This is a genomic window from Comamonas sp. F1-6 (assembly GCF_039581415.1).
In the GTDB taxonomy this organism is placed as follows: Bacteria; Pseudomonadota; Gammaproteobacteria; order Burkholderiales; family Burkholderiaceae_C; genus Comamonas; species Comamonas thiooxydans.
The window spans coordinates 57,147-113,766 of record NZ_JBCPWN010000015.1 but is presented as its reverse complement, the minus strand read 5'-3'; the positions used below and the strand labels follow the sequence as shown (position 1 = coordinate 113,766).

Genomic DNA, 56,620 nt, shown 5'->3' with positions numbered 1-56,620 from the left:
TCATCAACCAGCGAACGAATACGGGCCTTGGCCTGCTCCAAGGTTTCATCCCTGTCCTTGAGAGTCGGCACCAGCTCCACCTTGTCATCGGTCACAGGCGAGCCATCCGCCATCTTGAAGGTCAGGCTGCTTGGGTAGCCGTCACGGTCATAGCTGACACGGGTGATGATGGCGCTCTTGCTATAGGGCATGTTGTCGCCGCTCTTGAAGCTCAGGAACTTGAGCAGCGTTGCCTTGAGGTCAGCGGCCTTTTTGTCGGCTTTCTCCTGAATCTTGGCGGTCACTGCGTCCTGGTCGGCCTTCACCTGCTCCGGGGTGCGCGCGGCCAGCACGGCCTTGCTCGCGCGATCCGCGTTGTCACCGACCCAGCTATCAAAGCGCTCCATGGCCTTGTCCAGCGCGCTATTGCGGCTGTTGGCCTGCTTGCTGTTGAGGTTTCCGCGCCCAGCAACGAACCCACTGTAAGCGCCTGCTCGCACACTCATCAGGGATCGGTACTGCTTCAGGTAGTCAGCGCGCAGACTTTCTGTAGCTGCTGCCAAGGCATCACGCTGGGCATCGGTGGTGGCGAGCTTTTCAGCAGCTGAACGTGCCGACTCCATGAACTTGTCAAAGGCCTGCTTGTCCCCATCGGCGCGACTGCGGCCCGAGTGGGAAATGCCGCTGTAGCTTTGCACAGCTTCGGACATAGGAAAGTCGCCACTATCAGGCTGCTCCTGCACAGAAGCGGCATTCGCGCTTGGCGAAGCCTTCACCGCTGCAAGAGCCTGCTCCACCGGTGCATCCAGCACGATGGCCTTGACCTGCTTGCCTTCCTCGGCTGCCGCGACTGCCTGGTGGTGGCCGTCAATGATGTGGCCATCGCGCGACACAATCACCGCGCGGTCGCCGGTGGCGCTCTTGGCCGCCTCCACCTTGGACGGCGAATATTCAGCCTGGGTAGGCTTGAGCTGGGCCGCGTCCACGGTCGTGGTTTCGTGGGCAATGCCCTGAGCCTTCAGATGCTTGACCAGGCCGCCATGGTTGGCCGTGGGCACCTGGGGCATCTCGGCGCGTGGAATGCCCAGCGTGCCAGTCTCTGCCGCGAACTGTTTTTCATCGCCAACGGGCTGCGCTGCAGGCTTCGCCGGGGCCTCTCCGGAGACAGCGGACGGCGCTGCATTTGCTACGCTTTCTGCAGCATCCTGCGCTTTACTGGCAGGCGATGCAAGCGGCTCCACCAACGAATCGAGCAGCTTGTCGCGGATCTTCTCGCCAATATCCGGCCATGCCCGCGTGTGCAGGTTCTTGCGTGCAATGGGGTTCAGGCCTGCCGCGGTGGCCGTCACGGCCTGACGCTCAACCGTGGTCATGCGCGTCCAGCGCTCGCTGGCATCGAGCTGTCGCTGGCGCTGGGCTTCACGTTCGGCATTGCCTTCGCGCGCAATCTGTGCCGCCTTGCCTAGGGCTGCTTGGGCCGCGCCGGCTGCTTCCGAGACTTTCGCTTGAGCTTTCGCAAGGCTCGCGCCTTGGTCTTGCGCTCCAGGGTTCGCAGTTGGGGTGGTGCCATTGCCTACCCCCTGGCCTGCATCTTGGCCAGCTTGCGCTGCTCCTGTTTGCGCAGGTTGCGCGCTGCCTTGCTGGGTTTGATCGGCTTGATAGACATTGCCATTCGCTCCTGATTCAATAGCTGTAAGCGTTTTTTGCGCAAGCGCTTGGAGTGCTTTTTCCAGTTTCTTGGTGCGCTTGTGATTGGGACCGTAATAGGCAATGGCCTGCTGCAGCTCCTGCTCGCTCATGTCGGGAACCTGCTTGGCCAGTATCTGGTTGATGCCCGTCAGTTGCACAGGTGCGGGCGCGCCGGCGGTCGAAGCGCCGCGCCCCTGAGCGCCTGCGGCCTGCAGCTCCAGCCGGGTGAGCTGGGTCTGCAGCGCATTGCGCTGGGCAGCCCTATTGCCGTCCCAGCCCTGCGTCGCGCCCTGCTGATTCATGAAGGCGATGCGGCTCTTGAGCTCGTCCATCTGGGCCTGCAGCGATACCTCACCGGTATCCGGATCCACACCGGCGGGCACCTGTGGCGCGGCCTGCTGCTGTTCCAGCACTGGCGCAGCCTGGGGCTGCAGCACAGGGGAAGCGCCTGAATCCACCGCCATGGCCGCCGCCTTGGACAGCGCGCCGGCCTTCGGATTCAGTCCCATGCGTTGACTCAGCGGCGCCTGGGGCTGCCCCTCGCCCACCAGGCTCAGATTGCCCGTATCCCATTGGCGCGGCGGCTGCTCGTTGGACAGCGGCTGCAGTCCGGTTTCGACCTCAATGCGGCCGGAATCCAGTTGGGGCGGCATCATCACGCCGGCTTTGTCACGCAGCGCGTCGTGATCCAGCACGGGGGGCACGGCCGCCGGCTGCGTGCTTTGCAGGCTCAGACCACCGGTATCAAACTCGCGCTCAAAGGGAATTTCCTTGCCGACAGCCTCGGGAGCCGCGCCCGGCAGGGTTTCATAATCCAGATTTGGAGCATTGGCCGGGGATGCAACCGCAGTACCTGACTCAGCAGCCTCGGCCGGCGCGGCGCCTTCACTGGTCGTCCAAGCCTGTGCTTCTGGCTGCTGCGCGGCGGCTGCCACCGCAACTCCAGTTGCGTCTTCAGCAGTTTTCAGGGCATTCGCTGCCGCCTCGTCCCAGCCCCTTACCCACTGCGCCTTGGCTACGACGCTCTTGATCGAATCAGGCGGAGTGCGCGCCTCACCAGAGGCAAAGGCAGCTGCTCCCTCGCCATGCCGGCGTGTCGCACCCTTGTGAGCCATACCCTCCACCGCGCCGAAGCCGCCTCCCATCGGAGCTGAGGCCAGGCCTTCCAGTGCCGCCTGTCCGGCAACACCCTGCCAAGTTGGCACATCGAAGCCTTCGCCCTGCAAGGCCGTGTTGGACGCATGCCGCTCCTGACCGCCTTGCAGCATTTCCATCGGGGCTTCTTTGGCCGCGCCCGCAACTGCAGAGCGCACGACTCCCGGGGCCACCTTCTCAGCAGCCTCGGCTGCCAATCGCTGTCCAGCCAGTCGCCGGACAGCGCTCTCAGCACCGGTGCCACCTGCTGCCGCGCCCAGCACACCGCCCAGAGCAATACTTCCCGCATTGGGTCCTGCGTACGCCTGGGCAGCATCGGCGCGCTTGGCGGCTTCCGCCTCAGTCGCACCCGCATCGAGGTGCTTCTGCTTCACACTGTCATGAATCTGCCCCTTGATGCCGCCGACACCTTGGGCGGCGCCCAGTCCCACCTGAGCCGCGCGCGCGGCAATGGCAGGCACAGCACCACCACCAGTCAGCAGGCCGGCCGCCAGCGTGGGGGCAGAAGTGCCCAAGGCATTCAGCGTGGTATCAAGTGGCGCGTCGGCAAAGCTGCCGGCATAGGCTTTCACCTCTTCCCAGGTGCTGCCCGAGTCCTCTGCCGCCTTGATCTTCTCGGCACGCTCCTGCTTCTTGGCTTTGGCGTAGGGAGAGGAAAGATCGGTCAGCGCATCCGTGGCCTTACCCAGCGCGCGCGATGCGACGTTGTCCGCGCCCGCCACATCCGTGAGCATCTTGACGCCCTGGGTGATCCCCGATCCCAAAGCAACGGCCGAGTCTCCAGCGCTGCGCAGCAAGCCAGGGGCTTGCGGTGGGCCTGATATAGCGCCGCGCTCCCAATCAGGCGAGGCCTCCGAGGCCGTTGCGTTGCTGGAGAGGGTGCCTTTTTCCCAGTCTGTTTGTGTCATCCCCCAATGACACCTCACCCCTGGCTGCAGGTCGAACCCTAGCGGGGTGGGTAATATCCCATACAAACTGAAGACGCAAAGGAGGGATCAATGGTTCGGGACTTGTTGCATCGGGCAGCGTTTGAGAACAAGGGGGAAACCCAGGTTCGAGTTATGGCTCAGAGGCAGGATGCCATCGGGCGCGAGGCGGTTGCCTGGCTCGAAGAGCAGAAAGCACTACGAGAAGCTGAAGCTGCAAAACTACGTGATGCCCGAGAAGAAGAGACGCTTCAGCTTGCCAGGCAGGCCAATGACATTGCCGAACGCTCAGCCGCAAGCGCCGAAAAGTCAATGAAGGCGGCGCGCATCTCGATCGCGATCGCCGTCATCTCCGCACTCATTGCGGGCGCGAGCTTGATCCTGACTTGATGTACATCCTCGCGCAAGCAGGTCAACGCCGCGCGCGATGTGATCCTGTAGCCACAGTAGATACTCACGATCTGCCAGCTTGCCTGTATTGACTCGCTTGGCTTCATTCATCGCCCGCACGGCGACCAAAACAGCGACAACAGTGGCAGCCAGATTGAGGACAAAAACCAGCTCGATAAGGTAAGTGCTCATGAGTCAATGACACCTCATGCCAGGTGAAGGCGTCGAACCCTAGCAGGTGGGATAGAGGCATAGGCGCAGTGCGTTCGCATCTTTTGCTGCAAAAGATGGGCATGAAAAAGCCCGCCAAAGCGGGCCCATACTCAATGCGACATGGTTTATGTCAGCCGTTTATCTCCAAGATCACATCCGAGTGTTCGCGCATGCTTTCCTTCACGCCATGGCCAAGCGTCACCAAGAAAAGCTGTGCGCCCTCTCTTCTAGCAAATTTCATGGCAGGAACGAAGTCGCTATCACCAGTGACCAACACAATGATTCCTGCTAGGCCTTTGAGCGTCAACGCGGCGATATCCATACCGAGTCGCATATCAACACCTTTTTGGGTGATGTTCGGCTGGAGTTGATCTGCATCGATAGTGATCTGCGCTTCCTTGGATCCAAGCGCCTTTTGACGAACGCGCCACCCATTGAAGGAAAGCTCACCCATGCGCAAAGCGAAGAAAGGTGCACGGGCAAGATCGGTATAAAGGGCGGTCATTCGACCAACGAGATCCTGCTTACCGAAGTCCATCTGACCGCCCTGCAGCGGACGAGTCACCACATCTTCAAGTGGCTTGGAATCGTAGTAATAGACACGATGCAACTCATGCCCTGCAAGGCATTCGTGTCCTCTGATATGGGCTACTAAGTTCGTGATCTCTGCTGCTGTCGCAGGCTTTTGGCTGCTGCCGAGCTTTCTCTTGACAAATCCACCGTCAATAAGGATCGCGTACTTCATAGTCTCCCAAAAAAGATTGGCCGCCTGACGGGTCGAAGTGCAAAGACTTCTGTTATATGTCACCCGAGAGGCAGCCGTTTTTTATGGCGCATGCTTAGCAATTTGCTAAGAGCGTGGTCTGATTGTACACATTAATAAAAAAATGCACACAACTCTTGTAGAAGTTGTACCCCAAGAAGGAAGACCTATCGTTGTACATGGGACCACCCTCTGTTTCACTACAAGTTGCACGCCACGGCATCCGCTCCTTCGATTCACATCGATCGACAGATAGTTTGCAAGTTCAATGAAATCAAACTGCTCTGCTACAGTGCCTTTGCAGGAGGGAACATGCAGACAACTACAGCCACACAGGCAACGCCAAGACCGCTCATATTTGCCCGTCACCTGATCGGCATGGGGATCGTTGCGCTGGCCAACCCGCTGATCTACTACAGCGATAACCCAACTCGCGCCTGGCTTGAGACTTGGCTGCACCCCATCGTATTCGCACTAGTTGCATTCGGCCTGTATGCGTTGTTCCTCACCAAGCGCGCCAAACAGGCATGGCCCAAGAGCTTTTTCATCCTCGCTTGGGTGCTGCTGGCGCTGCTGGTGGCAAGCCCCTGGATCAACACGCCACGCTCCAATCCCAGCACAGTTCAAGCTAGAAATGGCGCACCAACTGCGGAGAAGAGTGCCCAGAGCGTTGATTGGGAAAAAGGGGTGCTAACCCCTCCGTCCAAGCCCTAGCACTACCCTCGCGGCACCCACTGCTTGCCATCCCATACAGCTTGTCGTCCGGCCACCGTGGAAACGGTACCGACCGGCCTGGTTGTAGGGTCAGCAAGTTCTGGCTTGATTGCTCCATTTGCTTTCTGAGTATCAGCGCCCATCCGCCTCATTTCCCCAGTTCGCTCATTGACCGCGCCCAGAATGCTTTCGGTCTTGTTGCCCTGGGCATCAGTGCCGCCCTGCAGCGCGACTGCCTTCCAGCTATCCGAATCCTTGCCTGAGTAGGCGCGAATCTGCGCAGCAATCGCGGCCTGTTCCTCGGGAGTCTTAGCGCTCAGATACTGATCTTGCAGCTGGCCGATACGCTCGGCAGCGCGGATCTGCGGCGCGCGCAAGCGTTCATCGTTTGTGATGCGCTGGGCATCCAGCTGGTTGCGCTGGGCACCCAGAGCCAGCTGGCCCAGCCCCAGACCGATCTGCCCTTGTGCACGGCGGTCTGCTCCAGCCTCGGCCATGGCTGCGCGGCGCAGACCGGCATTGACTTCATTGGTACGCATCTGAAAATCAGGCACTTTGCCCTGGGCGGCCAAGTCGGCGCGGCTTGCGTCCAAAAAGTTCTGCGCTGCCGGGTTGTTGGCCGCACCTTTGCCGCCCCAGCGCTGGGTGTTCATGATCGAGCTGGCCGATGTCTCCAGATTCTTGAGCCGCTGGCGCGCCGCCCAGTCATTGCCGCTATGCGCCACGGCTGGGGCACGCAGGCCAAATCCACCCTCCTCGGTGGAACCTCCGGCAGCAGCCTGAGCTGCATTGGAAGCTGCAAGGTTGTCGGCCGCAGCCAAATTCCGCGCATTGGGCTTGCCCGTGAATCCAGCCGGGAAGCCCATACCACTGGCTTGGTCGCTGTACTGTCCGCGCCCATGGTTGTACACACCCTCCGGCAATTCACCGCTGGCGCTGGCAGCCGTCGCGGCCTGAGCAGCGCGCGGCGCGCTGCCTACCGTGTTCGTCAGGCCTGGTTGGATCGCGGCTGCCGCAACAGGAGCCGCAGCTGGCTTGGTGCTTGCTGCAGGGGCAGTTCCAGGCGTGGTGGCTGGTGAAGCCGGTTGCTGCGCTGCATGGGCCTCCGAACCGATCAAGCCGCCCGCAAAATTACCGACCGCATTGACCACGGGCGAGCCGACCTTATCCGCAAGCTCGACGCCGTACATACCCAAGCCTTGGACAGCAGTACGGGCAGCGGTACCGGCGGCTTGCGCATAGTTGCCAGAGCCCCACTGGTCGCGCATTTCCTGTGCACGATCCTGCATGTAGAGCTCAGAAGGTCCAGGCGAACGGGTGGCGACAGCGGGAGCCGCGACGGGCGGTGCTGGATTGACTTGGGGCCCCTGGGTTGCATCAGATGCACCGGCAATCGAGGCAACGGGAGCTGCAGCAGGTTGAGCAGCAGGAGCAGGCTGCACTTGTGCCTGCGTTTGCCGGCCAGGCTGCTGCCCGATGGCATCTGGAACTTTGGCAATCTGGCCGCTGCTTCCGAACTGGTCGCGCCCGAAGCCTGCACCTGAGTAGACCGGCACCCCTGCGCTTGGGCTGGCCTGCGGAAAGGTATTCGTTGGCGATGCCTGGCCGCCGCTCGAGCGCTGCAACTGATCCTCCGGCGCGCCGCCGTTGGCAAAGAACACCTCGGGCTTGAGTCCCAACTGTGGCGCAGCCTGGGTTTGTGGCGCGCTGGCCTTTGGGGAATTCAGACCGAACGATGCTTGCACTGGGGTATGAGTGGCATCTACCACGCCCTGAAGTGCTTGCTTACCGCCCATGGCATGCACAGTATCGGGCGGCAGCACGAATTCGCCCGGCTTGAACATGCCAGGAATGCTGTCGGGCGCCTGGTTCTGGGCTTGGGCTCTGGCTTTGTCCAGCTTCGCGCCCTGGTCTGCGGGGATGGGTTTGGACAGTCCGAACATGCGGTACCTTAAAAAATGTAGGTCGCGTTGACCTGGGGAACATCGTGGCGAGTGGCGCGGCGCAGATCCGCATCAGGCCGCGCGCCAAAGTAGCCGGTAAAGGCCGCCTCGGCCGTGGCCGCGCGCTGCGGGTCAAACCCGTCGCTATCAGGCTGACTGAAAGCCCGGTGCAGTGCCCAATACACCAGATGCTGGTGGCTGGCCGCGTGGATTTCCGGCTTGTCGGTATCGTTGGCCAGGGGTTTGAGCGGCAGGCGGTAGGCCTCCAGCGTCAGCACCCCAGCCTCGCGCGGCGTGGGCACCAGGCGCAGCGCGCCCTCGGTCTGGATGGCATACATCGCATCGCAATCCAGGCGCACACGCCAGTCGGGGTGGTGTCGATCCAGCCATTCGCGCGTCACCAGATCCACGGCTTTGCCGCGATGGGCCGCCGCGCTCGGCTGCCAGTGCAGATGCGCGATTTCATAAACCTTGGCGTGGAGCTGATACGAGGCCTGACCCGTGGTCACCGCAATAGTGGTCACCGCCGGCGTGCTGTCATCGAGCAGCAGACGGCCGCGCACGGCAGCCTCGTCCTGGGCTTCATTGAGCCAGCGCGTTACGGTCTCGTCTTCCCACAGATAGGGCGCCAGCTTGTCGGTGGAGTCCTCGCGGAAAGAGTCAATCAGGTCCTCGAGGTTCATCAACGCACCCCGAATTGGTGAATCAGGCCGTTGACCGTGATGCGCATGTCGTCCACCTTGACCTTGGCGTCAAAGGCGTGGTCGTACTTCTTGGCGTACTCGGTCAGAGCTGTTTTGTTCATGCCTTGCACGGTGATCAACATGGCCTCGCGCTGGTTGTCCACTTCCTTGGCCTTGTCGTCCAGCGCCTGCTGCTCGAGCGCTGCAATCTCTTGCTCTGTGAGCTCAGGCTGCTGCGCATTGGATGAGTCGCTGCCCTGCTCTGTAGTCACCACCGCCCCCTGCTCCGTGCCTTCGGTGCCGGTCTGCGCCTGGCCCAGTTGCTGCTGTTGCTGCAGCTCAGCGGCTGCGGGCTTGAGATCTGCCGTGCGCTTGAACTCCACAAACTTGAGCAGCGGCTTGGCGATGGCCTCGCTCACCAGGCGTTCCTCTTCGGGCTGCCAGATGTGGCCGGTAGCGCGGTCGCGGTAGATTTTGCGGCCGGTATAGGTAATGCGTACAAAGTTCATGATGCTGGGGAGTGTTCAGATGGACGAATGCGGGCGCTACCCAAAGGCAGGCCCGCATCCTGGGAGCGCTCTTTACAGGGCGCCGGTGGAGATGACCTGCAGCACCACATCGACGCGGGCCGCCTTGTCATTGGCCGTGCCCGAGGTGGTCAGCACCAGATAGGCATCCTTGGGCAGCGTCAGGGGCGCCTTGGTCGTGGCATTGCGCAGGCGGTCTTCGACAGCCAAATCCAGATCCACGCCGAAGTACTCGGCATCCTGGGGCACCTTTACGGCATCCACGCCATCGACGTATTCAAAACCCAGATCGCCTTTGACGCCGGCACTCAGGCCCGTGGACACGACAACCATGGCATCCACCAGCGTGGAGCCGGCAGGGATGATGCCCAGTCGCACCTTGTCACCCACGGCAAGAGGCGCATTGGAGTCAGCGTCCAGCGCGCCGCCGTTGGCGCCGGTCTTGAGAATGAAATGCAGGACATTGAGGTTGCCCCAGGGAGTCGCACCGAGTTGGTTGCGGTGCTTTTGAGAGTTGGTCACGGTGGCCATGGTCGGCTCCTAGATTGAAACGAGAGGAATCACTCCATCCAGTCAGGCAAGGCGCCGCACTATGGCCGCGCCCTGCTCTGCCGGATTACTGGCGCGCGCCGATGATGGGAACTGCGGTATCGAGGGCGATCACACCGTGGTCGGTGTAATGCTTGGTGCCGTTGCCTTGGTCCACGGCCCAGCGCACCTTGGATGTGCCCTGGATGGCGCCAATCAGCAGCTCCATCTTGTCGTCGTGGTCGAATTCCTTCTCCTTCCAGAAGAAGGGCATGCCACCGTGGCGGCTGGAAGCAAACGCTTGCGCCAGAGCCTGGCCGCCCAGCAGCAGCGCGCGATCCACGGCATGGGTCGTGCCGAAGCTGGCCGGCACGATGCAGGAGCTTTCCTGATCGCTGGTGTTGCTGGCGCAGTACTTGATGGTGTCGCCGGCATAGAAGCGGATGGGGCGCGGCTGCTTGCAGATCAGAATACCGTTCCACAGACCCACTTCGCCCAGGAACAGAGGATGGCGCTCGGCCTGGCTGGCCCGGGTCAGCGCGTTGGCCTGGAATGCGCGGAAATCCTTGTCCTGCGAGAACTGGTGGTACTGGGCGGGGCTCACCATCAGCATGCGCAGCGGAGAATCGTCGGCGGCCTGGTCGCCGGGCAGACGGATCGCAGGAGGCGGCAGCGCGATGGACTCCACCAGCGTGCGGCAGGCATCCACAATCGTCATGGTCAGCGCATCGGTGGATGCGATATCCATTTCGCCGGCGTTGGCCGCGAAGCCCTTGATCGCATCGCCATCGGCCACATAGTGGCGGTTCTTGGTGGGCGCCAGCACGGGGTTGACCGCAATGGCTTCAAAGTCCGCGTGCTCTTCGGTGGGGATGGCCCACTCGATGTTGTTGTGGAAGCCGCGCGCGCCGGCCAGGTGCATCAGCGATCCCTGATCCTGGTAGCGATCCATCAGGCCTTGGGCAATAGGACGGCCGATCTTGCGAAACTCGACGGGCGAGCGCAGGTCGGTCATGGTGTCGCCCACATCCACAGGGAAACGCGCCTGGTTGACGCGCACACGGGCCTTGTCCAGCGACACGCCCGTGCCCTTGCCCTCGGCCATGCGGGCCCCCATGATGGGATACGCGCCAACGGGCTGCACAAAGTGGAATTCCACCTCATCGCCCTTGCCGCGCGACAGGTCAACGGTACGCACGATGGGCATATCATTGGTGGTCTGCTTGCGCAGCGTCGCAGCTGCCGAGCCCTCGCCCTTGGGCATGGTGCCCACCATCTGGTTGAGCTTGGAGTTGCGCTGCATGGACTGCGCGAACAGTCCGGCAGCTTGTACGAACTGCGCATTGGACGAGCCTGCGCCTACACTGGTCTTGGACATATCAAGTCCTCCTGCTATGGGACAAGGGCGCTCTCATCACGAGATGGCCCGGGAAATGGTTTGTGGCGGGCCTGACGGCTACACCACGCTATTCATCAGACTGGTCTGGCGGTCGCGGGGCAGGCTGCTCACGTACTCCAACAGAGCGGCCGGATCGCTGGCCAGCGCAACTGCGCGTTCTGCCTCGGTGCCTGCAGCTGCCGCTCCGGGCAGACTCGACAGGCTCACGGGTGGCGCGGTCTTGGCATCGGCCAGTGCCTTGGCCACTGCTGCTGCAGTGGGATCGGCTGTCGCCGCGCCTGCCGCGCCCGCATGGAACTGCTTGAACTGGCCGAGCAGGTCAATCACATCCTGGGCGGTACCCGCTTGCAGGGTGCGGTCGATGGCTGCCTGCATGTATCCAGGCTGACCAGACTTCCAGCTGGCGAACTCCTTGGATTCAGCGACTTCAAACGCATCCTTGTGTGCGTCCAGAATCTTCTGGGCGTGCGCCTGCTCTGCTGACACGGCCTGATCGCGGGCTTGCGCCTCGCGCTGGGGAGCCAATGCAGCCTCCACTCGGGCGGCAACCAACTTTTCAATGCCGGAAGCAATCCCCTCTTCGGAGAAATCCCCAAACAGGGAAGCATCGGTACCGCCTTGCACAAGGCTTGTGGCAGCAGCAAGGTTCTGGTCTGCCTGGGTCGGCGCCTTCCCGGCATCCGCACGGGCTTGGGCTTCGGCCTGGGCTTGCTGCAGATTGGCAGCCTGTGCGGCCGTCATCTGCTCCAGCTGGGCGCGCAGTTGGTCGCGCTCGGCAATGGCCGAATCGCGCGCGGTGCGTGCCTCTGTCAGCTTTTCATAGGGGATGGTGTAGCCACCGGACTTGCTGGCAATGGGCGCGCCCTCGTGCTCTTCCTGAGTCGATGCGTTTGCGGCAGTGCCTGCTGTGGTGGCAGTTGTGGCGGCTTCAGCGCCGGTGGCAGCTTCAGTCGCGGCCTGGGTGCTCTCGGCATTTGCCGGGGCGGCCGCGCCTTCGGGTGCAGAAACGCCAGAAGACCCGGAAGCATCCGCATCCAGATCCAATTCGCCTGCAAAGGCTGCTGCCAAGAGTTTTTGAGCTTCGTTCACTCTGCTGTGCTCCGTTCCCAGCTATCCGGCTGGGCCTGTTGGTGGGGCACACCGATTCGAGGATCAGGCCAGGGCCGAAGCCCTGACCATCACACTCTCCAGCGGTGGGAATGGGCCGACTCATCACGAGTGGGCTGTATCTCTTCGCTTTCGCGCTTCGATGGAATGAAGTGTCTCCGGTCGTCGCGCGGTGGTCTAACTCTAGTGGGGTACAGCCGCTAAACCAGGTTGTCGCCCGTGCGCGGAGTCTCTATTCCCTGCATCCCGGTACCGGCCTCCTGGGGCACTGGCGGGTAAGCAGGGCTGGTGTTCTCCCGCACTTCCGGCGCCGCGCCGGCTTCGGTACCAGCACCTGCTGCAGCCGCGCCCACGCCTTCCGGTCCTTGACCCTGGATGTAAGGGTTCTTGATGTTCATGGCTGCCGTTTGGCTAGCCGTAGGGAAATTCGGGTCATCGCCGCCAGGATTGGGCGCCTGGTAGCCGGCTCCCTTCATGATCTCGTCCGCGATGGGCGCGATCATTGGCATCTGGGCCACCTGGGCACCGCCCTGCATGGCGCTGTACGCCGCCTGCACGCCTACCTGCACCTGCTGGGCCGCCAGCAGCTTCTCGCGCGCCGCCACTTCGCGCTCGCGCAGGTCCAGCTCTCGCATCTTGAGGTCGCGTTGCAGCTCCTGCTCGATCTGCTTGCGCAGTTGCTCGGGGTCGGTCTGCTGTGTCGCATCCTTGATTACCTTGATGATTTCCTCCTTGCGAGGCAGATCCATCAAATCCAGCATGAATGGCATCATCACCTGCTGCATCTGAGGCGGCAAGGCCTTGACGGCTTCAGACAGCGCCGCGAGCTGCTGGGCGCGGAAGCTAGATGACGATGGCACATCCGACAAGGCCACCTTGAGGCGCGTGCGCTGCACATCGTTGGACAGATAGCGCAGTCCGCCCTCCTCCACGGTTTCATTGAGCACCACTGTGCGCGGCGGGTTGATGGTGTCGCCCTCGATCACGATCACCTCGCGTTCCTCGCCCAGGTCCTCGATCTCTAGCGCCAGGATGAGCTCGCCCACCATGGCGCGCCCTTCCTTGAAGTTGTCCATCAGGTCGGCAATGCTGATCTGCGACTGCTCCACCTGGGTCTGCTCCTGCACTCCGCTGGTCGCGTTGCCCTTCTGCCCCTGGAAAGCTGCAGTGATGGAGCCGACCCGTTGCAACGACGCACGGCTGTCAGCCATCATCTGCAGCTGCTGGTTGTTGAGCTGAAAGTCGCGCTTGACCTCAAAGCGCGCGCCCTGCCTGGCCATTTCATCTGGATTGAGGATGATGTCCGCATCCGGCCGGGCAATCTGGCGACGGAATTGATCATCCGACATAGCCACCGCGCCCTTGGTGCGCTCGGTCCGGGTGCTGGCCATGCCCCAGCGTAGCTTGGCAATGGAACTATTGAGGTTGTCCTGCGGAAAGATCATGTCGCGCACCAGGCCGAACGGTACGCGCGTCATATCCTCACGGTAGCCCCAGAACGGCACATATGGGAAATGCGGGTGCGAATAGGGACTGGCGCTGTCATGCAGCATGTGTGGACCCATCCAATAGGAACGGCGCATGCGTGCCACGGTGGCGCGCTCCAGCTTGCCCTGGCCGGCGGCCACTGCTGCCCGATGGGCTGGGTTCGCCGCATCAAACTCGACCACCCGGCCGCCGCGCATCTTGAGCAGCACCACATTCACCCAGCGGCGGTACCAGAGCTCACCCAGGCACACCTCGTCCGACTCATGGCGGTACCAGGCCTGCTCGCGCGTGGTCCAGGCGCGATTGGCATCGGCAGCCGAGAGCAACCCGGTCGATACGCCACCCTCGGTGACATAACCGCCGTAGCCACCCAGGCCGCTTACGGTCTGCGCTTGCAGGATCAGCTCCGCCTTGTCCTCAAAGGCCCGCGCCGTGCGCTCTTTGCTGATAAAGCGCTCACGCAGCAGCCAGCGCGCATCAGACAGATCCTTCTCAGAGGCGCGCATATCCCAATGGATTTCATTGCGGTGGATGTAGTGGCAGCGGGTCTTGTACTCGAGCGGGTTGCTGCTGCGCGCCACCTCGACCCAGCCCAGGCCCACGGCCGCCTGGGGCTTGAACGCTTCGCTCATGGCCGCGTCTGCCTTGGAAAAGCGCTCGGCCTGGTTGAGCCGGTAATTCAGCGCGTCGGCCACATCCTTGCCCGTGGGGTCGCCGTCCGGAGTCACTCGCCAATCTGTGCGCGTCTTGGCCTCAAACCCGCAGATCGCCGCGATGGCCGGGCCAATAACGTTTTCCTTGGCCGGCGGCACGCCTGTAGCCTGCAAGCGCTTGAGCAGTTCGGTGCTCAGCTGGTTGCCGTCCGCGTAGTCGGCCTCCTTGTCGGCGGCCGCGCGCCATGGTGGCTGGTCAATGCATTCCTGCACGATCCTGGCGTATTCGAGCACGGTCATGGGCTCGCCCAGATCCGCGTTTTGAGGGGGCTTGATGTATTGCATGGTTGCTCTCACTAGCGCCAGTCGGGCGCATCGGCTTCTTGGTAGTCGTCGTTGGCGCTGGGAATACCAGGCATCTGCGGCACCCACAGCGCCACATAGCGCATGCAGTCCGCGCCATGGCTGAACTCGTCGTGCAGCGGCTCCATGGGCTCATTGGTGACGGCATGGATGCGTCGCTGGTAGCGCTTCAGGCACTCCAGCAGGCGCGCGGTCTTGGTCGCATCGAAGTAGCAGCGCGGCATCAGCATGCGAACCAGCTTGATGCCCTCTTCCACATCCGTGGCCCGCGGCTGTACCATGACCGAGCGCCGGCCCAGCTCGCGCAGCAGCTGCTCCGTGCTCTTGCCCGTCTGAAAATTCTTGGTCTTGCCGTCATGCGGAAGATAGTCCGTACCCCAGCGGTAAGGCAACTTCTCCAGCTTGGCCACGTACCAGTCCAGCGTGCGGTGGCTGTCCTCGATGTGCCCAATGATTCGCACATCCTGGGGGCCGCGCTGAACCAGGGCGATGCTCATGGCATCATTCCAACCCAGATCCCAGACCGTGTGCACCGGCAGCGTCGGGTCATAGGGAACGTCGCGCGCCCGGTTGTCCAGGTAGACCGATTCCATTTCATGGCGGTAGATCGCGCCGGCCGCCACCCGCCGCGCCTTGCCTTCCCAGATATGGGCGTAGTCATCGGCCAGCATGGTGCGCTTGGCCTTGCGCCGCTCCTCATCCAGCACGCGCGGAAACCAAGGGTTGTCGCGCCAGTTGATCTCCACCACCCAAGTATCGGGGCTGGGCGTAGCGATGAAGCGCTGGTAAGTTTCATCCGTCTCCATGTCCGGATTGAGCGTCAGCCATATCTCGCTGCCCTCTTTGCGAATCGTTGGGATCAGGGTGTCCCAGGACCTCTTGCTCACGCCATGGGCTTCTTCCACCCAAACGATGTCGCAGCCCTCAAAGGACTTGATGGAGTCCACGGTATGGCTCTGCAGGCCTGAAAACAGGAACAGCGAGCCATTGATGCCGCGCACCTCGGTTTCCAGCACCTCGAAGAACGCATGCAGATTCAGCCGCGCGATGACATCCTTGAGCAGCTGGTGTACCGACTGCTTGATGGACTTCTGAATCTCGCGGGTGCACAGCACACGCAGAGGCCGGCTGGCCGCCATCACCAGTAGCACGGCCGCCACCGTCCACGACTTGCCGCCGCCGCGCCCGCCATGCATGACCTTGTAGCGCTTGGGATCCCAGATGCCGGCCAGCTTTTCGGGAATGGCCAGCACCGGCACCTCGGGCATGCCTTGCGCTGTAGAGGGGACAGGAGCCAGCTTCATTCCTGCTCGTCCTCGTCTGGCTCATGCACCGGCGCTTTCACATGCACGATCTGAATGGCCGGAGGCACATAGCCAGCAGAACCAGGTGCAGGCTCGTCCTTTTCCTTGTCATCCATGCCAAAGGCGGTGCGCTCCATGTCCACCAACATGCGCAGGCTCTCGGAAAGAGTCTTCATGGTCTTGGAGCGCTCGGGCAGGCTGATGACCTTGTGGTACAGGTCGTTAAGACGGTCGATCCCGTTTTCATCCGGGTTGCGCATGTTCTCGCCCAACTGCTCCAGCAGGGCTACGGTATCGGCGTCGGCCTGCTGCTCCAGCTCGTCCAGCAGCGCATTGGTGATGCGCCGGGCACGGTGGATGTCACGGCGGTGTGCCAGGCGCACATCGGCAATGGCCTGCGCATTGGCATCGACTACGGCGCGCTCTGCAGCTCTGGTTTCCTTGGATACCTCGCTGGATACTGCTGCTTTGGATACCAGCGCATCCGCCTTGCGCTGGATTTTTTCGGACAGGTCTCGCTCCCATCCATCGCGCTTTGCTCTCTTGTTGATAGCGCCGTGCGTAATGCCGTTCTCATCTGCAATCTGGCGCAGTGTCTTTACGCCTGCGCGGTAATCAAGCTCGATGCGTTCCCAATCCGCAGGTGCGACTTTGCCAGCCGCTTTTGCGCCGGAGGCCGATTGGGTACTCTTTTGGGGTTTGGATACTGCCTCTTTGGATGCCATGCACCAAATACTGCGTGTCCCCGAACAGAATGACGAACCCTAGTGGGGTCTAAAGAAATACTTAGGAATACTGTCAACCCATAAGTCAGCAATGAACTACACAACAAACAAATTGGCTGGCATGCCTACCTCATAGCACCCCAATTTACTCTGCCATGAATCCGGCGGTAAATATCACTGTGGGCACCGCCACCGGTATTAGGATGAGAGAAAAAAACAATATTTGATGCATCGAGATAATTAATTTTCCCTTTTTCCATTGGAATGTTTCCAACTGACGAATAAGTGATTTTATCGGCTTCAATGCAATTCGTCGGATGACGAATGGTCGGAGGACCTGCCAAGGAAATAGCAGCGTCCCCTTGACCTTTGCATACAGCATTCCACTGCTTATGTGATCCTGCCATATCTGACCAAAATGCCGTAGTTACTGCGCTGTCATGGATGCTTGAAGTCAGTACAACAGTGTGTGCACGATCAAGACATCCTTCTTTGTAAGTAAAACCATCACCAGCACCATCAGCCGTCAGCCTCCTGATCGAAAATGCCCCTTCCCACCCAATTAGAACATCCCACTTACGTGGATGTCTCGGCCCATCCCAAACACTATCACCACACACAGCGGAAAACATTGCCCTCGCGCCAAACGAATGCCCCAACGCCACCAAAGTCACATCGGATGGAGCGACAGTCCTAACTACATCTAACACATCAGCAAGCCAGATTGCACCGACTTCATCTGCATCGTGAGCTTTCGCTGTGTAACTAGCGACACGAATCAGTGGATCCAACCATTGAGATGTCCATATACTGGGCCAAGTCACACCGATGAACAGAGGCTCGTACAGGGATTTATCATCTACTGCAGCAGCGTGAATATGAGACGCAATAGCATTGAAATTTTGTACAGCTTCAATTTGTGGCGTATTCCACCCCATGGATGCCACAATTATGTGGGTATATGGCTTCCCGTTTTCAGCCTTGAGCTTGATTGCACGGCTGAGTTCTGCTGACAAGGCTTTCAATGCCAACTCAGAGTCACGTTGGGCGGTTACGCTATTTCCAGTCACCGTATCTTGATTCAGACAAGGCTTCGCAGGTGCTTCACCGGCCTTGTTACCAATATCGCCACCCCACTGCGAGTACATTGTATAAATTATGCAGTTACCGGCACCGTAAAAATTCCCCTCATATTTCATCACATGAGAAATATAGTGTGTCTTAGGTTCATGAATCATCCTAAGCTTAACTTTACTCAATCCAGGTTGGTCATTTTTATTATCTACAGGAAATTTGGCATCTTTACCAACCGCATGATGCCTCCCCTTATCAAATCCAATCAAGTACCCAGGAAAATTCAACGCGATGGACTCAGGGCCGTAAAGAGCATCATGAAATACTCCATTCTCACCCAACCCACCTCTTGTCGTGATGGAATTTTCTTCTTGAAAATATCCTGTTGGCCGCCCTCCTGCACAGCCTACCGCAAATAGGCTGCACAGGCAGAACGTTATGACTATTCCTATTCGGACAAGATTCATACAGCCTCCTATCAGGTCGGCACAGAATTCAGTCTTATTAACGAACTCATCATGACCATCAGACTTGCAGCTTGTCAATATCAGGATCAATCTAAAACTAGCCAATCATTTCCACGAAGAAGGCCACTGTACAAATGTGTTCCCCACTGCTTCAATAACAGGCTTTCTACTGCGTAAACTCCAGCTTGCTCTGAGCCGAGATCTCTGCACGTGCCTCCTTTAGCCCCCTGTATCTACGCTGCACATCTCTGAGTTGCTGGGCCATCTCCACCATGCGGGCCTCCATCTCCTGCACGCGCTCCAGGGCGGATGCCTCCAGCGCCTTGCCTGCCAACATAGGCGCCAACTGACGCGCCTCAGCCGGTACCAATGTCATTACCTCGTCGCCCTTCTCGATCTTGTAAATACCATTGGGCATGACTGTGCACGAGACAGCCTGTGCAGCCACGTGCTGGTGCAGCGGCCGGTAGCACTGCTTCAGCGGACTGATCATGCCCTCGCCCCGCAGCACCTTGATCCGGTCATCCACCGTGGTGGGCTTCAACCCGGTCATGGCCACAATACGCTCGCGCGTGGGCTCCCCGCCGGCGTCGTGAATCTGCCTGATTGCCTCAAACACCAGCATGAGCGTCGGCGTTTCCTCCGTGGTTCCAAGGTCCACGCCACCATCACGGGCGCGGTGTGTCGATGTTCCAGAGGTTTGCTTTGCTTGTGTGGAATTCATTGATGCTCCAGGGTGTTTGGTTCGATACGCTTATCAGGCCCACAGGGACAGCTTCTTGGGCCAGAGTCCGGCCTTCAGGATCTGTTCGCGGGTAAAGCGGCCGGCTTCTATGCCGTACTCGCGGTGGGCCTCTCGCCCCCCGAACTCGAGCAGCCGATAGTTGTCATAGGCCACATGGCAACCTTCAATGCCAGGGCGGCTGCAGCAGAGCGGGAAGCCCGTGCGGTCGTCTGTCTTCCAGCTCAGTCCCTTGCCGTAATTGAGGTGGGCATGCTGGCTGTAGCCGCTGATGCCGCACCAGATGCAAGGCAGCTCCGCCACCAGACGGCGGTAGGGCTCGCTCTCGATCGCACGCTCCTTCGGCACCACGATGCCTGTCGTACCAGCGCCGGGCGCCATGGTGACGTTCCCGGGGAGCATGCTGGCCGTTGCACGCGCGCTCTCGATCTGGCGGGCGGCGCGCTCGGCAAGGCGCTGTTCACGGCTTCCGGCCTGGCCGGGCTCGCAGTGGTGGCCTTCGTCCTGCTCATCACGGAGCCCAGCGCCAGCCCAGCCACCGCGAGACTTGAAGCCCTTGCCGGGTTTGAGAGGGGCGCGGCGCATCAGTACCATGCGCGCCCCTTGTCCTCTACAGCCACTAGGTTGCCGTAGTTGTCCACCACGCAAACGGTGGTGCATCCCACCTGCACCACGTTGCAGCAGCGGTTTTCCATCCAGCGCTTGACGAGGTAGCGCCCGTCCACCTCTCGGTCGTAAGTCGGCCACACCAGCCGCGTGATGCGCGATGTAGAGGGCGGCTTGCGCTGGCCAGCCAGGGGCACTTGCTTGCCAAAAAAGGCGATATCCACCATCAGAACACCTCCTTTTCCCAGCCGCCGCCGTCCTTCTTTGCCTTCTTTTTGATAGCAATGAACTCAACCGGAAAAAGCGATGCAGCTACCTTTGTCTTGACCTTCGCGTCATCAGTCCAGTAACCCTTGACCTCATGAGCCTGCAATTGGCCATCGGCAAGCATCACCATGAAGTCGGGCGTGTAGCGTGTGTCGTCGGCCAGCTTGAACGTCATCGCCTCAAACTTGAACCATGCGATTTCCCCGGCGTGCTGGCGCTGGGTCAGGTGCTCGTGATAGGCCTGCTCCGTGCCATTCATCTCGCCAGCCTTCATCCGGCCCTTGGCATACATGGCCGCCTTTGGGTCCCTCGCAGCTACTGGGGCTTGAGGTCGTCCGGTCTTGGCTTGAACCCCAGGCGCTTGAGCTCGGCTCGCACCGCCTCCCGCATTCCTGGCCACAGGCCGTGACCATGTGTCACGGATTCCTCTTCCAACTCCAAGGCCCTTTGCCTTGAGTAGTGCCACCACCCCGGCGTCATTGCCAGCCGCACCAGATGGTCTCTGGCGGCTAGGTAGTGCGGTGGTAAATCGTTTGGCATTCATCACCTGCCCTCCTGCTGGTAGGCCAGCACAGCGGCGGCGGTCTTGCGCTTCTCTTGATTCAGGCGCATGCGGTCTGCCCGGGCCAGAACCTGGGCATGGGTGAAGCGCCCAGCCTTGCGGGCGAAGTGGTCGCGCAGCTTGGCCAACTGCTGCAGCGCGGTGCGTTCTGCTCCTGATGGAGCAATCTCCGGCGCAGGCAGCGCCAGCGCAGCGCGTGGTGCAGGTAGCTGCAGTTGGTGGCGAACATCCTCGGTCAAGGCTTCCAGACCGCCCGGCAGGCGCCCTGCAGTCATGGCCTCCTGCAAGGCGCGGGTGCGCCCCTCGGGGTCATGACCAAGGCTCACTTGCACCACAGGATGCTGGCGCAGCGCGCGGGCTTCGCCAGTAATGCGGCCGTATGCCTCAACGAAAGCCTGTCGGGCACCGAACTTGTCGCCAGCACGCAGCAGCGGCGCAGCCACGGCCCAGGCATCGGCAATCTCGTTCGTCCACACGATGGTGGCGCGGTCGTCCGAGCTGGACAGCGCCAGCGCATAGGCTTCCGCCGGCAGCAGCCGGCCCATGGCATGGTCCACGTACTGCAGCACGGTGCCGGTGAGGATCTGGCCTTTGTGCTCGGCACGGATGCGGGCGAGTGCCATGCGCAGCAGTGACTTGTCGATGTGGGAGAGGTCAGAGGCCAGCAGCGCCAGCGCGGCAGGGCGAATCTGCTGTCCGGACAGCTCCATGGTGGCGCCCAATTCCTCCAGCAGCCAGTCGGTATCTTGCTCGTCAAGCATTGCCGCCCTCCTTGCGCTGGCGCGTCAGGCGCTTGGCTTCCTCGATGGCATCAAAGTTGGCGCTGCTCTTGTCAGCAGCCTGCGCTGCCGTTGCCGTCACGGCCTGACCGCATGCCCACTGGGTGCGGTATCCCTCGGCCTGGTTGACCAGCACGCCCATGCCGTGGGAGTTCTTCACCACAAAGGCCTCGTTGACGTTCGCCACGTACCACGCGGCCACCAGCGGTGCCTCCTCGTGGCCCAGGCGCTTGACCAGCGCTTTGACGTTGGCATTCACCGGGGCGTTGCGAACGGGCTTGACCCCGTATCGCTGCTCAAACGCGAAGCTGTAGGCCGCCCATGTCTCCCGGCAAGCAGCCTGCAGTGCGGTTTCCTCGGTGTTTTCAGCTTGCCCTGCCCCACCACGGCCCGACTGCAAAGCAGGCGGGGATGATTCATTGGCGGTTAAGTGACGGTTCAACTGATGATTTGGGGGCGGCATTTGCCCCTCTAGACCGGCGGCATCTGCCGGGGCTGGGGCGGCATTTGCCGGGGGTACTGCGGCATTTGCCGGTGGGGCGGCATCTGCACCCGGGGCGGCAGCCGCAGGGGGGGCGGCATTTGCCGCCACATCGGTTTTGCGCTTGGTGGTGCGCTTGCTCTCCGCCGGAGCCTTGGCCGGGTCAAAGCGCTTGGGGCAGACGGTATAGCTGGTGCTGGTGTTGTGGCGGTACTCGCGGAACACAGCGCCAGCCGCTTGCAGCCAGGCCAAGGCATCGCGCACAGCGCGCTCGGACAGGCAGGTACGTGCGGCGATGGTCCCGACTGCAGGCCAGCACACGCCATCGTCGTTGGCTTGGTCAGCCAGAGAAATGAGGACAGCCTTCTGGCTTGGGCTCATGCCCTGCAGGGGCCAGCAGGCCGCCATGATGATCGTGCTCATGCTGTCACCCCGCCGCTCTGCTTCAGGCGCACCTGGTGCTGGCTCCACAGGCCCGCAATCCATTCCACGCCCTTGGGGGTGAACTTGGTGGTGTTGAACGCATGGTCGTTGGCCGTTGCCACACCGGCGCGCACCACAAAGCGGCCCGCTTCGATATGGTTCTGGTATGCCGTCCATTCATTTGCGAGGCGGTACATGATCTTGGCGTCCTGCAACCAGGTGCGAAATTCATGCTCATTGGCCTGCAGCAGCTTGGCCACCTGCCTGAAGCCCATGGAGCCGTTGGCCGCCACATAGCGGTCCACATACTCCACCTTGGGCGCAGCCAGCGCCAGCTGCTCCTGCTGAGCTTCGATCTGCTCGGCCTGCTCTGCAGCAAGGCGCAGCGCCTGGGCCATGGTCTGGGGAAGCCTGGGGGCCTGCTGGGCCTCCAGCTCCTGCCAGCGTGCAATGACGCGGCGGCGAAGCATCACGTTGTAGCCAGCCAGCAGCGTGTAGGTCAGCTCGCGGCCCAGGTGGAAAGCCGTGGTGTATCCCCGTCCGTCCTGGTCTTCGCGCACATGCTCCAGTTCTGGATCATCTTGCAGGCTGTCCAGCATCGCGCGAATGTCGCGGTTCACATGACCCAGCTCCTTGCCCGTCAGCTCCGCAATCTCGCGGCTGCTCATGGTCAGCGGCACGGCCGCCGGTGAAAGTGTCGGATTCAGATTCATCGGCCATGCCCTCCGAATTCGCGGCCCTCAAATGGCACTGCCATTTGTGCGCGGATGTCCATAGCATTGGCGTCATGCAAAGCTTTTTCAGCAACCATCAGCGTGTATGTCTTGCCATACACCCAGGCGTACATGCAGTCTCGCTGAGCGCTGGAGCCGTCCTGGTTGCGCTCGGCGGCCTTCCGGCGGAAAAGCTCGTCGGTACGGGAGTCAAGCCAAGTTTTGGCAGGGGTGTCCAGCTTTCCAAACGGGCCGGCAATGCCACGGGCAAACATGGGTGTGAACTCGTCCCCGGCCAGATGTTCGATCGCGTGATCCAGAACTTCCTGCGCTTCCTCGGGGGGCAGCCCCTTGAGCGCGTCCAGAACAGCAGCAAGCGCCGTGTTCTGGGCCTTGGACAGGTGAGTGAGTTGCGCGATGCGCTTGGTGGTGTCAGTCATTGCCCACCTCCTTGGTTGAAGTGGATGGCTGCGCCAGCTCAGGCCAGATTTGGGTGTACTGATCGGGAAACAGATCCTGCCTAGTCACAGAAGTGAGCTTCTCAAGGCTTGCAGCGCAAGCAGCAGGGATCGGGCGTCGTCCGCTGATCCACTGAGATATCTCGGAAGGGGATTTGCCCAAGGCTCGTGCCAGAGCAGTCGGGCCACCTGCCTCAGTGCTGGCTCGCTTTGCAAATGCTGCATGTTTCATACAGCAAATTTAGCATAGCTAACCAGCAACATCAAGCCACGCTAAATTCAATACTTATTAGCATCGCTAACATGAAAGAATGGACTACTGAGGAAGAGGCTGCGAACCTGCGTCGCCTTCTTACCGGCGTTAAGAACAAAGCACAGTTCGCCAAGGACAATGGAGTTCCAGGCGGAGCGTCCATGCTTTCACAGCACCAAAGCGGACATCGCCCCATCAGCCTAGACGCGGCCAAGGCGTATGCAAAAGGGCTGGGAATCGGAATCGGAGAAATTGCTCCTCGCTTTGCAAAGCTGGTCTCAGATGTTTCGGAGCTTGCTCAGCCTGCGCCTCATCCAAAGGCACAAGAAATTGACCTGTCTGCATATAGCGCTGTTCCGATGTATCACGCGCCGGATGCAGTCATTGTTCCAGTGTTGTCCAACTGCGGCAGCATGGGGCCCGGCTCTGAGTTGTTGGAGTCAGATGTCATCGTGGGTGACCTGGCCCTGTCGCCTCACTGGATCAATCAGCAGATCAGACCCCAGAACCCGCAAGAGCTGCGCTTCATTCACGCCTACGGGGACAGCATGGCTCCTACCTTTACTGATGGAGATGTACTGCTTGTCGACACCGGACTCAGCGCACGCGATCCAAGTTCGCGCGAAGGCGTCTACGTGCTGCGCGCAAACGATCGTAATTTCATCAAGCGTGTCACCCCGACCTTTGACGGCAAGCTGCAAGTGACAAGCGACAACCCCAGTGCCAAGACTGTGCAAACGCTCAATGGCGATCATCAAGTGGATGTCGTCGGGCGAGTAGTATGGGCTTGGAACGGAAAAAGGCTGTAGCAGGCAAACTCCTGATTGGCCTTGAAATCATTCAGCCTAAAGCCCGTCATATGCGGGCTTTTTTATGCCCGCCAATCGTCCCTGATCTCGTTGATCACCCAGGCCACCAACACGGCCAGGATCCACAGACCAACCATTTGTGTCATGAGGGTAGACATCGCCGCTCTCCTTGAAGTGCGTGATACCTAAATGCTCCTCCTTCAATAGACAGCACGCAACCTGAGACAGCTCGCCTTGTGCGGGCTTTTTTGTCTTTGAACCACTGCGCACGATCAAGACACAGCAACGCTACAAAAAATATTTAGCACAGCTATTGCGCAATTAATTTAGCAACGCTACATTAAACCCATCGCAGCAACGCGGTGGGTGCCAAGTGATCGAGCCAGCACCTCAGGTCCTTAAAAAGCCAGAGATTCAATGCACGTCGTGAGACACGCTGCGCCCCGATGACTTTCCGGAACGCGCCGCGACTCTGCCGCCCCGAAGCGGTGGATGGTGCTAACCGGCGCAGATAGTGATCTGCATAAAGCTGCCAGAGCGAAGCGCAAGCCAGTGACAGTGGGAGATATGCGCCGCCGCCCGGAGCGCATCCGGGGTTCAAACGAAAGCCTTGCTAGCAGCGCTTTCGTTTGAGTAAAGTGAACCTATGACACGCATAAACACAACCGAAATCTGGGAGCGGCACGGCTACAAAGTCGAACGCATTGAGCAAGTGATGGGCGCGCCCCAGCGCAATGTGTATGGGCCCGACGGCGTGCTGCTGATCGAGGATGCCGAGTACACCCAGGAGACTGAAGCCCTGCGCGACCTCGGATTCATAGACTAAGCGCCGACCGCATCTGGCGGGCTCTTCTATCGGCCACCGACAGGTGGCTTTTTTGTATCCGGAGATCTTGAGATGTGAGCATTCAGCCAACATTTGTCATACATGCGCCCTCTCCCGCAGGGCAATAGCGGGGCCATCAAGAAAGAGCGCGGCAATGAAAAACTGCAACGTGGGTGGAGTTGGCAAATCCGCTCTTTTTCTTGATGGTGCCGGGGGTCGGCTCCCCGGTTATTACAAACCAGGCTTGCAAGGGCCTGGCTGGAATACTGCAAGAGGGTAATCGCACCGGTCTTAGGTGCCCATCATGACCACCCCGGGAAAGTAGCGGGGGCTATCTGGCGTGACTGCTCAAGCAGGTACGGCAGTTCAGGAATGGGCATGGGCTGGCGGCAATCAGGAACGCGACGCTTGCGTCGTGGCGACAGCGGTCACACCAGATGGCTCTACCCCCTTTGGTGTAAGACGGACTCCTATTGATCGCCCGAAAAGCATCATGCAGAATTCGGCCCCATCTACCTGTTACGCCGGGCCTGGGATCCCTCCTCCCTCCCTTACTGACCTCTTCCCCAGGCAGGGCCCGAAAGGGTCACCGGCTCTTTATTCAAGCCCGCAGCACCTGCTCGCGGGCTTTTCTTTTTGAGACACGCAGTCACGCACCATTTAGCTTGGCAACCTCATCAAAGAAAGATGACAACCGCGAAGGGAGGGTGCACCGTTTGAGGTTCCACAGATATCACAAGTTGAATCAAAGGTATCCAATCGCTCAATCTGTAAGCGCCTACATACCTGCTTACATCTGCCAGTTACAACAAGACGGACTCACAAAGATACGTCAGCTCGCAGGTTCTGCGGCCAGTCTCTGAGATGTAGGGAGTGTCCTCATGAAGAAATTTAATCCTGCTGCCAAGCACGCAAACCGCGCCTATGTACGCATGCATACATATGTGACGAAACATTTTGACTGGGATCTCTTCACCAAAGACTACCGCGTAGTCCTGAACACAGACCAGGATGGAGGTGTCACGCTGTACATCGTCAAAGTCTTCGACAAGAACGGTCAGTTGGCGGCACTGGGGCCAAAGATCCCTAACCAGATTACGTTCTCGTACCGCCAGGCGCCCATCATGTCGGTATGGACCGAGTTCTTCAACGACGGCAAATTCACCTGGCGCAATGTCTCATGCCGCTAGATGCGACAGCGGACACGCCAGGTGGCAAGTCAAGTTGATTTCTTTCCACCACCGACAAGGTAGACGTTGCCCTCAGCCACGTTGTTGAGAAGCTCGCGATACGCATTCACCAAATGATCGCGGCCAAGCCTGAATGCGGGGTCCGTCCTATCAGGTCCATCCTGATGCTTGGCATCTAGCTGTGCAGCGCGCAGCTCTCTCGCCACCTGGTGCGCAGTCTCTGGTGGAAGCACCTTGACGACTGCCGTTAAGATCATGGACAACGCAGCGAATGCGCCAGATTCTTCCTGGGTCATGAAGCACCTCCAGTCTGTTGACCCATTTTAGTTTCCAGCCGTGCATGGGGCTCATTTCTTCCCACCATCTCTGAACTATTCCCCAAGCAGACCCGAAAGGTCACCGGCTCTCTATTAAAGCCCGCAGCAACCGCTCGCGGGCTTTTTCTTTGTCCTCAGGAGATTTCATGCATTCGACTCCATCCCCTGCCCACACCACAAAGCTGCTGCTCGCGGCGCAGTGGGCTCTCACCGGCTTCGGCCTCTTCTGCCTGGTCGGCGCGGCTGTGGTGATCGCACTCACGCCAGAAGCCTGGCCCCTCTGAGCATTCAGCTCGGATAGCTGAACAAGATTTTTGAAGAGGAGATCCTCATGCTGAAGACGATTGTTGATTCCGTGCTGGTCATCGTCGGCGCTCTGCTTCTCGTAGCATGGCTGTCCGCGCCTGATGCCCAAGCCGATGAACCCCAATCCATCACCCAAAGCCTGCGCGACGAGTTCGCTTGCCCGGGAATGCATGCCGAATGGCTAGATGACAAAACGGTGCAGTGCCTCAAAGAAATGCCGTGAGTCACCTATGGGGCTTAATGCTAACCAGCAAGTAACAGGCTGCACCTATACTGAACCCAGTAATAGAGGGAGGTAGCATTGATATTGCTCGGGAGTTTTATTTATCACAGCGAAATTGCTGCCGATGTCGATATTGGTTGTGTGGCTGAGATCGCCAAGTTTTCCCGTGCCTTTAACCAGGCACACGACATCACTGGAGTTCTAATATTTGACGGTCAACGCTTCGTTCAGTACATCGAAGGTCCGCAGGAATATGTGATTGCGCTTGCGAACAAAATCGCCCTGGACACCAGACACACCAACTTCACCCCTCTTCATCAAGCCCAAGACATCACACAGCGCCTCTTCGCTCAATGGGCAATGGCATATGTCACCGATGATGACGCCGAGCCTCTCGCAAGCATGTTGACCGCGCAAGGGGACGCAGCATTAAGCAGCCTGCAGAAACTACTGCCCCAGTTGGACGCCGCATAGCGGAACGACAACCTATCCATTTACTGCCTGAGCGCAGTAAAAATCTGAATCTCTCAAAAGCCCGCAACCGCGGGCTTTTTCTATTTCTGGAGACCCGATGTTCAAGAGCATGATCATTTACCGCATTGCCGAAAGCTGGCAAAGCGATCTGCAGGCGCTGGAGGATGCCCTGCAAAAGACAGTCTTTGAGGAGTGCGGCGCCACGCAGGAGCGCTCCATCGGCTGGGTACCGCCGCGCGGCGAGGCCCATGGCCCGCTGGCGGAAAGCGTGGCCGGTCAATGGGTGATGCGCTTCATGACCGAGGCCAAAGTACTTCCGGCCAGCGTGCTCAATCGCAAGGTCAACGAGAAGGCCGAGCACATCGAAAAGACAGAGGGCCGCAAGCCCGGCAAGAAGGAAAAGCGCGACCTCAAGGACGAGGCCAAGCTGGACCTGCTGCCCATGGCCTTCACCAAGCAGGGCAGCATGTGGGTCTGGATCGATCCTCAGGCCCGCACCTTGGTGCTGGACACCAGCGCCCAGGGCCGCGCCGACGAGGTGGTGACGCTGCTAGTCGAAGGCCTGCCCGGCTTCGCTCTGGCCCTGCTGGACACCCAGACCAGCCCACAGGCCGCCATGGCGCATTGGCTGATGACCCAGGAGCCGCCCGCCGGCTTCACCGCCGACCGCGAAACGGAGCTGAAAGCCTGCGACGAATCAAAGGCGGTCGTGCGCTACGCCCGCCACCCGCTGGATATTGATGAGGTCCGCAAGCACATCGAGCAAGGCAAGCTGCCCACCAAGCTGGCGATGACCTGGGACGACCGTGTGAGCTTTGTGCTGACCGAAGGCCTGCAGATCAAGAACATCGTGCTGCTGGATGCGGTCATGGACGGCAACAGCCAGGACGATGACGGCTTCGATACCGATGTGGCCATTGCCACCGGCGAGCTGTCACGCCTGATTCCCGACCTGATCGAAGCATTGGGCGGCGAAGGCCGCACCCGCCTGGGTGACCTGCCCGCCTCGCTGGCTGGCAGCGCCAGCGGTCACTCATCACTTCAGCGCAGGTGTGAAAACAACGACTAACGCAGCCACTGCGGCACTTCCTAGAACAAGTCGGCCAGCAATAGAAGTCCAGAGAGTGACTTGTCGTGCCTTAAGCCATAAATAGCAATTCTTTTGCTTTTCACGGTCGAACTCAAACAAGCCCATATCAAGCCTCTTTTGGATGACTGACAGACCGTGCTTGACCTCCCACTCCTCAAGCAATCTGCGCGTTCGATCATCAAGTGCCATACCCGGTCCGTACTCAGGTGAACAAAGCAAAGCGCTGAATGTAACTAACTGTTTACTGGCTTGGGATTGATTTTTTCTAATAACCATACGCCCGCCAAAGAGTGGGCTTTTTCTTTGGAGGCCTCCATGAGTCTGACTTTCGTGAATCACAACGGCGACCCCATCACCGATTCCCGCATGGCCACCATGCGAGCTCAAGGAATGGAGCTCGAACGCCAGCGCCGCCTGACTACCAAGGCGGATCCTGTGTCCGTACACAAGGGCTGGCGCGTCTCAGGTATCGCGCCTGGTCTGCTGGATGAGGCAAAGCAGGCACACGAGCGGCTTTGCCAAATGGCGCAAAAGGCAGGAGGCAAACCGCCGGAGCCGTTTGATGAAACCGCATGGCTGCGCACAGCCAAGCGCACTGCAGTGCGTAGCAAGCCCTACATCCTTCAGGAGGCAGCTCAACAATGCAAGGAGCTGGCCGTCAAGGCGGGATGGCTGGAAGTCCAGTTGATAGAGATCAAAAAGGTAGTCGCCTGAGTTATCAAAAATCTGATCTGCACACAGTGCCACCCGCGAAGACAAGGCTACACATTTGGAACGATTTTCATTCGTGCAACTGAGGCCGCTTTTGATGACTTTTGGCTGCTTTTGTGCTCGTAACAAGAGTTCGGCTGACAGCAATCTATCAGCCTGCGGTGGTGTAATAATTTGTGACAAAAGCGAAAATACGAGCATCGAGATTCCAGATCGCCGTTTAACGCTCAGGGTTGAAATGATTGCTCTTTGATCGGGGAGGCTCTGGTCAGATGTCCGCGAATTACAACTTGTTGGTACTGACACCACCTCTGGCGCTACTGGTTCTTGCTGCCGTCCTGATGGTTGCTTGGTTTAACCAACGATCCCAGCGCTTTCTGTTTTGGCAAGCCTGCGCCTATTCGCTCACGGCACTGCCCCTCGCTGCTCAAACCTTGATTCCCCTTGAGGTGCTCACGCGCTATGCGCTATTGATTGGCAGCATCTATCTGCTGGGAGCCTGGTGTCTTGCGAAGTGCTGGGCGGACAGGTGGCGTGTATCAACGCATCCGCACATTGCACTGCAGATCTCCATCGTCACCTTAGCCGTTGTGTATCACTTCAGCTGGGTGAATCCGATTCCTTGGGTTCGCATCTGTTCCTTCAGTATAGGCTCGGGCTTGGTTCTAATGCTGCCTATCCTGCAGGTCCGCTCAAGGATGAGCTCTTTACACTGGCTCGATAAATTGCTGCTCTGGCTAAGCATCGCATTCACTACCTATACCTTCACTCGGCCCGGTTTGATCTGGCTGCTGGGCTACTCGGATCTTCGGTCATTGCCAAAGTCGCCCTACTGGCTCCTAACGCTGGTGAGCATCTTGAACTTCGCGCTGCTCTTCAGCTTGGTGATGACTGCTATTGCCGCGAAGGAAACGGTAGACAAGCTACGACGTGAGCGAGACCTTGATGCGTTGACCCAGTTGCTGAATCGCCGCTCTTTTCAAGAATATGCCCAGCAGCGCCTCGCTGACATACGGCTCTATCCGATGGCCGTGCTGGCCTGCGATATAGATCACTTCAAGCGCATTAACGACTCCTGGGGCCACAAGCGCGGCGATGAGGTTCTGCAACTGGTTTCAACGACTCTTAAAGACAGCGTGCGGGAGAACGACCTTGTCGCACGGTTCGGCGGGGAAGAGTTTGTGCTTTTGCTGACGGAGATTTCACTGAAAGATGCCGAGGCCATTGCCCTTCGCATCCAGCGCGACCTCCGCTTGAACAATGAAGTTCTCCCATCAGGCTACACGTTGACCCTGAGCTTCGGGATTTCAGCGCTCGACAGCAACACGCCATTAGATCAAGCCCTGCGAGAGGCCGATCGGCTTCTTTACGAAGCCAAAAATGCTGGGCGAGATCGGGTGCACGTATCCGGGGGCAACTATCCGGATATATCCATCGAACTCGATCCCGTTGCAAACCCAAGCTACCACATGCCCTACAGCAAAAGCCCATAGCGCCCTCGCAACGAGCGTTTCACCCGTAATCACCACAGCCCACCACCCGCTTTTTTCATTCCATAGAAAGCGTTCCAGGAATGAAGAAGCGTAATCTATAGGCCGAGTCACCGAGGAGCAGACATGGCGAGCAATGCTTCACAACCCGTACAGGCATATCGCTACGAACTGTTGCCAGAAAATCTTCACGCTGATTGGAAGATCATCGTTGACAGGGTTCGCGCAGCCTATGACAAGAAGCCGGAATCGGCGATACAGCTGGAGAACGCTCGTCAGCACGGGTTCGGCTTTGTACGCGCACTCGTGGCAGCTGGACTTGTCACCGTTGTGGCCAAGACAGACCTGATGGAGCTATTGCTATACCCCAGATCGTCTTGCTGACTACAAGGATCCCCAGTCTATAGACGGCTCGCTGCTTGCCATCGCTTCAGCCGACGTTGGTCAGGACGACCAGTCACTACCTATCCACCCATCACCTGCCCGCCATTGAGCGGGCTTTTTGCTTTCTGGAGACACGAATGCCCCGAGAAATTGCATGCACCGAGGATCGCTTCCTCAAGGATGCGCAAGCGCACCAGATGGAAGTCATGCGCGACGACGGTGTGAACCGTCATTTGCGGTTCAAAGATCCCTCCAGCCGCGCCTACTGGTTCGACATCATCACTTGGCCTGGCACGCTGTGCATTGATGGCGACATGGGAACTTTCGTATTCCGACGCTTGCAGGACATGTTCACGTTCTTTCGCACAGATCAAGAGCACTACAACAAAACAGGCCGCGCTGATCAACTGGCAATCAACCCTGGCTATTGGGACGAGAAGCTGCTCGCACCGGCACCAAGGGATGTCATGGAGTTCAGTGCCGATAGCTTTCGGGAGCATGTCAAAGAGGCATTTGATAGCTGGGTTGAGTGCAGTGAACCCGATGCTGAATACAGCACCCAGGCGGAGCACGACCAATTCAGCGACGACAAGGCAGCGCTTTGGAGCGCTCTGAACGATGAAGTTCTATCGACTGCCGATGATGGCGAAGTACGAGCCTACGACGCTGCCCGCGACTTTCGATGTGATGACGTGCCTGGCTTTCAGATGGATGACTGCTGGGAGTGGAACTGCAAGGAATTCAAATTCCATTTCCTATGGAACTGCTATGCCATCGCGTGGGGAATCAAGGCCTACGACAACGTGAAGCAACAGGCATCAGTCACCTAACCAACACCCCAGCCCGCCGCCGCGGGCTTTTCTCATTCTGGGAGCCACCTATATGCAAGACAAGATCACGATCGCAGATGCACCTGACTGCTTGAACACCAATGACAAGGCTATGTGGGTGCTGGGATATGAAGCGGCTATTGAAGCCCGCGGCCAGTGCCTGCACCAGATTCAGGAGCCAGCCCCTGTGCTGGCAGCGCAGCCCATTGCATGGCCCAAAAATGCGCAGGATGTGCGTGATTTCTTCCGCTCTGATTTCATCACTGCGCAATTTGCAGCAGAAGACCAGACGCCATGCGACGAAGACAGGTATCACATCAGCGCGCATGACTTCTTGAGCGCTGTGAACTGGTGGGCTGACTTTCCTCACATCCCCCGTACCCCAGAGGCAGCGCCCGCAGCCGTGGCAGTTCCTGATGACCGCGCCGCCTTTGAGCGCGAGCTGATTGACAACCATCACTACGTCCCGTCCGACTTCTCTTTTAAAGACGGGTTCTATGGCGGCGACGATGACTACATCCAGTTTGGCTGGGATGTGTGGCAGGCCCGCGCCGCGCTTGACGCCACCCCAGCAGCCGTGCCAGTGGTGTTGCCTGAGCCTGATGCAGCCGTCAGCGAATTGATGCGGCTGGTTGAGATGGCGTCCATCCAAAGGGCATCAACGGCAGTCTTGATTTACACAGGGCAACCAAAAGAGCTATCGGATAAGTCTTCCGCACAGGAGCAGGAAACTGTGAGGTCAATCGAATCCAAGCTGCGCGCCCTGCTGGCTACTGCTACCGGACTTCCCGCGCAGGCGGTGCCCGCCTTCTGCCACGTTGCCTCATTGAAGCTCAAGAGCCTGCAGGAGCGCGGCTACCAGATCACCGGCTACGCGCTGGAGAAGCCCGTGGAAGGTGCGCAGCCAGAACGTGGCTTCATCAACCATGGCGGCTTTGTTGGCTGGTGGTGGGATGGTCAATCACCCCAGGCGCAGGCAGACGCGCGGGATGCGGCACTAGCAGCGAGTGAGCAGGATGCGCTGCGATTGGTGCGCCAAGCCGTGCGCGATTTTCACTATGCACTGGACAACAGGAAGCATGGCGGCGTGGCGGCAGGTGCAGCAATGAATGCAATCGAATTGGCCCTGAATATGTACTGGCAACAGGGCCAGGAGGCTGACAGGCGCGCAAACCAAGCAGCGCAAGGGGGCGAGTGATGTTCTTCGACTTGCCATCAGACAAAACGTGCATCCATCCGGAGCACGACCCGCCGACTGGCCTCTACATCCCACCAGGAAAGGGATACCGCCATGTCTGCCCCGCCTGCAAGACGGTCAAAGACGTTATCCCGCCGGACTACTCCCTCACCCTACCCGATCCAGTCAGGCGGACCGTGGTGCAGGGCTGGAAGCTGGTGCCTGTGGAGCCGACAGAAGCCCAGCTGGCAACTGTTCGCAGCCAGAAAAGCCATCCGTGTGCACCAGATCGCTGGGACTCAAACAACCGGCGTATGTACATGCGAATGCTCGCCGCGGCGCCACTGCCACCAGGGGACGACCCCCAACACCTGACAGACGGCGAAATCATTGCTGCCCAAGAAAGCCTTATCGCGGCCAAAGATGCGCTGTATCGCTCACGTATCGGTCTGCAGTGCTCGCGCTGCAAAAAAGGGACGTACCGCGCTGACGGCAATGGGTACTACGACTTTCACCGCTGTGACAGCTGCCGGCACGTACCCATGTGGGGCAGCGATGGCAATGAATTCGGAATCCAGGAGAAACGAAATGGCCCGTCCATCTAAACGAGAGATCCGCCGCGCTCGCCAAGAGAAGCAGCAAAACCGCAACCCCGAGCCCCGCCACTGAGCGGGGTTCTTTTTTGGAGCAACGCATGAACCCAGCGGTTCTTGATGCCTGCTGCGGCAGTCGAATGATGTGGTTCGACAAAGCAGACCCGCGCGCGGTGTTCGTGGATCAGCGCCGCGAAACCATCACCGTCACTGACAACTCACGCGGCAATGCGACTGGCCAGCGCGTGCTGCGCATCGAGCCCGACTGTCTGATGGACTTTCGCGCTCTGACCTTCCCAGATGGGGCCTTCAAGCTGGTGGCGTTTGATCCGCCTCACCTTGTCCATGCGGGACCGAAATCATGGCTTGGAGCCAAGTACGGAAAGCTAGGACCAGACTGGCGCGAAGACCTGCGCCAAGGCTTTGCCGAGTGCTTCCGCGTGCTGGAGCCAGGTGGGACCTTGGTGTTCAAGTGGAACGAAACGCAGGTGAAAGTGAAAGAAGTCCTAGCCCTGACACCAGAGAAGCCACTGTTCGGTCAAGTCAGCGGCCGCTCGGGAATGACTCACTGGCTCGTTTTCATGAAGCCATGACCCAGGCAACCAGCGCCAGCACCGTGGGCCTGCCAGAAGACAAGGCCTACATAGCCCACCACTTCAACTGCCCTACTTGCTGCGCTGCTGGTCTATCCGGCGGCAAACAGGCGCGCTGCCCCCAAGGCCAAACGCTGTGGGACGCATACAACCGGGCCACTAGCTTCAGCAACTAAGCCAGCAGCACCCTTCATGCACTGCTCCGCGCCGGAATGCTGGACGGCATTAATCACCAGCCCAGTGAGGCTGGCCGCAAATATTTCACCGCACCGAAAGCGAAATCATGACTGCTACAGCTACCCCATTCCCCTTCATTATTCTGTCCAAGGAGGCCGCGGCGAAGGCCTTAACCATTTCCATCACCACTTTTGAAAGCGAAGTGCGCTCCAAGCGATACCCTCCGGCGCGTGAAATCTCACCTGGTCGCATCGGTTGGCTGTATGAAGAGCTGTTGGCTGTGGCTCGTAACCTGCCCGTGTCACACGGACTGCCGCCACGCAACAGCGGTTATGGGCGTGCAGGCAAAGCCAAAGAAGCCAGTTCCTCCAGGCGCTGATCAACCTTGCCGAGCCAGTAAATGCGCTCGGCATCATAGGAGTAGGCGTTGTAAGTGCCTTCGATCTTCTCTGGCATATGGCCCACGATGGCCTCGGCAATCTCCTTGGGGCAGCCTAGCGCGGAGAGCATGGTGCGTGTTGTGCGACGCAAGTTATGAGCACTCCAGTCCGTCACAGGCAAGATCTTTCTCACTCGCCCCTTGCGCTTTGACTTCGGGCTATATGGCTGCAAGTCGTAGAGGTATCCCGAAAAAGTATGGGTGCTATAGCGATTGCCTGTGGCACCCACAAACAAATTGCCTTCATCGTCTGCCTCCCTGCGGCGACGTTGAATTATTTCTCGGGCCCGGCCAAGCAGCGGAACCCGTAAGTCTGTCGCGTCAGGGAAGCGCGCATTCTTGGTCAGCGCCTTCGGGATCGTCCACCACAGGACGCCATCCTTTTCAGCAAGGTGCTCGACATTCATCCCAAAAATCTCAGATCCTCGGGTACCCGTCCACAAATACAGAATGACGGCATCCCTGCCGATCACATGCATATTGGGCAGCCAATTCAGCAGCACACCAATTTCGTCGTCGGTCAAAAAGCGCCTACGCCGGCCGATGTGCTTGCCACCCATCTTCTTCCCCTTGGACAGCAAGCGCCCTTTCTGGACTGATCGCCACCAGTTCGGCGTTTCCCCAGAAATACGGCCTGCGTCTAAGGCATAGTCCCAGGCACCGCCAAACATGGAGCGCAACTTCTGCGCTGCACATGGTGCGTCAATTTTTTTGTCTTCAAGGATTCCAAAGGCGATCTGTCGAGTGACGGAGTCTGCGGGCATGTTGGCGAAATCTGGGTTCGCCTCAAACAATCGCAGAAAGGCACTTTTCGCGGCAGCCAGACCTTCAGGCTTTCGCGAATGGGCCAGGTGCCCGTCCACATAGTCCTGCGCCAGACGCTTCACGCTATAAACAGCCTCTTCCTGGGGAAGCAAAGCCTTTTTGCTCTCTTCTTTGGCCTGCTTACGCTGCTCAACAATATTGACACCCGCCTCACGGTCAGCGCGGTACTTTGTCCATATGCCAAGCGCCTCCTGAATGTTCATCTCAGGCCAAGACCCCAGCTTGACCTGCTTGAGGCGACCGGCAACATCTCGATAGCGATAAGTCCAAGTCTTGGACGATTTAACTGCCACAAGGCGTAGGCCTGGGCATCCCTCAACGGCTAGCACCTCACCGGGTGCAAGCAGCTTGGCTGCGCGAACGTCAAAGTACATAACTTCCTGAGCCCTCGGCCTTAGCCTCAACCAAACCCAATCAAACTCGTCCGTATAGGGAAAAGAGTCAGTATAGGTTTTAGTATAGGTTTTGTGGAATTTATGCAGTTTTCAGAGGGAAACCGCCGTTCTACCATTGAACGACACCCGCGTCTGCGACGAAGCCACGACTGCAGCTGTCTTCGACACGCTCACAGTTCCAGGCTGAGAGCTTGGGCTATCGTACATCAAGGCTGTGTAGCCTCCGTTCAAAATCGGAGCATTTTGGCAATTTTTTGCCTCGGAGTTTCCCCGAAAACAGGGTTTTGAGGACCAGCCTTTCTTCCTCGTTGTTAGGGACACTCCGGTCACGACTGCCTAGCCTCAAATCACATGGGTAAAATTGTGCGGGATCAAAGAGCCTGCATTCAACTGCTGCTCCAAGCGTCGAGCAAAGTCCTGGTCCTGGAGCACGCAAGTCTCGCTACGGGCAAGCAGGTTGCTCTCGTTTTGCGCTTGACCAAGATCTTCAATAATTTCTGTAAATACTGGCCAAGTACTGACCGCCTCTGCCGAATCATGCCGCTTTGCTTCTGCGATTTTTTCCTGCCCGCTGACCGCCGTGCCTTGTCTGAAGCACAGGCGGCTGGACGATGGAAGCCGGCCTGCGGAGCTGCGGCATGACGGAGCAGCAGCTTTATGACCTGGCTCCTGCGCTGGAGTTGATGGCTTTCGGCCTGGTGCTGGCCCTGGGGCCCTTGTGCTGGGTCTGGTGGCGCAGTCGCGGCACCGGCCCCGGCAAACGTCTGCAGGCCCTTTGCGTGCTGACGCTATTCCTGACCTTCGATCTGGTCTTGTTCGGCGCCTTCACACGGCTGACGGACTCGGGCCTGGGTTGCCCGGATTGGCCTGGCTGCTATGGCACGGCCAGCCCTATCGCAGCACATGCCCAGATCTCCGAGGCGCAAGCTGCCATGCCGACCGGCCCGGTCACCCATGGCAAGGCCTGGGTGGAAATGATTCACCGCTATCTGGCGACCACGGTCGGCGTGCTCATCATTGCGATGACGGTCATGAGCTGGAAGCAGGCGCGGGCCGCCAGACGCAAGGGTCAGCACGCGTCTTTCAGCGGCGCGGCCAACCCCTGGTGGCCGACTCTGGCTCTGGTATGGGTCTGCATACAGGGCGCTTTCGGCGCCTTGACGGTCACCATGAAGCTGTTTCCGGCCATCGTCACCCTGCATCTGCTGGGCGGTACCGGTTTGCTGGCCTTGCTGGCCATTCCTGCATCGGGACTGAGCCAGCAGCAGGCCGGTCGCTCTGCGGCCCCGATTGCCGGACGCTTGCGCATCGCGCTATGGCTGTGTCTGGCGCTGCTCATCGTCCAGGTCAGCCTGGGCGGCTGGGTCAGCACCAATTACGCCGTGCTGGCCTGCACGAGCTTCCCTGGCTGCCAGGGCAGTTGGTGGCCGGCCATGAATTTCGCCGAAGCGCTGCAGATCTGGCGCCCGCTGGGCATGCTCAAGGACGGCAGCCACATCAGCTTCGAAGCGCTGACCGCGATCCACTACACCCACAGGCTGGCAGCCTATGTGGTGGTTCTGGCACTGGCCAGCCTGTGGTGGGCATTGCGCCATGCCCCTGCACTGGCCAAGCAGCGCCGGCTGCTGGGATTTTTTGCGGTGCTGCAAGTTCTGACGGGTCTGTCCAACGTGGTGTTGGACTGGCCCCTGGTGGCGGCCGTGCTCCACACCGGTGGAGCCGCGGCCCTGGTAACGATTGTGGTCTGGAGCCTGGCCGTGACGCGTAGCCATGCCGTCACCGCCCCCGACCCTGAAATGGCGCACCGCCCTGCCTGAGGCATAGCGCAAAAGAGTGATTGCATGAGTCAAAGTGAAGCCTTGTTGAACAACACCTCGCGAATCAGCCAGTTCTATGCGCTGACCAAGCCGCGCGTGGTGCAGCTCATCGTGTTCTGCGCCCTGATCGGCATGGTGCTGGCCGTGCCCGGATGGCCCACGGCCAATCAGTGGATACATATGGGCGTCGCCTGCGTCGGCATCTGGCTGGTGGCGGCTGCCGCTGCGGCCTTCAACTGCCTGGTGGAACGTCATATCGATGCCAAGATGAAGCGCACATCATGGCGCCCCACGGCGCGCGGCGAACTATCCAGTCAGCAGGCACTGGCCTTCTCGGCCATTCTCTGCATGATTGGCGCCACGATCTTGCTGGTCTGGACCAATGCGCTGACGATGTGGCTGACACTGGCCACCTTTGTCGGCTATGCGGTGATCTACACCGTGGTTCTCAAGCCCGCCACGCCACAGAACATCGTGATCGGCGGAGCTTCAGGCGCCATGCCACCCGTGCTGGGCTGGGCCGCCATGACGGGCAATGTCGGCCCCGAGGCACTGATTCTGTTCCTCATCATCTTCCTCTGGACCCCTCCCCACTTCTGGGCACTGGCCCTGTACCGCGTGGAGGACTACCGCCAATCCGGCCTGCCCATGCTGCCCGTGACCCATGGCAGCGAATACACACGCCTGCAGATTCTGCTCTACACCGTTGTGCTGTTTGCGGCCGGTCTGCTGCCCTTCATGTACGGCATGAGCAGCTGGCTGTATCTGTTCGCGGCTGTCGTTCTGGGTGCAGGCTTCATCGCCTATGCCGTGGCCCTGTACCGCAATTACTCGGACGAGCTGTCGCGCCGCACATTCCGTTTTTCACTGCTTCACCTGAGCCTGCTGTTTCTCGCCCTGCTCGTGGATCACTACCTGTTCATGGCCTGATCTTTCAAGCCCTGCCATTGCAAAAGCCCGGCTCGCCGGGCTTTTCTACGTCTGTCGGAAAGTGATCTTCCCGTGCGTTCCGAGTCTAGGTTTGAGTGCGGATTCAATGGATCTTGTGCAGCCCTGCCAAACCCCGGGCTCCGTGCCCAGGGCGCAACGTACCGCCGACGGCTCAACGGCGGCCTGGCCGGACACCCACTCTGATCACCCCGATCACCAAAAAAGGCCAGCCCCGACTACAGGGCTGGCCTTGAGCCTGCATCCGGCAGACCTAATCAAGCGTCCATTTACAGACCCTTGAGCAGCTTGCCGTTCACTTCCTTGCCGTACATGGAGTATTGGCCATGGTGCTTTTCGGCCGTGGCCTGCAGATTGCCGTTGAAGCGCGGATCCTGGCCACGCTCCTGGCTGTTGATGAAGGTCGCCACATCCCAGGCTTCCTGATCGCTCAGCGTTGCATTGCCGTAGGGCATGTTGTTCTTGATGAAGTTGGCCGCCTTGTCGATGTCATGCATGCCGGCACCCCAGTTATAGGAGTCCTTGCCCCACAGCGGCGGGAACACGGCCACATCGCCGACAAACTGGCCCTTGCCGTCTGCTGCGTGGCATAGCGCGCACTTGGCTTCATAAACCTTGGCACCGGCTTCATAGGTGGGAGTCTCTTCGGGCTTGCCCGCCTTCTTGAAACCTGCACCGGGCAGCTTCTCGCCCGTGGGGGCCTTCTGTGCCATCCAGTAGGCATAGGACTCCAGTGCCACCAGAACGTCATGACCGTCGTCCGGTGCCTTGCCGTTCATGGAGTACATGAAGCAGCCGCGCACGCGCTCGGCAAAGGTGTCCACATGGTCGGTCTTCTTGCGATAGGCCGGGTACATGGGGTAGGCCCCCCACATGGGGGCTGCGCCCTTCAAGCGACCCGCGTCAAGGTGGCAATTGGTGCAGCTCAGCGGGTTGCCCGAGAAGCCTACGGCATTGACCGGCGTGCGTGTGAAGATCGCTTCGCCACGGCGTACCCACTCGCCCATGGGGCCTTCCGGATAGTCGCTGACGCCGGGAGGTGTGAATTCGCCGGGCTTGGCTGCCACGGTCACGGCCTTGGCGTCTGCAGCAGGCGCAGCCACCTTGGCTGGTTCTTCAGCCTTCTTGGGGCTGCTGATGCTCATGCCATACCAGAGCGCGCCGCCCAGACCGGCGAACAGGCAGGCCACCACCGCGTATTCAGCGAGATTGGAGCTTTTGGAAGCAGTTTGTTGTTTGTCCGACATTGTCAACTCCCGAACTCTTAAGGCTTGGCGGTTGCTGCGGCAGCAGCGGGGTTGTGCAGGCGCTGGTAGTACGCAGCAACGGCCTTGACGTCATCAGCCGTGAGCTTCTTGGCCACAGCCCCCATCAGACCCAGTGGGCCGGCCTCGCGCTGCCCCTTGTTCCAGGCATCGATCTGACTTTGCATATAGTCGGCAGATAGATGGCCGATGGCCGGAAAGTCCTTGCCCACGCCCACGCCACCGGGGCCATGGCACTGCGCACAGGCAGGAATGCCGTCAGCCCAGCGACCACGCTCGACCAACCAGGTACCGCTATCGTCGCTCTTGCCGGGCAAGGCACCACGCACGCTCTTGATAGGCAGTTGCAGGCTGGCGTAATAGACGGCCACATCGGCGCGTTCCTGCTCGCTCAAGGCCTTGGCCATGGGAGCCATGACAGCGGACTGACGGGCTCCAGCCGCCAGCTGGTTCAGCTGACGCTCCAGGTAACCGGCGTGCTGGCCCGCCAGTGCAGGGAAGCCAGGCTGGCCCTCGCCCTTGGCACCATGGCAGGTGACACAGGCAGCCGCACCGCCGGCCGAGCCGGACTGAGCTATCTTTGCACCGGCAGCGACATTGCCGTTCAATGCAGCCTTGGCGGCAGCAGGTTCTTGCGCCCAGGCGCTGGTCGCCATCAGCATGGAAATGCCGACAGCCACCCACGACCGGGGCAGAGTCTTTGTGTTCAAGCGATTCATCTTGGGAATGGAGGTTTAAGCGGCTCAGATCTGCCGCACATCAGGCGTGTGCTGAACGCCGACGTCTGACCTGGAGTGTCACGAGCCAAAGCAGCCCAATGACAGCAAGCACATTGCCCGAAGATACTTATAGAAGATTAAGAGCCAATTAATGCTGCAAACAATTGGCTCCCCCAATCTGACTAATCAGGCAGCGCAGCACAGGACTTCACCGGAAGGCATAAACGCACCACCAGCCCTGTCGCCGCTTCTGGCGCCAGGCCGTTGTGCACCTGCTCGAATGCATAGCCCTTATGCTGCTGCCACTGGGCCAAGGGCAGCAGCTCCAGCTCACCGTCGCTGCACTGTGCAATGCGCTGCACAATCGCCAGCCCCAGACCGCTGCCATGGGCCTGATGCTGCTTGCGCCAGAAGCGCTGGGTCGCCACGGCACAGTCCTCGCTGCTCAGCCCGGGCCCATGATCAATCACCGTGAACTCCACATAACCGGCAGGATTGACAGGCATCGCCTGCGGCTTGTCGCCGCCGACCTGCGCCAGCTGCGGAATGTGGCGCAGGCCGAGCAGCACCGCAGAGTCGCCCGGCTCGCCGCTTGCCTGCTGCCCATAGCGCAAGGCGTTTTCCATCAGATTGCGCAATGCCGACACCAGCAGGGGCTGAGGCACGGCCACACGCAAGTCCTGCAGCCTGGCGTCATTCAGGGCTTGCCGAGGCAACCAGCGCAGGCGCAGCGAGCCCGAAGGAATGGCCGTGGCGGCCAATCCCCAGGCTTTTTCCAGAGCCTCCCAAGCACAGGCGGGCTCGCTACCGCAGGCCATGGCGCGAGAGCCTCCTGCAACTTCGCTCACCGGCTGGCAATCCAGCCTGGCCAAGAGCAGCAATTGCTCCAGCGTGTGCTGCAAATGCTCCACGCCCTCCCCCGCCTGCTCCAGCGCCTGCCGGGTCATCTGCCACTGTGCGGTCTCCGAAATCGGCCTGGGCGCAGCATCCTCTTTGCCAGCGCCGGGCTGATCCCTCAAAGCCACCATCTGAGACCCCGCATTGGCCACCGCCATCTGCGCCACCTGTACATGGGTTTTGACGGCAGTCAGCGGAGTGCGCAGCTCATGGGCGGCATCGTCGCTCCAGCGACGTTCGCGCTCAATGGCTTTGTGCACGCGCTGCAGCAGGTGATTGATGGTCTGCACCAGTGGCGCCAGCTCCTTGACCTGCCGGCCTTGCGCCACGGGCGAATCATCTCCGGGCGGACGCTCGCTCAACTCCTGGCGCAGCGACTCAAGTGGGCGCAGGCCGCGTGTCACCCCCCACCACATCAACACCATGCTGGCCAGCAGCGCCAGCACAAAGGGCAGGATGATGGTGTAGGCGAAACCATGTATCAGTCCCTCGCGCACATCGATGCGGTCGGCCGTGGCAATGCGCACGCCATGCTCCTCAAGCACATAAGTACGCCATGGCTTGCCGCCTTTGGTGATGCTCGAGAAGCCCAGCGGCAGCGGCCCCTGGAAGCTGGGCGCACCCGCAGTGCGAGCCAGCACCTGAGAATCGGTAGGCTCGGCCGCCTGCTCGGGAGCCGTATCTGCGAAATCCCCGGCGCGGCCGGTCTTTGCAGTTTTGGCGCGCGGTGCATCCAGCGGAGATGCCGGAATCAGTGCCGGGCGAGCCGCCGTGCCGCTCGCTTCATCCGACACAGCATCTGCATCCGGATCCATAGCATCATGCGTAGGTGCAGTCTGCACTTCGCTGCGAATCATGCTGACCTCGCAAGCCACACCATCACGCGCCACCACATTGAGCATGGGCCCCCAGTCCTCGGGACTGGTGTTGTGCGGCTTGAACTGGTGAACAATGCCCGCCACCATGCGGGCCGATGCAATCAGCCGGTCGTCGAGCACGGAACGCAGCTCATGTCTCATGCCGGCAAACATCCAGGCGGCCACACCGCCCCACAAAGTGCACAGAGCCAGACACAGCCAGACCAGCAAACGGACCCGCAGGCTGCGCATCAGCAACTGCCTCCCTGCACGCGCCCTAATCTGAAACCCACACCACGCACGGTCTCCACCATGTCCGAGCCCAGCTTGCGACGCAGATGGTGCACATGCACATTGACCGCGTTGCTCTCCACATCAAGGCTGTAGCCATAGAGGCTGTCGCGCAGTTGCTCCAGGCTCAGCACTCGCCCGGGCGACTGCAGCAGCGCGCGCAGCAACGCCCATTCACGACGCGACAGGTCCACGATGCTGCCCTCCCGTATGGCCTGGCCGGCGGCCAGATCCACTTTGACATCGCCCAGCACAATCCAGTCCACGGTACGCCCCGCCGCCCGTCGCAGCAGCGCATGCAGCCGTGCCGCCAGCTCGTGCAGATCGAAGGGCTTGACCAGATAGTCGTCAGCCCCGGTCTGCAAGCCTTCGATGCGCTGGTCCACTGCATCACGTGCGGTCAGCACCAGCACCGGCAGCTCCAGCCCCTGACGGCGCCACCGCGCCAGCAGATGCAGACCGTCCTCATCGGGCAGACCCAGATCCAGCACACATACATCGAAGTGGGAGGATTTGAGTGCCGCATCAGCCTGGCTGGCGCAACCCACCACGTCCACGCCAAAGCCCTGTAGCTGCAGGCCCGCCTTCACCCCGCTGGCGACCAAAGCGTTATCTTCCACTAACAGCACATGCATTTTTTCACTGCGCAACCGCCACCCGCACCATCACATCCGGAGATGTGAGCACCCGTTACGCGCCTTGTTTATCCGAAGCAGTCAAGCATCGCAGATTTGTCTTTTCGCAGCGTTAACCCCTGCTTAATCCCTTGCGCCCAAGATGCGGGGCTGCCTCATCCAAGACACCCAGCCACCACCATTCATGTCTCTTCGCTCTGCCGCAGCCCTCGTTCTGCTTTCAGTCCTGCTGACGGGGATGACTGCCTGGGCACAGCCGCTGACCCTGCCCAGCCTGAATGCCGACAAGCCCGCAGCGCAACCCGAAGTCCTGACTGCCGAACAGGCTTTCGAGCTGGTCCACGCCGAGCAAAGCGCCATCAAGACAGAGGCTGATGGCCGCCGCCTGCTGGAGCTGCGCTGGAACATTGCTCCTGGTCACTATCTCTACCGCGACCAGTTGCGCCTGCTCGATGCTCAAGGTCAGCCAATACCACTGCAGATTCCTGAAGGACGGAGCCTGAGCGATGCCTTTTTTGGCCATGTGCAGGCCTTTCACCGGGAGTTGCGCATTCAGGCCACGCTGCCTGAACGGTCGGCGCAATGGCCGCTGGAGCTGCAATGGCAGGGCTGTGCCGAGATAGGAATCTGCTACCCGGTACAGCAGCAGAGCATCAGCGCCGCTCAAGCAGGCATGGACGGGAATGCGGATGCCCCGACTCCAGCCCTGAGCGAAGGCAATACCGAAGCAGCTCAGCCTGGCTTGCTGCAGGCACTGGCCTTGCCCGCCAGTGTTCGGATAGGCCCTCTCGCTCTGCCCACCATGGCTCTTGCCGCATTTCTGGCATTGTTTGCCAGCCAGTGGTGGGCGCGACTCAGGCAGCGGCAAAGCGATCAGCCCGTAGAGACTCTGCTGCTTCAGGCCACGCTTGCTGGACTGGTGGCGGCGCGCGCGGCCTACGTCGTGCAATGGTGGCCCGAGTACTGGGCGCCCGTGAGCGCATCTCCCGCCAGCGTGCTGCAGATTCTGGATATTCGCGACGGTGGCTGGAACCTCTGGGCCGGACTGCTGGTGGCGGTTCTCTGGGCAGCCTGGAGCTGCCGCAGCCATGCACTCCTGAAACGTGGCGTGCTGCAGTCCCTGGGTGTGGGTGCGTTCATTCTGACGGCAGCTTACACATTGCGAAATTGGGTTGAGCCTCCAGAGGCTTCACTCCCCTCTCTGACGCTGGTCAGCGCTGCCGCTCAGCCCACGGATCTGCGCAGCTACGGCGGTCAACCGCTGGTCATCAACCTCTGGGCCAGTTGGTGCCCGCCCTGCAAGCGCGAGATGCCGGTACTGGCCCAAGCGCAAAAAGACCATCCAGGTGTGCGTTTCATCTGGATCAACCAGGGTGAAGACGCCGCTGCAGTGCTGCGCTATTTGCAGTCCATGCCTCTACCCCCTGCCCAGGTGCTCCTGGACCCTGAGCAGCTCGCCGGTCAGCACTGGCAGCAACGCGCCCTGCCATCCACCTATTTCTATGACGCGAACGGACGCCTGCGGTCCACGCGTATGGGGGAGCTCTCCCGCGCCAGTCTGAGCGAGCAGCTGCGCATCATTGCGCCCCCGACACAGGCCCCATGACTCAAGATGGACAAAGGTTTATCGTGCCACGTTTACAGCCCCTGTCACGCCAATTGATGGCGCTGACCCTCCCCATCTTCGCTGCAGCCGCAGCCACCATGGTGGCCGTGGCATACACCCGCGACGTGATTGCCGCCAGCGGCGCTGCAGCAAGCAGTGCGGCAAGCAGCGACCTGCCCTCAGCGCAGTTTCTCGCCGAGCAAGGCCTGCAGATCGTGGGCCCCATGCAAAGCTCCGGTGGCCTCAAGGCCTGGGCCGCCTACCGCGACCAGCAGCCCATCCCCATCTACCGCATGCCTGACGGCAAGCACTGGGTGATTGGCACCGTCATCGATGCCCAGGGCAAGGATGTCAACGCCAAAGCCTTGCACAACGCCGTGCAAAAGCCCATGGGCCAGGAGTTCTGGACCGATCTGGAGCGTACACACTGGATTGGCGACGGCAAGCCCGATGCCGCCCGCATCGCCTATGTGTTCACCGATCCCAACTGCCCTTATTGCAACCAGCTCTGGCGCGATGCCAGGCCACTGGTGCAAGCTGGCCAGTTGCAGTTGCGCCATATTCTGGTGGGCATGCTGCGCCCCAGCAGCGAAGGCAAGGCCGCCGCCATTCTGGCCTCCAAGGCACCCGAGCAGGCTCTTGCCAGCCATGCCATGGCCTATGCCGACGCTCATGGCAAGAATCCCGATGTCCTAGGTATTGCACCGCTGCAGCGCATCCCCCTTTCGGCCCGCGATGCACTAGCCAACAACGCCGCGCTGATGAGCAACGCAGGCCTGCGTGCCACACCCGCGACGATCTGGAAGAATGCCCAGGGGCTGGTGCAGATCCGCACCGGCATGCCGCCCGGGCTGCTGGACGAGTTGATGGACAAAGCTCCCGCCAAGTCGCCCGCACATTAGGATTCCAGTCACCGCATAGCCCCTGCACAGAATTTGCAAGCGGCTATCATCGCGCTAGCAAATCTGCCCCAACACCATGAGCCGACCTGACTGGAACACCCTGCTGCCCGCCATGCGCCCCAGCACCCGCATCGTGCTGCACGCACCCAGCACGCAAGCACTGGTCCGCGCACGCGGCAACTTCAAGAACCTGAAAGCCGCCAACCCCGAGTTGGAAGTCTGGATTGTCGTCAATGCCCAGGCCGTGCAAGCCGTGCTGGACCAGCCGGACGACATGGGCCCTGCTCTGGCACATGTGCTGCTGTGCCCCAACACGCTCAGGAACGCCGGCATCAGCGCACCGGACAATATTCAGGTGCTGCCCATGGGCGCCGTCGAAGCCATCGCCCGCATGCAGCAGGATGGCTGGACCTATATCCGCAGCTAAGCAGGCTGCGCTCGGCACTCCAGAGCCGTGCGCACTCCGGGCTAAAGACCCCAGTCCTTGAGCGCGGGCAACGCCAGCTGGGTTGCAGCATAGCCTTCATCGATGGACTCGCGCCCCCGGTAGAAGTCCATCAGCCCGACATGCGAGAGGCGCGGAGCAATCAGCACCTCGGCCGGGTCACCCGCCATGCGGCTGCGGGTGATGCGCATCTGCATGATGTTGACACTGGCCATGACCACATTGACCAGCGAGGGCACAGGCACAGAAGCATCGTCCTCGCCATCCCCCTCCCCCTTGCGGCCCCTGCGCATGACGGATGAGGACAATGTCTTCACGCTCGTCATGCTGCGCATCCATGCGCCCGCCCAACCGAGCGGCGAGCCATTCGCCGCCAGCGCTTCTGGAATCTGGCCCAGCGGCACCGGAGGCTCTTCCTCATCCAGATGCAGCTGCGAGACCCTGAGCTCGCGGGAATGCAGGTTGATCTCGCTCTCGCTCATGTCAACGGGCTTCATATGCCTGCGCATGATGTCGGCATTCAAATCGACGGCGATGACGATGTCCGCACCCATGGCGCGCGCCAGCGACACCGGCACCGGGTTGACCAGACCGCCATCGACCAGCAGCCTCCCCTCTCGCATCACCGGAGTGAACAGGCCGGGCAAGGCGATGGATGCGCGCACGGCTTCGGCAATCGAGCCCTTGCGCAGCCAGACCTCGGCACCTGTCTGCAGATCGGTGGCCACGCAGCCGAATGGCGTGCCCAGTTGCTCCACGGTTTCCTGGACGAAATTCTCGCGCCAGAACTCGATGATCTTCTCGCCCTTGAGCAATCCGCCGCCCAGATTGAAGTCCATGAAGCCGAAGACCTTGCGCTTGCCCAGGCCCAGCACCCAGCTCTCGAAGGCATCCATTTCGCCGGCCGCGTAGGTTGCACCGACCAATGAGCCAATGGAAGTGCCGCAGATGATGTCGGGGCTAACACCGGCCTCGCGCAGCGCGCGCAGCACGCCAAAATGCGCCCAGCCTCTTGCGGAGCCGCTGCCCAGGGCCAGGCCCACAACGGGTTTGCGTCGCAATTTGTTCATGTAGCCCTCCTTGCTGCTTCTACAGTCGACTCAACCGGGCTGCTCGCCCCTTAGCAGGGCCAGCATGCCAGCTTCGTCCAGCACGGGCACGCCCAGTTCCTCGGCCTTGGCCAGCTTGCTGCCCGCCTCGGCCCCGGCCACCACATAGCTGGTCTTTTTGCTGACCGAACCCGAGACCTTGGCACCCGCCGCCTCCAGCATATCCTTGGCGGCGTCGCGGCCCAGCGTGGGCAAGGTGCCGGTCAGCACCACGGTCAGGCCGGCCAGAATCTGAGGCGCCTTCTCGGCTGGCTCGCCTTCCTCCCAATGCACACCGCAGGCGCGCAGTTGCTCCACCACCTCGCGGTTATGGGGCTGGGCAAAAAAGGTGTGAATGCTGTCGGCCACCACCGGCCCGACATCCTTGACTTGCAGCAACTCCTCCACGCTGGCGTCCATGATGGCGTCGAGCTTGCCGAAATGCTTGGCCAGATCCCTGGCCGTGGATTCGCCCACATTGCGAATGCCCAAGCCAAACAGAAAGCGCTGCAGCGTGGTGCTCTTGGATTTTTCCAGGGCAGCCAGCACGTTCTGGGCCGATTTCTCGGCCATGCGATCCAGCGCTGCCAGCGAGCTCAGGCCCAGCCTGTAAAGGTCAGGCAGCACGCGCACCACCTGGGCATCCACGAGCTGATCGACCAGCTTGTCGCCCAGACCTTCGATGTCCATGGCACGGCGGTGGGCAAAGTGCAAGATTGCTTCCTTGCGCTGCGCGCCACAGAACAGGCCACCCGTGCAGCGGTGGTTGGCCTCGCCTTTTTCACGCACCACCTCGCTGCCGCAGATGGGACAGGTCTTGGGCATGCGGAAGTTGGGCACATAAGCAGGCCGCTCGCCCGGCACCCGTCCCACCACCTCGGGGATCACATCGCCCGCACGGCGCACTATGACCTGATCGCCCACGCGCACACCCTTCTTGCGGATGTCGAACAGATTGGACAGCGTGGCATTGGTCACCACCACACCACCCACCTGCACAGGAGCCAGGCGGGCCACGGGCGTCAGCTTGCCCGTGCGCCCCACCTGCACATCAATGGCTTCCATGAGCGTAGGCATCTCCTGCGCCGGATATTTGTGCGCCACGGCCCAGCGCGGCTCTCGCGACTTGAAGCCCAGCTGACGCTGCAGGGCCAGGCTGTTGACCTTGTAGACCACGCCGTCGATTTCATAGGGCAGATTGGCGCGCTCGGCACCGATGCGCTCGTGAAACGCTACCAGTTCAGAAGCACCCAGCGCAATACTGACTTGCGGTGCAACCGGGAAGCCCCAGGATTTCAAAGTCTGCAGCATGGCGTAGTGCGTGCCGAAGTCCGGCCCGCCCTGCTGCGGCGGCGTGATCTCGCCCAGACCATAGGCGAAGAACGACAGCGGACGCTGGGCCGCGATATTCGAGTCGAGCTGACGGACCGATCCGGCCGCCGCATTGCGCGGATTGGCAAAGGTCTTGGCACCTGCGGCCTGCTGGCGCGCGTTGAGCTTGTCCAGATCGGCCTTGGCCATATGTACCTCGCCGCGCACCTCCACCACAGGCGGTACATCGCGGCCTGCGGACAGGATCAGTGGAACCTGGCGAATGGTACGGATATTGTGCGTGACGTCTTCCCCCACCTCGCCATCGCCGCGCGTGGTGGCCTGCACCAGGCGGCCGTTTTCATAACGCAGATTCATAGCCAGGCCATCGAACTTGGGCTCGGCCACATATTCGATGGCTGCAGCGGACTCATCCAGCCCCAGTTCCTTGCGCACACGCTGGTCGAAGGCAATGGCACCCGTGGCCTCGTTATCGGTCTCTGTCTGGATGCTCAGCATGGGCACGGCATGGCGAACCGGAGTCAAACCGTCCAGCACCGCACCGATCACGCGCTGCGTGGGAGAGTCCGGCGTAACGAGTGCGGGGTAAGCCCCCTCCAGTGCTTCGAGTTGCTGATAGACGCGGTCATATTCCCCGTCGGGAACCGTTGGCGTATCGAGCACATAGTATTCATGTGCCCACTGGTTGAGCTGGGAGCGCAACGCGGCGGCCTTGGCCATCACGCTTTCAGGAACCCCATTTTTGACAGCTGCTGGCGCTTTCTGGCCCTGGGGTTCAGCGGAAAAAAGGTCTAAATTCTCGGTCATGCTCTGCCCGCTGGATATTCAAGGTCGGGGATAAAAAAGGCCAACATTGTTGGCCTGTTTGTTTTAGCTGAAAAGCCTTCTGGCAAGAAGTGAGCCGGCCGACAGCTCTGCGCTGTCGAGCTTGTCGTAGAGCAGCTCCAGGTCATGCTGAATCGGGTCCAGTGCCGAAACCGGCAGCAGATAGCCGTTCTGGTCGCAGAGCACGCCATCCATGGTCTGGCACAGTTGCTCCGCCACCTGGCGCAGACGCGCAAACGGCTGCTGTCCACGCGGCACCTGGGCCACGTCCAGGCTGAGCAGGAATTCGCGCACGACGGACTGATCCAGATCGTCGCCCATGGCGGCCTGGGGGTCGTAGTTCAGCACCAACACCGGAGGCAGGCCCTGGATGGGGGAGGCAAGCACCATGCGGCCCGGCATGGGCGTGATGACAAAGCCCAGGCGCTGGGCATTTTGCTGGACATAACCAGCACTCCAGGACGCCTGACGCGCACGCAGCATAAAGCTCAGCTGTGCATCGTGCTCGCTGGCGAACTGATCGAGCTCGCGTGCACGCGAGACCTCGTTGAGCATATTGGGCACGTCGGCCATGGCGCCCAGCGCATCGGCGAAGCGCTGCACCTTGGTGACGAACTCCGAAAACTCGATCTCGTTGAGGGCACCGGTACGGTTGGCCAGCTGAACACCGGCCTGAAAGCCCAGATAGCGCTGGCCGGTCTGCAACGGCTCCCACTGCTTGCTCTCCTGGTTCATGCCTTCAATGGCAAAGGGCTTGTTGCCAGCACGGCGGGTACTGGGCTGGGCCTGCAAGGCCACTTCACCAGGAACAATCTGGGCCACGGTGATCGGAGCAATCGCATCGATCAGCGCATCCAGATGGCCGCGTCGCTCCACTGACGGAGCGGGAGGAATCGAAGCGGCCAGAGGAGCATCCGTCAACACGGGCTCCACAGCCTGCGCGGCCTGCTCGGTCACTGCAGCAATGGCTGCATCCGTGCCCTGAGCGTTCACCTCCTCCACAGCATGCGCAGCCTCGGTCGTCTCGGCTTTGTGCTGGGCGGCCGCCAGGGCTTCCTGACGCTGCGCTTCCTCATGGGCTTCGCGCGCCACCAGGCGGGCCAGTTCGGCATCGGCTTCGGCAAAGCGACCTGCGGATTCGGGCATCTGCAGGGGCTCGGTACCGGGAATGGCCTTGCCGAAATCCCCCAGCACGGGCTCATGCTGGTATTTGGTCAGGTCCGCACCATGACCGACGGTGTTCATTCCGGGCTCGAGGCGCTGAGGATCTGTGTTTTCTTCCTCAGGCTCGGCCCGCTTGGGCGCATTGCGACGCGCAGTCCAGGAGTTGTAGGCAACGATCAGCGCCAACAGCACCACACCCAGGACGGCCAGACTGATTTGCAAGTTACTCATGTGAGAAAACGGTTCTTCAATAGGGGATGACCGGGCTCAGGATAGCTCAGCCATGGAGAGGGCGGACTCCATGTCCACCGCAACAATTCGTGAAACGCCCTGTTCCTGCATGGTCACACCAATCAGCTGCTCGGCCATCTCCATGGCGATCTTGTTGTGACTGATGAACAGGAACTGGGTTCCCTTGCTCATGCTGTAAACCAGCTTGGCATAACGTTCGGTATTGGCGTCGTCCAGCGGCGCATCCACCTCGTCCAGCAGACAGAATGGCGCTGGGTTGAGCTGGAAGATGGCAAACACCAGCGCAATCGCGGTCAGCGCCTTCTCGCCGCCCGAGAGCAGGTGAATGGTCTGGTTCTTCTTGCCGGGCGGCTGGGCAATCACCTGCACCCCGGCATCGAGAATCTCGTCGCCGGTGATCACCAGCTTGGCCTGACCGCCACCGAACAGCTCGGGAAACATGCGGCCAAAATGGCGATTGACGATGTCGAAGGTGCCGGTCAGCAAATCCCGCGTCTCGGCATCGATCTTGCGAATGGCTTCTTCCAAGGTGTTCATGGCCTTGGTCAGATCATCCATCTGCGCATCGAGGAAGGTCTTGCGCTCACGCGCCAGGGTCAACTCATCCAGCGCGGCCAGATTCACGGCCCCCAGAGCCTGGATTTCGCGGTGCAGGCGGTCGATCTCACCCTGCAGGCCGTGCATGCGCACATTGCCTTCGGCAATCGACTGAGCCACAGCAGCCAGATCGGCCTCGGCTTCGGTCAGCAGATTGCTGTACTGCTCCAGACCCAGGCGCGCAGCCTGCTCCTTGAGCTGGAATTCGGTGATGCGCTGACGCAGCGGGTCCAGTGCCTTTTCCAGGCTCTGGCGGCGCTCGTCGCTGGCACGCAGCTTGTTGGTCAGATCCTCATATTCGCTGCGGCGCTCGGCGACGTCTTTTTCGCGCTGCATCTTCAGATCCAGCGCATCCTGCAGACCGCCCTGCGCTGCAGCATCAGACAGTCTTGCCAGTTCGTCCTGAGCGCGTTGCTGCTCCTCGGCCAGGGACTTGGCCTGCTGGCTGGCGGTTTCGATGGTGCGCGACAGCTCGGCGCGACGTGCGTGCAGCGTGCGCTGCGAGAAGGTCGCCTCCTGGGCCTGACGCTCCAGGCTGCGCAACTGCTCGCGGGATTCGTTCAGGCGGCGCTCGGCCTCCAGCACGCGATCTCCCAGCTGGGCATGGCGCTCCTGGCTGTCGGCCAGTTGCATGTCCAGCTCTTCAAAGCGGGCCTCGGCGGCGACCTTGCGCTCTTCGATATCGGAGAGCTGGGTTTCGACTTCGGACAGATCCGCCGAAATTTGCGCATTGCGTGCCCGCGCCTGCTCGGCCAGTTGAGACAGGCGCAAGGTCTCGACCTGCAGCTCATGGGCACGGCTTTGCGACTCGCTCGCTTCGCGGCGTGCGGACACCAGACGCTGCGAGGCATCGGCGTAAGCGCTTTCGGCGCGCACCAAGGCCGAACGCGATTCATCGGCGATCAGCGCCTGGGCGCGGACTTCCTTTTCCAGGTGCTCGATTTCCTGCGCCCGCGCCAGCAGCCCCGATTGTTCGGAGTCCTGCGCATAAAAGGTCACGCTGTGCGCGGTCACCGCATGGCCGGTGGGCACATAAATGGTCTCGCCAGCCTGCAGATCGGCACGCTTGGCCAGAGCCTCGTCGAGCGTGGGCGCGGTATAGCAGCCCATCAGCCAGTCCACCAGCACGGCGCGCAGGCCGGCGTCATTGATCTTGAGCAGATCGCTGAGACGCGCAAAGCGCGCAGCCGCAGGTGCGCCCGCGGCCTGAGCCTGGCTGAAGAAGGCCAGCCGGGCCGGCGGAGCGTCCAGCCCCCCCGAGCCCAGAAAACCGCGCACCATGTCGAGGCGACCGACTTCCAGCGCACCCAGACGTTCGCGCAGTGCGGCTTCCAGCGCATTTTCCCAGCCCGACTCGATGGCTATGCGGCTCCACAGGCCTTGCATGCCGTCCAACCCATGCTTGGCCAGCCAGGGCTGAAGCTTGCCATCGGTCTTGACCTTTTCCTGCAAGGCCTTGAGCGCATCGAGCCGCGCCGACAGATCGGCGTGACGACTGTTTTCGGCATTCACGGCCTGCTGACGTGCGCGCCTATCCTCATCGAGTTGCGGCACGCTGTCCTGCAACTCATTGAGGACGGCATCGGCCATCTCGGCCAGCTCCTGCGCCTCGGCCAGCTGCGCCTGCAAATTGTTCAGGCGCGCTTCGTCCGGCGTTTCCAGTGCATTGCGGTCGGCCCGCAAACGTTCGTAACGGGTTTCAAACTGGCGGCGCTGCTCATCGAGACTGCGCTGCTCGGCGGCCAGCACCTGAATCTGCTGCTGCACCTGCACCACCGAGTTGCGCTGGTCTGCATCGGCTTTCTGCGCCTTATGCAGAGAATCTTCCAGATCGGGCAGGCGGGTGCTTTGCTCCTCGAGCTGGGCAGCCAGCATCTCGGCCTGCTCTTCGGCATCCATGCCCGCACCCTCGATGTTCTCGATCTCGCCCTGGGCCTCTTCGCTGCGGCTGCTCCACAGCAGCAGTTGCTCGGCCAGTTGCTGCAGACGCAGTTGCACGCGCTGGCGCCCTTCGACCACATAGCGAATTTCGGCCTCCAGCTTGCCGACCTCGGCCGTGGCTTCGTAGAGCTTGCTCTGAGCCTGATTGACCTGATCGCTGGCGTCGTAGTGCGACTGGCGCAGGGTCTCGAGTCCGCTCTCGTTGTTGCGGATATCGGCCATGCGCTCTTCGAGCTCGTTGACGACCTTGAGGCCTTCGACACGCACGCGGTCCTGCTCGGCCTCGGCATCGGCCCGCTTCATGAACCACAGTTGGTGCTGCTTGAGCGTGACCTGGGCGTTCAGGCCGTTGTACTTGGCCGCAACTTCGGCCTGCTTTTCCAGCTTGTCCAGATTGGCATTGAGCTCGCGCAGAATGTCTTCCACACGGGTGAGGTTCTCGGTCGTGGCCGAGAGGCGGTTTTCCGTCTCACGACGACGCTCCTTGTACTTGGAAACCCCGGCCGCTTCTTCGAGGAACAGGCGCAGCTCTTCGGGGCGCGACTCGATGATGCGGCTGATCGTGCCCTGACCGATGATGGCGTAGGCACGCGGCCCCAGACCCGTACCCAGAAACACGTCCTGAACGTCGCGACGACGCACGGGCTGGTTGTTGATGAAGTAGCTGCTGTTGCCCTCGCGCGTGAGCACGCGCTTGACGGCGATTTCGCCGAACTGCCCCCACTGACCGCCCGCACGGTGGTCGCTGTTGTCGAAGGTCAGCTCCACACTGGCACGGCTGGACGGCTTGCGATGCGTGGTGCCGTTGAAGATCACGTCCTGCATGGACTCGCCACGCAGCTCGCTGGCCTTGCTCTCCCCCAGCACCCAGCGCACCGCATCCATGATGTTGGACTTGCCGCAACCGTTGGGCCCCACCACGCCGACCATCTGCCCCGGCAGAATGAAATTGGTGGGCTCGGCAAAGGATTTGAAGCCGGAGAGCTTGATGGAGTTCAGGCGCACGGTGTCGGTGTCGGTCTAGAGGCTGGCCAGCAAAGGCTTGTGATTGGGAAAGAAAAACGGCAAAAGCGGTTGCACAAACGCAAAACTTGAAAAAGCCCTGTTCTTGCTCGCAACCGTCAACAGACGGGAATCATAACGCGGCCTGCCCCCTCGTCAGCCAAGATTGCTGCATACACGCAAACCATAGCTGCCTGCGCAGGATCGGCAAGGGATTGGGGCAGATTTTGATCGAGTAAGAGAGCAGCGGACGCCTCAGGTGCGCGGCTGAAAAGCAATCAGACCCGCACCCAGCAGACAGACGGCCACCCCTGCCATATCCCAGGCGCTGGGTTTGATGCCATCCACCAGCCACAGCCACAGAAGCGCCACGCTGATGTAGATGCCGCCGTAGGCCGCGTAGATACGACCCGATGCCGAGGGATGCAAAGTCAGTAGCCAGACAAACAAGGCCAGGCTGACCGCAGCGGGCAGCAGCAGCCAGGCGCTGCCGCCCTGCTTGAGCCAGAGCCAGGGCAGGTAGCAGCCCACAATCTCCGCCACGGCGGTCAAAACAAATAGCAACAGGGTCTTGATCTCAGGCAATTCAATCTCTCACACAGCGAAATGCGGGCATTGTAGAGAGCATGGACTGCCTCAACGCATGGACACCGGACTGAGAGCCGGCGTCAGAGATCCCGGCACATTGCCATTGGTGACCAGGCTCTCGAACTCGCTGACGGGCACGGGCGGACTCATCAGATAGCCCTGCCAGGCATAGCAGCGTATGCCTTCGAGAAAACGACACTGCGCCTGGGTCTCCACGCCTTCGGCGATCACATGCAGACTCAGGCTCTTGGCCAGAGCCACAATGGTGCGGGCAATGGCCGCGTCATTGGGATCGGTCAGCACGTCACGCACAAAACTGCGGTCGATCTTGAGCTGGTCCAGCGGCAGCCGTTTCAGATAGGACAGCGAGGAATAGCCGGTACCAAAATCGTCCAGCGAAAATCCGATGCCGTAGGACTTCAGACGCATCATCTTGGCGATGGTGTCGTCCACGTCGGAGACCAGCATGCCTTCGGTCAGCTCCAGCTTGAGCCGACGCGCATCGGCTCCATGCTCGGCCAGCGCCTTGAGCACCTGTTCGACAAATCCGCTCTGATGGAACTGCTTGGGGCTGACGTTGACCGAGAGCACCAGTTGCGCATAACGGGGGTGCTTGGCCCACGTCGCCAGTTGCTGGCAGGCGGCCTGCAGCACCCAGTCGCCCAGGGGCAGGATGACGCCTGTTTCCTCGGCCAGCGGAATGAAATGCGCAGGAGGGACAAAGCCTTTTTCAGGATGCTTCCAGCGCAGCAGACCTTCGGCGCCAATCACCTTGCCCATCTCCACCTGGGGTTGATAGAACAGCTCGAATTCACCGGCCTGCAGACCGGCACGCATGTCCTGCTCAAGCGTACGACGCTCCTGCAGCGCCGATTGCAGCTGGGGGTCGAAGAAGCAACTGACATTGCGCCCCTGGCTCTTGGCCTGGTACATGGCCATTTCAGCGCGGCGCTGCACTTCTTCACCCGTCAGTTCTGGCTCGCCAAACAGGCTCAGGCCCATGCTGACGGTGATGGAGCGCGGAATGCCGCCGATCTCTATGGGCTCACGCAAGCGGCTCAGCCACTGGTCGGCCTGCTGCTCCAGCCTGGCGGCTGCCGCCACGGAATCGCTGCCAAGGTCCTCGATCAGCAGCACAAAATCATCGCCGCCCTGACGAGCAATCGTGGCCCCTGAAGGAAGCAGACCACGGATGCGCTGACTCATCGACTGCAGCAGCAAATCGC

General features: G+C 60.6%; 54 protein-coding genes (2 of these 54 only partly in view). 21 read left to right on the top strand and 33 right to left on the bottom strand.

Translation table 11 applies throughout. The features are described 5' to 3' along the window. On the bottom strand, positions 1–3,731 hold the 5' portion of the coding sequence (locus tag AAIL66_RS16070) for a PLxRFG domain-containing protein (RefSeq protein ID WP_343497201.1). 6,964 nt of this gene lie to the left of the window's left edge; 3,731 of the gene's 10,695 nt are visible here — the first part of the coding sequence; it begins with the start codon at positions 3,729–3,731; its stop codon lies beyond the left edge, outside the window. Between the two features lie 90 nt (positions 3,732–3,821). Here AAIL66_RS16070 and AAIL66_RS16065 point away from each other — a divergent pair, with 90 nt between their 5' ends. Beyond that, positions 3,822–4,139, top strand: coding sequence for a hypothetical protein (locus AAIL66_RS16065; RefSeq protein WP_059441792.1), 318 nt, complete (start codon positions 3,822–3,824; stop codon positions 4,137–4,139). A gap of 343 nt (positions 4,140–4,482) precedes the next feature. Here AAIL66_RS16065 and AAIL66_RS16060 read toward each other — a convergent pair whose 3' ends face one another. After that, positions 4,483–5,097, bottom strand: a complete 615-nt coding sequence (locus tag AAIL66_RS16060; protein ID WP_059441793.1) for an NYN domain-containing protein — start codon at positions 5,095–5,097, stop codon at positions 4,483–4,485. A gap of 330 nt (positions 5,098–5,427) precedes the next feature. Here AAIL66_RS16060 and AAIL66_RS16055 point away from each other — a divergent pair, with 330 nt between their 5' ends. After that, complete coding sequence (locus AAIL66_RS16055) at positions 5,428–5,829, top strand: hypothetical protein (RefSeq protein ID WP_059441794.1); 402 nt, start codon at positions 5,428–5,430, stop codon at positions 5,827–5,829. Between the two features lie 2 nt (positions 5,830–5,831). On the opposite strand, the gene AAIL66_RS16050 is transcribed toward AAIL66_RS16055, so the two are convergent. The 19 genes from AAIL66_RS16050 to AAIL66_RS15960 form a co-directional block, all read right to left on the bottom strand. After that, the gene (locus tag AAIL66_RS16050; protein WP_059441795.1) at positions 5,832–7,772 is read right to left on the bottom strand and encodes a hypothetical protein; all 1,941 of its coding nucleotides are present in this window, start codon (positions 7,770–7,772) and stop codon (positions 5,832–5,834) included. An 8-nt stretch (positions 7,773–7,780) separates the two neighbouring features. Next, positions 7,781–8,455 (bottom strand): DUF6682 family protein, encoded by a 675-nt coding sequence (locus tag AAIL66_RS16045; protein WP_343497200.1) that lies wholly within the window; start codon positions 8,453–8,455, stop codon positions 7,781–7,783. Then, positions 8,455–8,964, bottom strand: a complete 510-nt coding sequence (locus AAIL66_RS16040; protein ID WP_343497199.1) for a hypothetical protein — start codon at positions 8,962–8,964, stop codon at positions 8,455–8,457. Before AAIL66_RS16040 ends, AAIL66_RS16045 begins: the two co-directional genes overlap by 1 nt. A gap of 72 nt (positions 8,965–9,036) precedes the next feature. Beyond that, positions 9,037–9,513 carry a hypothetical protein gene (locus tag AAIL66_RS16035; protein WP_343497198.1) on the bottom strand — a complete coding sequence of 159 codons (477 nt, stop codon included), beginning with the start codon at positions 9,511–9,513 and terminating at the stop codon, positions 9,037–9,039. An 85-nt stretch (positions 9,514–9,598) separates the two neighbouring features. Beyond that, the gene (locus AAIL66_RS16030) at positions 9,599–10,888 is read right to left on the bottom strand and encodes a DUF4043 family protein (RefSeq protein WP_343497197.1); all 1,290 of its coding nucleotides are present in this window, start codon (positions 10,886–10,888) and stop codon (positions 9,599–9,601) included. 78 nt (positions 10,889–10,966) lie between these two features. Beyond that, positions 10,967–11,998 (bottom strand): hypothetical protein, encoded by a 1,032-nt coding sequence (locus AAIL66_RS16025; RefSeq protein ID WP_343497196.1) that lies wholly within the window; start codon positions 11,996–11,998, stop codon positions 10,967–10,969. A gap of 218 nt (positions 11,999–12,216) precedes the next feature. Beyond that, entirely contained in the window at positions 12,217–14,502 is a 2,286-nt protein-coding gene (locus tag AAIL66_RS16020) for a hypothetical protein (RefSeq protein ID WP_343497195.1), read from the bottom strand. An 11-nt stretch (positions 14,503–14,513) separates the two neighbouring features. Then, positions 14,514–15,824 (bottom strand): PBSX family phage terminase large subunit, encoded by a 1,311-nt coding sequence (locus AAIL66_RS16015; protein WP_343497194.1) that lies wholly within the window; start codon positions 15,822–15,824, stop codon positions 14,514–14,516. After that, positions 15,821–16,549 (bottom strand): hypothetical protein, encoded by a 729-nt coding sequence (locus AAIL66_RS16010; RefSeq protein WP_343497193.1) that lies wholly within the window; start codon positions 16,547–16,549, stop codon positions 15,821–15,823. Before AAIL66_RS16010 ends, AAIL66_RS16015 begins: the two co-directional genes overlap by 4 nt. Positions 16,550–16,674: 125 nt before the next feature. After that, positions 16,675–18,090, bottom strand: a complete 1,416-nt coding sequence (locus AAIL66_RS16005) for a hypothetical protein (protein WP_343497192.1) — start codon at positions 18,088–18,090, stop codon at positions 16,675–16,677. 166 nt (positions 18,091–18,256) lie between these two features. Then, positions 18,257–18,814, bottom strand: coding sequence for a hypothetical protein (locus tag AAIL66_RS16000; protein ID WP_343497191.1), 558 nt, complete (start codon positions 18,812–18,814; stop codon positions 18,257–18,259). Positions 18,815–18,847: 33 nt separating this feature from the next. Then, positions 18,848–19,426, bottom strand: a complete 579-nt coding sequence (locus AAIL66_RS15995; RefSeq protein WP_343497190.1) for a hypothetical protein — start codon at positions 19,424–19,426, stop codon at positions 18,848–18,850. Further along, positions 19,417–19,665: a hypothetical protein gene (locus AAIL66_RS15990; RefSeq protein WP_343497189.1), complete on the bottom strand. Its 249-nt coding sequence runs from the start codon at positions 19,663–19,665 to the stop codon at positions 19,417–19,419. The genes AAIL66_RS15995 and AAIL66_RS15990 overlap by 10 nt, the downstream gene beginning before the upstream one ends. Beyond that, on the bottom strand, positions 19,665–19,997 hold the full coding sequence (locus AAIL66_RS15985) for a DUF1064 domain-containing protein (RefSeq protein ID WP_343497188.1): 333 nt from the start codon (positions 19,995–19,997) through the stop codon (positions 19,665–19,667). Before AAIL66_RS15985 ends, AAIL66_RS15990 begins: the two co-directional genes overlap by 1 nt. Before the next feature lie 251 nt (positions 19,998–20,248). Continuing rightward, on the bottom strand, positions 20,249–21,028 hold the full coding sequence (locus tag AAIL66_RS15980) for a hypothetical protein (protein WP_343497187.1): 780 nt from the start codon (positions 21,026–21,028) through the stop codon (positions 20,249–20,251). Next, positions 21,021–21,950 (bottom strand): helix-turn-helix domain-containing protein, encoded by a 930-nt coding sequence (locus tag AAIL66_RS15975; protein ID WP_343497186.1) that lies wholly within the window; start codon positions 21,948–21,950, stop codon positions 21,021–21,023. The genes AAIL66_RS15980 and AAIL66_RS15975 overlap by 8 nt, the downstream gene beginning before the upstream one ends. Further along, positions 21,947–22,663, bottom strand: coding sequence for a phage antirepressor KilAC domain-containing protein (locus AAIL66_RS15970; RefSeq protein WP_343497185.1), 717 nt, complete (start codon positions 22,661–22,663; stop codon positions 21,947–21,949). The genes AAIL66_RS15975 and AAIL66_RS15970 overlap by 4 nt, the downstream gene beginning before the upstream one ends. Beyond that, entirely contained in the window at positions 22,660–23,103 is a 444-nt protein-coding gene (locus tag AAIL66_RS15965; RefSeq protein ID WP_343497184.1) for a hypothetical protein, read from the bottom strand. Before AAIL66_RS15965 ends, AAIL66_RS15970 begins: the two co-directional genes overlap by 4 nt. Further along, a complete protein-coding gene (locus AAIL66_RS15960) occupies positions 23,096–23,353 on the bottom strand; it encodes a YdaS family helix-turn-helix protein (protein WP_343497183.1) in 258 nt (85 codons plus the stop codon). Before AAIL66_RS15960 ends, AAIL66_RS15965 begins: the two co-directional genes overlap by 8 nt. Positions 23,354–23,424: 71 nt before the next feature. On the opposite strand from AAIL66_RS15960, the gene AAIL66_RS15955 reads away from it, so the two are divergent. The 3 genes from AAIL66_RS15955 to AAIL66_RS15945 all read left to right on the top strand — a co-directional run bounded on the left by AAIL66_RS15955 (position 23,425) and on the right by AAIL66_RS15945 (position 26,199). Continuing rightward, entirely contained in the window at positions 23,425–24,183 is a 759-nt protein-coding gene (locus AAIL66_RS15955) for a S24 family peptidase (RefSeq protein WP_229228279.1), read from the top strand. 646 nt (positions 24,184–24,829) lie between these two features. Beyond that, positions 24,830–25,009: a hypothetical protein gene (locus AAIL66_RS15950; protein ID WP_057091911.1), complete on the top strand. Its 180-nt coding sequence runs from the start codon at positions 24,830–24,832 to the stop codon at positions 25,007–25,009. 944 nt (positions 25,010–25,953) lie between these two features. Beyond that, positions 25,954–26,199 carry a hypothetical protein gene (locus tag AAIL66_RS15945; protein ID WP_343497182.1) on the top strand — a complete coding sequence of 82 codons (246 nt, stop codon included), beginning with the start codon at positions 25,954–25,956 and terminating at the stop codon, positions 26,197–26,199. 29 nt (positions 26,200–26,228) lie between these two features. Here the strand turns inward: AAIL66_RS15945 and AAIL66_RS15940 are convergent, their stop codons facing one another. After that, entirely contained in the window at positions 26,229–26,495 is a 267-nt protein-coding gene (locus tag AAIL66_RS15940) for a hypothetical protein (protein ID WP_034372416.1), read from the bottom strand. Between the two features lie 167 nt (positions 26,496–26,662). Between AAIL66_RS15940 and AAIL66_RS15935 the strand changes: the two genes are divergently transcribed. From AAIL66_RS15935 to AAIL66_RS15885, 11 genes are all read left to right on the top strand, one after another. Continuing rightward, a complete protein-coding gene (locus AAIL66_RS15935) occupies positions 26,663–26,800 on the top strand; it encodes a hypothetical protein (protein WP_202788964.1) in 138 nt (45 codons plus the stop codon). 47 nt (positions 26,801–26,847) lie between these two features. Then, positions 26,848–27,045, top strand: a complete 198-nt coding sequence (locus AAIL66_RS15930; protein ID WP_202788965.1) for a hypothetical protein — start codon at positions 26,848–26,850, stop codon at positions 27,043–27,045. Positions 27,046–27,123: 78 nt separating this feature from the next. Continuing rightward, positions 27,124–27,519, top strand: a complete 396-nt coding sequence (locus tag AAIL66_RS15925) for a BLUF domain-containing protein (RefSeq protein ID WP_012837705.1) — start codon at positions 27,124–27,126, stop codon at positions 27,517–27,519. A gap of 97 nt (positions 27,520–27,616) precedes the next feature. Beyond that, a complete protein-coding gene (locus tag AAIL66_RS15920; protein WP_343497181.1) occupies positions 27,617–28,588 on the top strand; it encodes a recombination-associated protein RdgC in 972 nt (323 codons plus the stop codon). A 336-nt stretch (positions 28,589–28,924) separates the two neighbouring features. Continuing rightward, entirely contained in the window at positions 28,925–29,323 is a 399-nt protein-coding gene (locus AAIL66_RS15915) for a hypothetical protein (protein ID WP_343497180.1), read from the top strand. Between the two features lie 269 nt (positions 29,324–29,592). Further along, positions 29,593–30,813 carry a GGDEF domain-containing protein gene (locus AAIL66_RS15910; protein ID WP_343497179.1) on the top strand — a complete coding sequence of 407 codons (1,221 nt, stop codon included), beginning with the start codon at positions 29,593–29,595 and terminating at the stop codon, positions 30,811–30,813. A 123-nt stretch (positions 30,814–30,936) separates the two neighbouring features. Then, positions 30,937–31,194, top strand: coding sequence for a hypothetical protein (locus tag AAIL66_RS15905; RefSeq protein WP_034380790.1), 258 nt, complete (start codon positions 30,937–30,939; stop codon positions 31,192–31,194). A gap of 137 nt (positions 31,195–31,331) precedes the next feature. Further along, entirely contained in the window at positions 31,332–32,024 is a 693-nt protein-coding gene (locus tag AAIL66_RS15900; protein WP_046462749.1) for a hypothetical protein, read from the top strand. A gap of 52 nt (positions 32,025–32,076) precedes the next feature. After that, entirely contained in the window at positions 32,077–33,222 is a 1,146-nt protein-coding gene (locus AAIL66_RS15895) for a hypothetical protein (protein ID WP_059439664.1), read from the top strand. Beyond that, positions 33,222–33,806 carry a hypothetical protein gene (locus AAIL66_RS15890; RefSeq protein ID WP_059439665.1) on the top strand — a complete coding sequence of 195 codons (585 nt, stop codon included), beginning with the start codon at positions 33,222–33,224 and terminating at the stop codon, positions 33,804–33,806. Before AAIL66_RS15895 ends, AAIL66_RS15890 begins: the two co-directional genes overlap by 1 nt. A gap of 89 nt (positions 33,807–33,895) precedes the next feature. Further along, positions 33,896–34,387: a class I SAM-dependent methyltransferase gene (locus tag AAIL66_RS15885; protein WP_059439666.1), complete on the top strand. Its 492-nt coding sequence runs from the start codon at positions 33,896–33,898 to the stop codon at positions 34,385–34,387. Positions 34,388–34,894: 507 nt separating this feature from the next. Here the strand turns inward: AAIL66_RS15885 and AAIL66_RS15880 are convergent. Further along, positions 34,895–36,202 carry an integrase family protein gene (locus AAIL66_RS15880; protein ID WP_059439668.1) on the bottom strand — a complete coding sequence of 436 codons (1,308 nt, stop codon included), beginning with the start codon at positions 36,200–36,202 and terminating at the stop codon, positions 34,895–34,897. 659 nt (positions 36,203–36,861) lie between these two features. On the opposite strand from AAIL66_RS15880, the gene AAIL66_RS15875 reads away from it, so the two are divergent. Together AAIL66_RS15875 and cyoE are read left to right on the top strand one after the other, a co-directional pair. Then, the gene (locus AAIL66_RS15875; RefSeq protein WP_054075137.1) at positions 36,862–38,040 is read left to right on the top strand and encodes a COX15/CtaA family protein; all 1,179 of its coding nucleotides are present in this window, start codon (positions 36,862–36,864) and stop codon (positions 38,038–38,040) included. Positions 38,041–38,064: 24 nt separating this feature from the next. After that, on the top strand, positions 38,065–38,970 hold the full coding sequence (gene cyoE, locus AAIL66_RS15870) for a heme o synthase (RefSeq protein WP_003062379.1): 906 nt from the start codon (positions 38,065–38,067) through the stop codon (positions 38,968–38,970). 287 nt (positions 38,971–39,257) lie between these two features. Here the strand turns inward: cyoE and AAIL66_RS15865 are convergent, their stop codons facing one another. The 4 genes from AAIL66_RS15865 to AAIL66_RS15850 all read right to left on the bottom strand — a co-directional run bounded on the left by AAIL66_RS15865 (position 39,258) and on the right by AAIL66_RS15850 (position 43,652). Continuing rightward, a complete protein-coding gene (locus AAIL66_RS15865; RefSeq protein ID WP_012838687.1) occupies positions 39,258–40,235 on the bottom strand; it encodes a c-type cytochrome in 978 nt (325 codons plus the stop codon). A gap of 17 nt (positions 40,236–40,252) precedes the next feature. Next, a complete protein-coding gene (locus tag AAIL66_RS15860) occupies positions 40,253–40,972 on the bottom strand; it encodes a c-type cytochrome (RefSeq protein WP_343497178.1) in 720 nt (239 codons plus the stop codon). Positions 40,973–41,154: 182 nt separating this feature from the next. Beyond that, complete coding sequence (locus AAIL66_RS15855; RefSeq protein ID WP_343497177.1) at positions 41,155–42,978, bottom strand: ATP-binding protein; 1,824 nt, start codon at positions 42,976–42,978, stop codon at positions 41,155–41,157. Continuing rightward, positions 42,978–43,652 (bottom strand): response regulator, encoded by a 675-nt coding sequence (locus tag AAIL66_RS15850; protein ID WP_003062385.1) that lies wholly within the window; start codon positions 43,650–43,652, stop codon positions 42,978–42,980. Before AAIL66_RS15850 ends, AAIL66_RS15855 begins: the two co-directional genes overlap by 1 nt. Positions 43,653–43,836: 184 nt before the next feature. On the opposite strand from AAIL66_RS15850, the gene AAIL66_RS15845 reads away from it, so the two are divergent. From AAIL66_RS15845 to AAIL66_RS15835, 3 genes are all read left to right on the top strand, one after another. After that, entirely contained in the window at positions 43,837–45,258 is a 1,422-nt protein-coding gene (locus AAIL66_RS15845; protein ID WP_343497176.1) for a prolipoprotein diacylglyceryl transferase family protein, read from the top strand. A 56-nt stretch (positions 45,259–45,314) separates the two neighbouring features. Next, entirely contained in the window at positions 45,315–46,160 is an 846-nt protein-coding gene (gene dsbG, locus AAIL66_RS15840) for a thiol:disulfide interchange protein DsbG (protein ID WP_343497218.1), read from the top strand. Positions 46,161–46,236: 76 nt separating this feature from the next. Beyond that, positions 46,237–46,587 carry a hypothetical protein gene (locus AAIL66_RS15835; RefSeq protein ID WP_343497175.1) on the top strand — a complete coding sequence of 117 codons (351 nt, stop codon included), beginning with the start codon at positions 46,237–46,239 and terminating at the stop codon, positions 46,585–46,587. A gap of 41 nt (positions 46,588–46,628) precedes the next feature. Here AAIL66_RS15835 and AAIL66_RS15830 read toward each other — a convergent pair whose 3' ends face one another. The 6 genes from AAIL66_RS15830 to AAIL66_RS15805 form a co-directional block, all read right to left on the bottom strand. Further along, positions 46,629–47,675 carry a patatin-like phospholipase family protein gene (locus AAIL66_RS15830; RefSeq protein WP_343497174.1) on the bottom strand — a complete coding sequence of 349 codons (1,047 nt, stop codon included), beginning with the start codon at positions 47,673–47,675 and terminating at the stop codon, positions 46,629–46,631. Between the two features lie 30 nt (positions 47,676–47,705). Continuing rightward, positions 47,706–49,832: an NAD-dependent DNA ligase LigA gene (ligA, locus tag AAIL66_RS15825; RefSeq protein ID WP_343497173.1), complete on the bottom strand. Its 2,127-nt coding sequence runs from the start codon at positions 49,830–49,832 to the stop codon at positions 47,706–47,708. A gap of 63 nt (positions 49,833–49,895) precedes the next feature. After that, positions 49,896–51,245: a cell division protein FtsZ gene (locus tag AAIL66_RS15820; RefSeq protein WP_343497172.1), complete on the bottom strand. Its 1,350-nt coding sequence runs from the start codon at positions 51,243–51,245 to the stop codon at positions 49,896–49,898. A gap of 36 nt (positions 51,246–51,281) precedes the next feature. Then, positions 51,282–54,809 carry a chromosome segregation protein SMC gene (smc, locus tag AAIL66_RS15815; RefSeq protein WP_343497171.1) on the bottom strand — a complete coding sequence of 1,176 codons (3,528 nt, stop codon included), beginning with the start codon at positions 54,807–54,809 and terminating at the stop codon, positions 51,282–51,284. A 252-nt stretch (positions 54,810–55,061) separates the two neighbouring features. Next, on the bottom strand, positions 55,062–55,391 hold the full coding sequence (locus tag AAIL66_RS15810; RefSeq protein WP_034354139.1) for a YnfA family protein: 330 nt from the start codon (positions 55,389–55,391) through the stop codon (positions 55,062–55,064). A 51-nt stretch (positions 55,392–55,442) separates the two neighbouring features. After that, positions 55,443–56,620, bottom strand: partial view of an EAL domain-containing protein gene (locus tag AAIL66_RS15805; RefSeq protein ID WP_343497170.1) — the 3' portion only. The gene runs 1,954 nt beyond the window's last position; 1,178 of the gene's 3,132 nt are visible here — the last part of the coding sequence; its start codon lies beyond the right edge, outside the window; the stop codon is at positions 55,443–55,445.

What these genes read in the sequence shown, in the direction of transcription:
- AAIL66_RS15955 (WP_229228279.1), top strand. Translation starts at nt 23,425, where the DNA reads ATGAAAGAATGGACTACTGAGGAAGAGGCTGCGAACCTGCGTCGCCTT.
- AAIL66_RS15920 (WP_343497181.1), top strand. Translation starts at nt 27,617, where the DNA reads ATGTTCAAGAGCATGATCATTTACCGCATTGCCGAAAGCTGGCAAAGC.
- AAIL66_RS16050 (WP_059441795.1), bottom strand. Translation starts at nt 7,772, where the DNA reads ATGTTCGGACTGTCCAAACCCATCCCCGCAGACCAGGGCGCGAAGCTG.
- AAIL66_RS16010 (WP_343497193.1), bottom strand. Translation starts at nt 16,549, where the DNA reads ATGGCATCCAAAGAGGCAGTATCCAAACCCCAAAAGAGTACCCAATCG.
- AAIL66_RS15820 (WP_343497172.1), bottom strand. Translation starts at nt 51,245, where the DNA reads ATGAGTAACTTGCAAATCAGTCTGGCCGTCCTGGGTGTGGTGCTGTTG.
- AAIL66_RS15875 (WP_054075137.1), top strand. Translation starts at nt 36,862, where the DNA reads ATGACGGAGCAGCAGCTTTATGACCTGGCTCCTGCGCTGGAGTTGATG.
- AAIL66_RS16030 (WP_343497197.1), bottom strand. Translation starts at nt 10,888, where the DNA reads ATGTCCAAGACCAGTGTAGGCGCAGGCTCGTCCAATGCGCAGTTCGTA.
- AAIL66_RS16060 (WP_059441793.1), bottom strand. Translation starts at nt 5,097, where the DNA reads ATGAAGTACGCGATCCTTATTGACGGTGGATTTGTCAAGAGAAAGCTC.
- AAIL66_RS16015 (WP_343497194.1), bottom strand. Translation starts at nt 15,824, where the DNA reads ATGAAGCTGGCTCCTGTCCCCTCTACAGCGCAAGGCATGCCCGAGGTG.
- AAIL66_RS15975 (WP_343497186.1), bottom strand. Translation starts at nt 21,950, where the DNA reads ATGAGCACGATCATCATGGCGGCCTGCTGGCCCCTGCAGGGCATGAGC.
- AAIL66_RS15835 (WP_343497175.1), top strand. Translation starts at nt 46,237, where the DNA reads ATGAGCCGACCTGACTGGAACACCCTGCTGCCCGCCATGCGCCCCAGC.
- AAIL66_RS15895 (WP_059439664.1), top strand. Translation starts at nt 32,077, where the DNA reads ATGCAAGACAAGATCACGATCGCAGATGCACCTGACTGCTTGAACACC.
- AAIL66_RS16020 (WP_343497195.1), bottom strand. Translation starts at nt 14,502, where the DNA reads ATGCAATACATCAAGCCCCCTCAAAACGCGGATCTGGGCGAGCCCATG.
- AAIL66_RS15885 (WP_059439666.1), top strand. Translation starts at nt 33,896, where the DNA reads ATGAACCCAGCGGTTCTTGATGCCTGCTGCGGCAGTCGAATGATGTGG.
- AAIL66_RS15860 (WP_343497178.1), bottom strand. Translation starts at nt 40,972, where the DNA reads ATGAATCGCTTGAACACAAAGACTCTGCCCCGGTCGTGGGTGGCTGTC.
- AAIL66_RS15990 (WP_343497189.1), bottom strand. Translation starts at nt 19,665, where the DNA reads ATGGTGGATATCGCCTTTTTTGGCAAGCAAGTGCCCCTGGCTGGCCAG.
- AAIL66_RS15845 (WP_343497176.1), top strand. Translation starts at nt 43,837, where the DNA reads ATGTCTCTTCGCTCTGCCGCAGCCCTCGTTCTGCTTTCAGTCCTGCTG.
- AAIL66_RS15890 (WP_059439665.1), top strand. Translation starts at nt 33,222, where the DNA reads ATGTTCTTCGACTTGCCATCAGACAAAACGTGCATCCATCCGGAGCAC.
- AAIL66_RS16005 (WP_343497192.1), bottom strand. Translation starts at nt 18,090, where the DNA reads ATGAATCTTGTCCGAATAGGAATAGTCATAACGTTCTGCCTGTGCAGC.
- AAIL66_RS15830 (WP_343497174.1), bottom strand. Translation starts at nt 47,675, where the DNA reads ATGAACAAATTGCGACGCAAACCCGTTGTGGGCCTGGCCCTGGGCAGC.
- ligA (WP_343497173.1), bottom strand. Translation starts at nt 49,832, where the DNA reads ATGACCGAGAATTTAGACCTTTTTTCCGCTGAACCCCAGGGCCAGAAA.
- AAIL66_RS16035 (WP_343497198.1), bottom strand. Translation starts at nt 9,513, where the DNA reads ATGGCCACCGTGACCAACTCTCAAAAGCACCGCAACCAACTCGGTGCG.
- AAIL66_RS15930 (WP_202788965.1), top strand. Translation starts at nt 26,848, where the DNA reads ATGCTGAAGACGATTGTTGATTCCGTGCTGGTCATCGTCGGCGCTCTG.
- AAIL66_RS15905 (WP_034380790.1), top strand. Translation starts at nt 30,937, where the DNA reads ATGGCGAGCAATGCTTCACAACCCGTACAGGCATATCGCTACGAACTG.
- AAIL66_RS15915 (WP_343497180.1), top strand. Translation starts at nt 28,925, where the DNA reads ATGAGTCTGACTTTCGTGAATCACAACGGCGACCCCATCACCGATTCC.
- AAIL66_RS15960 (WP_343497183.1), bottom strand. Translation starts at nt 23,353, where the DNA reads ATGAAACATGCAGCATTTGCAAAGCGAGCCAGCACTGAGGCAGGTGGC.
- cyoE (WP_003062379.1), top strand. Translation starts at nt 38,065, where the DNA reads ATGAGTCAAAGTGAAGCCTTGTTGAACAACACCTCGCGAATCAGCCAG.
- AAIL66_RS15980 (WP_343497187.1), bottom strand. Translation starts at nt 21,028, where the DNA reads ATGCTTGACGAGCAAGATACCGACTGGCTGCTGGAGGAATTGGGCGCC.
- AAIL66_RS16040 (WP_343497199.1), bottom strand. Translation starts at nt 8,964, where the DNA reads ATGAACTTTGTACGCATTACCTATACCGGCCGCAAAATCTACCGCGAC.
- AAIL66_RS15900 (WP_046462749.1), top strand. Translation starts at nt 31,332, where the DNA reads ATGCCCCGAGAAATTGCATGCACCGAGGATCGCTTCCTCAAGGATGCG.
- AAIL66_RS15970 (WP_343497185.1), bottom strand. Translation starts at nt 22,663, where the DNA reads ATGAATCTGAATCCGACACTTTCACCGGCGGCCGTGCCGCTGACCATG.
- AAIL66_RS15985 (WP_343497188.1), bottom strand. Translation starts at nt 19,997, where the DNA reads ATGTATGCCAAGGGCCGGATGAAGGCTGGCGAGATGAATGGCACGGAG.
- AAIL66_RS15935 (WP_202788964.1), top strand. Translation starts at nt 26,663, where the DNA reads ATGCATTCGACTCCATCCCCTGCCCACACCACAAAGCTGCTGCTCGCG.
- AAIL66_RS16065 (WP_059441792.1), top strand. Translation starts at nt 3,822, where the DNA reads ATGGTTCGGGACTTGTTGCATCGGGCAGCGTTTGAGAACAAGGGGGAA.
- AAIL66_RS16000 (WP_343497191.1), bottom strand. Translation starts at nt 18,814, where the DNA reads ATGAATTCCACACAAGCAAAGCAAACCTCTGGAACATCGACACACCGC.
- AAIL66_RS16045 (WP_343497200.1), bottom strand. Translation starts at nt 8,455, where the DNA reads ATGAACCTCGAGGACCTGATTGACTCTTTCCGCGAGGACTCCACCGAC.
- AAIL66_RS15880 (WP_059439668.1), bottom strand. Translation starts at nt 36,202, where the DNA reads ATGTACTTTGACGTTCGCGCAGCCAAGCTGCTTGCACCCGGTGAGGTG.
- dsbG (WP_343497218.1), top strand. Translation starts at nt 45,315, where the DNA reads ATGGCGCTGACCCTCCCCATCTTCGCTGCAGCCGCAGCCACCATGGTG.
- AAIL66_RS15940 (WP_034372416.1), bottom strand. Translation starts at nt 26,495, where the DNA reads ATGACCCAGGAAGAATCTGGCGCATTCGCTGCGTTGTCCATGATCTTA.
- AAIL66_RS15855 (WP_343497177.1), bottom strand. Translation starts at nt 42,978, where the DNA reads ATGCGCAGCCTGCGGGTCCGTTTGCTGGTCTGGCTGTGTCTGGCTCTG.
- AAIL66_RS15850 (WP_003062385.1), bottom strand. Translation starts at nt 43,652, where the DNA reads ATGCATGTGCTGTTAGTGGAAGATAACGCTTTGGTCGCCAGCGGGGTG.
- AAIL66_RS15965 (WP_343497184.1), bottom strand. Translation starts at nt 23,103, where the DNA reads ATGACTGACACCACCAAGCGCATCGCGCAACTCACTCACCTGTCCAAG.
- AAIL66_RS15865 (WP_012838687.1), bottom strand. Translation starts at nt 40,235, where the DNA reads ATGTCGGACAAACAACAAACTGCTTCCAAAAGCTCCAATCTCGCTGAA.
- AAIL66_RS15950 (WP_057091911.1), top strand. Translation starts at nt 24,830, where the DNA reads ATGACACGCATAAACACAACCGAAATCTGGGAGCGGCACGGCTACAAA.
- AAIL66_RS16055 (WP_059441794.1), top strand. Translation starts at nt 5,428, where the DNA reads ATGCAGACAACTACAGCCACACAGGCAACGCCAAGACCGCTCATATTT.
- AAIL66_RS15910 (WP_343497179.1), top strand. Translation starts at nt 29,593, where the DNA reads ATGTCCGCGAATTACAACTTGTTGGTACTGACACCACCTCTGGCGCTA.
- AAIL66_RS15995 (WP_343497190.1), bottom strand. Translation starts at nt 19,426, where the DNA reads ATGGTACTGATGCGCCGCGCCCCTCTCAAACCCGGCAAGGGCTTCAAG.